Genomic DNA, 56194 nt, shown 5'->3' on the forward strand with positions numbered 1-56194 from the left:
AGAAAAACAAGCGCCTCTGCCACTCATCACCGCCTGCAACGTTGCCCGTCGCCGGCAGCGGATGCGTACTTTACGGACTTCACCGGGATGGTGCAAGGACTTTTCTCATCGCACCAGAATCAGCCGCCGGGGCGTCGCCGACGCGACACCCCGGCACCGCTCTTATTCCCCGATGAACAGCCGCACCATGCCGGCGTTGCTGCCGAAAGCCGTCACTTCCACCTCGTAACGGCCAGGCTGCAGATGCTGGGTGATGCGTGAACCGAGCCCCAGGCCGGGCGCATCGTCGTTGTGCTCATTGACGCCGTTGCCGGTCAGGCGCATAACGGTATCCACGGCGCTGGAAGTACTTTCCAGCACCACCTCACGAGGCTCCTCCACCACCAGCTGGTAAGCGAGCCGGCCGCCGGCCGTCATCCGACCGTAGACCACTTCCCCAGGGGTGACTTCGCCGCTGTCGCTCATGCGCCCCTCGAACGGCGACGACTCGGCTCGCAGGGTATAGATACCGCTGCCGCTGTAGCTCTGGACTTCCAGGATATAGTCGCCGGGCTCCAGCACGGTGTTGATCAGCGAGTTGCGATCACCACCGCTGTCGTCGTCGGTCAGCTCGACGCCCTCCCCCTGCAGATACAGCATCGGATCGAAGTCCTGCGAGTCGAGCGCCAGACTCACCTCGGCCGTCTCCTCAACGGTGAAGCGATAGCGGTTCTCGGCAACGCCGATGTACTGCCCGCGCACCTCCTCACCGCTGGCAATCGGCCCGTCGTTACGGAACTCGCCGTCGAATTCGCTGCGCCGCAGCTCGATCGCGTAGTCACCGCGATTACCACCGTAGCTGGCCACCTCGACGCGATAGTCGCCGGCCATCAACACCGTCTGGATGCGCGAATCGGTACCGCCGCCGCCATCGTCGTCGCTGATCTGAGTGTCATTGCCACTGAGGTGCAACACGGTGTCGAAGGCCGTCGAACCGAGATCCAGCGTCACCTCGGAGGGCTCATCGAGATGCAGGGTGTAGTGATTGGTCGACTCACCTTCGAGCGTACCGGTGATGCGATCGCCATCTCGCAGCGGCCCGCCATTGCGACGACCGTCGGAGAGGTCGCGCTGTTCGGCGACCAGCTGATAAGCACCGCCGGCACTCAGCACCTGACTGGCGCACTTCGTCATTGCCATGTTGGGCTTGGCCGCCTGCCCCAGTTGAACGCGGTAGTCGCCAGGCTCCAGATAGGCATCGAGACGAAGTTCGCCCGGCGCACAGGACTCGGCCCGCTGATTCACCCCCTCTCCCACGAGATGCATGTCGAGCCCTTCCTCGCCGGACAGCGCCAGATTGAGGTGGGCGGGAGCGTCCAGGCTGAGCGAGTGTTCGGCGCTGCCGTCGTCCAACCGGCCGACCAACGGCCGGTCGGCCTGCAGCCCGTCCTGGTCGCCGGTCGCCTCGGCCGCCAGCGTATAGGGACCGAAGGCGGCGCCATCCTGCCCGTTGATCACGACCAAGGTGCAGCGCTGCGCCTCGGCAGCGCTCAGCAGGATCGCCGGCTCGCCCTCGGGGCCACTCTCGGCCGAGCCGATCCAGCGTCCCTCATCGTCGAAGGCCGCCAGCGACGCGGCGAAAGGCGCATCCAGCGTGTAACGATAGCGCTCCGCCTCCCCACTGCCGCACATCCAGTGCGCCGAATAGCGCGTGCCGTTGTTGAGGTTGACCGGGCTGGTCGAGGTCAGCTCGCCCTCGATGCTGTCGCCGGCCTGCATCTCCGGCGCCGAGACGAAGCGCGCCTCGTCGTCGCTGCAGCCTGCCAGCAGAGTGAGTCCGACCAGGCCCGCCATCAGGCGACCCGATGAGACGCTGAAGCGCCGAGTTCCTTGAATGTCCACGTCATGTCTCCCTACGTAGTGACGATGCCCCCGCCTCGGCGGGACAGCCGCACTATAGCGGAAAACGCGGCGCTATAGAGGGGCCTCAGGCATCGCCGCCGCGCAGACGCGACTCGGTGACCAGCGAATCCGGCCCCAGGTCGGCGATGGTGCGCGCACCGGTGAGCGTCATGGCCACGCGCATCTCCTTGTCGACCAGCTCGAGCAGGTGAGCCACGCCCGCCTCGCCGGCGGTGGCCAGCGCATAGACGAAGGCACGTCCCAGCAGCACGCTGTCGGCCCCCATCGCGACCATCCGCACCACGTCGAGCCCGCTGCGGATGCCGGAGTCGGCCAGGATGGCCAGGTCGCCCTTCACGGCATCGGCGATGGCCGGCAGGGCGCGGGCGGAGGAAGGCACGCCGTCCAGCTGACGCCCGCCGTGGTTGGAGACCACGATGCCATCGGCGCCGAAGCGCACGGCATCGCGGGCGTCCTCGGGATCGAGGATGCCCTTGATGATCATCGGGCCATCCCAGAACTCGCGGATCCATTCCAGGTCCTTCCACGAGATGGAGGGATCGAAGTTGTCGCCGAGCCAGGCGATGTAATCCTCGAGCTCCGTCGGCTGGCCGCGATAGTCCGAGACATTGCCCAGGTCATGGGGGCGACCGTGAATGCCCACGTCCCAGGCCCAGCGCGGACGGGTCGCGGCCTGCAGCATGCGCCGGATGCCGCCATGCTTGCCGCTCATGCCGGAGTGGGCATCGCGATAGCGCGCCCCGGGCACCGGCATGTCGACGGTAAAGACCAGTGTCTTCACGCCTGCGGCCTTGGCCCGCTCCAGCACGTGCTTCATGAAGCCCCGATCCTTCAGCACGTAGAGCTGGAACCAGATGGGCCGATCCACGGCCGAGGCGACCTCATGGATGGGGCAGACCGACACCGTGGACAAGGTGAACGGGATGCCCTTTCCCGCGGCAGCCCTGGCCGCCTGCACCTCGCCCCGCCGGGCGTACATGCCGGTCAACCCCACGGGTGCCAGGGCGACGGGCATGGCCATGGACTCGCCGAACAGCTCGGTCTCGAGCGACAGCGAGGACATGTCCTTCAGCACGCGCTGGCGCAGGCCGATCTCGCCGAGGTCCTCGACGTTACGCTTGAGCGTATGCTCGGCATAGGCGCCACCGTCGGCATAGTGAAAGAGAAAGGGCGGGATGCGGCGCTTGGCGGCCTGGCGATAGTCCGTGGCGGCGGAGATGATCATGGCGAGCCCTGTACAATGGATGAGCGATCAATAGAGGCCGGCGCGAGCACCACGAAGACGACTCGAAGGCCCTCTTAGTAGGCACGGGCGCGCGCTGGCGCAAGAAATCTCTCCAGTCGGGCGGCGCTTCGGCACAGCGCGAGACACTCGGCGCCTCGCAAGCCATAATTGGTAAAACCAATTGACATCGACTGGTTACCGCACCCTATGGCCCGGCCGCAAGGGTGTCAAAATTCCCGCCGCAAAAGACGCTTATACCTTGGTATTAAGCCATGAAAAGCGCCCCGCAAGCCCTTGAAAAACCAGCACAACGACGCGCGACAAAAAATGCACCATATTGGTAATACCAATTGAATGACGTTACCATGCGCCGAAAGACCTCGCGCCCAGGAACGCCGCCATGTCCTACCAGACCCTGCGCCAGCCACGCCTCGCCGACGTGATCACCGAACGCCTCGAGGCACTGATTCTCGAGGGCAGCCTCAAGCCCGGCCAGCGCCTGCCACCGGAACGCGAGCTGGCCGAACGCTTCGGCGTCTCGCGCCCCTCGCTGCGCGAAGCGATCCAGAAGCTCGCCGCCCGCGGCCTGCTGCACAGCCGTCAGGGCGGCGGCACCTTCATCACCGAGGACCTGCACAGCGGCTACAGCGACCCGCTGCTGGAGATGCTCTCGCGCCACGGCGAGTTCCACCTCGACCTGCTCGAATTTCGCGACGCCATGGAAGGACTCTCCGCCTACTATGCCGCGCTGCGCGCCACGCCCACCGACAAGGCGGTGCTGCTGCAGCGCTTCGAGGAGCTCGAGGCCCGCTTCGAGGCCCGGGACCCGGCCGAAGAGGCCAAGGCCGACGCCGCCTTCCACCTGGCCATCGCCGAGGCCGCCCACAACGTGATGCTGCTGCACACCATTCGCGGCATCTTTCACCTGCTCGAGAAGAGCATCGTCGACAACCTCGAGGCGCTGTTCGCCAAGCCCGACGCCCGCGAGCGGCTGATGACCCAACACCGCGCACTGCTCGATGCCATCCTCCAGGGCCGCGCCGAGGAAGCCCGCGCCTGCGCTCACGACCATCTGGTCTACGTCGAGGAAAACCTGCTGGCCGCGGCCCGCGCCGAGACCCGCGCCCAGCGCTCGCTGCGCCGCGCCCAGTCCATGCCCGCGCCCGACGCATGACGACCACCTCGCCCTCCCCTCGCCGGCGTCGTCTACGCCTGCTGCTGGCCCTGATCGGCCTGGCCGGCCTGGCGCTGTGCCTGTGGCAGACCGCCCAGGTCGCCCGTGAACAGGCCCTTCAGGCGCTGCGCGACGACGCCGAGAACGAGCTGCGACTGTCGGTGGCCGGGCTCACCGGGCACCTGTCCCGTCACGACTACCTGCCCGAGCTGCTCGCCTCGCGGGAGGCCGTGAAGCGTTTCCTGGCGACGCCTGCCCAGCAGGATCCGATGCCGCTCAACCGCCTGCTCGACCGCTTCCGCGCCACCGCCGACGTCTCGGACATCTACCTGCTCGACCGCCACGGCGACACCCTGGCGGCCAGCAACTGGCACCGCGAGAGCACCTTCATCGGCGAGAACTACAGTTTCCGACGCTATTATCAGGACGCCATGCAGGGCCAGAAGGGGCGCTTCTTCGGCCTCGGCCTGCGCTCCCAGGAGCGCGGCTACTACTTCTCGGCACCGATCTGGCTCGACGACACCGCGCCGAACGCCCGGCCCGACGGCGTGATGGTACTCAAGGTGCTGCTGCACGCCGTCGAGGACAGCTGGGCGGAACAGGACGCCGAGCTGCTGGTCACCGACGGCGACGGCGTGGTGTTCATGGCCAGCCGCCGAGCGCTGCGCCTCACCGCCCTGGAGCCCCTCGCCGAGACGGAGCTCGCGGCCCTGCACGCCTCGCGGCGCTACGGCGATGAACCGCTGCCGCCAGCCGGCATCCGCGAGCTCGAACGGCGCGGCGAGAACGCCCGGCTGGTCGGCTTCTCCGATGGCCCGCTGGCCGGCGAGCGATACCTGAGCCTGACCCGGCCGGTGCCCGGCTTCGGCTGGGACATGCACATCCTCAAGCCGCTCACCCCGGTGGTCGACGCCCAGTGGCTGGCGGCGGCGCTGGCCGGCGGCCTCTACGGCCTGGTGGTGCTGGGTGGCGGCATCGGCTGGCAGCGGCTGCGGCTGCGCCGCGAGCGCGAGCGCTTCGCCGAGCGCGAACGCCGCACCCTGGCCAGGGCCCGCGACGAGCTGGAGCGCCACGTGGAGGCACGCACCCGCGACCTGACCGCCACCAACCGGCGCCTCTCCGACGAGATCGAGGAGCGCCGCCTGGCCGAACAGCGCCTGCGCGAGACCCGCGACGAACTGGTCCAGGCCGCCAAGCTGGCGGTACTCGGCCAGCTCGCCGCCGGCATCAACCACGAGCTCAACCAGCCGCTGGCGGCGATCCGCGCCTACGCCGAGAACGCCCGCGCCTTCATCGCCCGCAGCCGCAGCGAGGCCGCCGATGCCAACCTCGGCCAGATCGTCGAGCTCACCGAACGCATGGCCGAAATCAGCGCCCAGCTGCGCCAGTTCTCGCGCAAGAGCGGCGACAACCTGACCGCCGTCTCGGCCCCCTCCTGCTTCGACTACGCCCTGCGGCTGTTCCAGGCCCGGCTCGGCGAAGGTGACGTGGCGGTGGAACGCCGCTGGCCCGAGGACGAGCTCTGGGTACGCGCCGACCCGGTGCGCCTCGAGCAGGTGCTGGTCAACCTGATCGGCAACGCCCTGCAGGCCATGGCCGAGACGCCATCGCCGCGGCTGACGCTCGAGATCGCCGCCGAGGGCGACCGGGTGCGCCTGGCGGTGGCCGACAACGGCCCCGGCATCGCCGAGGACCGGCTGTCGCGCATCTTCGAACCCTTCTACACCACCAAGGCCGCCGGCAGCGGCCTGGGGCTGGGCCTGTCGATCTCGGCGCGTATCATCGACGACCTGGGCGGCCGCCTGGAGGTCGCCAACGGCGCCGAGGGCGGCGCCCGCTTCACCATCAGCCTGCCACGCGACGCGGGCACCGATACCCCGGCATCCAGCGAGGAGCGGCAATCCCATGCATGAGTCCCCGGCGACCCCGGTGATGATCATCGACGACGAGGCGCACCTGCGCATCACCGCCGGCCAGACCCTGGAGCTGGCCGGCTACGAGCCCCGGGCCTTCGAACGCGCCGAGGACGCCCTGGCGGCCCTGACCCCGGACTTCCCCGGCGTGGTGATCAGCGACATCCGCATGCCCGGCATGGACGGCATGGCGCTGCTGCGCGAGATCCGCGATCGCGACCCGGACCTGCCGGTGGTGCTGATCACCGGCCACGGCGACGTCTCCACCGCGGTGGCGGCGATGCGCGACGGCGCCTGGGACTTCCTCGAGAAACCCTTCGCCGGCGAGCACCTGGTGGAAGTCGTCCGACGTGGCATCGACAAGCGTCGGCTGAGCCTCGAGAACCGCACCCTCAAGGCCGAACTCGAGGCCCAGCAGTCGGCCCCCGGCCCGCGCCTGGTCGGCCGCACCCCGGCGATCCAGCGGCTGGCCTCGATGGTCCAGCGCATCAGCCAGGTCGAGGCCGACGTGCTGCTGTTCGGCGAGACCGGCGCCGGCAAGGACCTGGTGGCCCGCGCCATCCACGAGCGCAGCGCCCGCGGCGGCCGGCCCTTCGTCGCCATCAACTGCGGCGCGGTGCCGGAGAGCACCATCGAGTCGGAGCTGTTCGGCCACGAGAAGGGCGCCTTCACCGGCGCCGTGGAGCGGCGCATCGGCAAGTTCGAGCACGCCCAGGGCGGCACCGTGTTCCTCGACGAGATCGAATCCATGCCGCTGTCGCTGCAGGTCAAGCTGCTGCGGGTGCTGCAGGAGCGCAGCATCGAGCGGCTGGGCTCCAATCAGGCGGTACCGCTGGACATCCGCGTGATCGCCGCCACCAAGGTCGACCTCAAGGCCGCTGCCGAGGTCGGCGACTTCCGTGAGGACCTCTACTACCGCCTCAACGTGGTGACCCTGCCGATTCCACCGCTGCGCGAGCGCCGCGAGGATATCCCGCTGCTGTTCCAGCACTTCGCGGTGGTGGCCGCCAACCGCAGCGGCCTGGAGGCGCCGCCACTGGACGCCGCCGGCACCTCGGCGCTGCTGGCCCACGACTGGCCCGGCAACGTGCGCGAGCTGCGCAACCTTGCCGAGCGCTACGTGCTGCTGGGCATCACCTGCGACTACCGGTTGGAGACGCTGCTGGAAGGCGGCGAGAGCGAGGGTGGCGAGCTGCCGCTGCCGCGCCAGGTGGAGCTGTTCGAGAAGAGCCTGATCAGCCAGGCGCTGGCCCGCCACCAGGGCCGCGTCAGCGAGGTCTGCGACGCCCTCGACGTGCCGCGCAAGACGCTCTACGACAAGCTGAAGAAACATGGCCTGAGGGCCGAGGACTACCGCCAGAACGCCGAGCCCTGAGCCACCAGGTCGACCAGCGGCTGCCAGGGCGGCAGCCAGGGGGAGAGGCTGACGATGACCGCCAGCATGGCCAGCGAGTTGCCGGGCTGCCGCCAGTCGAAGGGCTTGAGCGCGGTGCCGAAGGAGCGCTTGAGGCGTGCCCCGGTGAGATCGACGCTGTACAGCTCGTCGAGCAGCAGGTGGATCACGAAACCCAGCGCCAGCGCCGCCCCGTAGATCCAGGCCAGCCGGTCGGGCAGCGCGAACAGCCGATGGCTGAGCGCCGTGGCGGTCAGCCCGCACAGCGCCGCGGCCAGCAGCGAGTGCCAGATGCCGCGATGCACGGTGAAACGGCAGAACAGGGCCCCGCCCAGGTAGCGCACGCCCAGGTAGATGCCGCCACAGGCCACCATCAGTGGCCCCGGGTCCAGCCGGGCCTGCAGCCACAGGGCACCGGCCACCACGGCGGGGATCGCCAGCAGGTTGAAGATCAGGCGAATCGCCTTGGAGCGGTCGGCGTCGATATCGGGGAGAATGCCGCCGAAGGTGATCAGCGCGAGGACGGGCAGACCCTCGGCAAACGCCCACAGCCCGGCCTGCCAGCCGCCGTGGGCGACCACCGCGCCCAGGGTCGCGGCCACGCCGAGGTGGGTTCGGAAGTCGGCCATGCCCGCGGCGCCTCACTGACTGGATAAAACATCAGTTTAGCGCTCGGCATGACCAAAGAAAACAAGCGGTTGGCGGGTTACGCCTTTATTGCACATCCGGCTTGTCCGGAGATGCCCGGCCGGGACGAGCTATCAAACCGGCTCAACAGTTCCTGAACGCCGCGGGTGGGCCGGCGAGGACACGCATGAATACGTCCCTGTAGCTCCCGGCGCCATCCCTGGCGCAGGAGGTCCTCTTCGGCCCGCCCTCGGCTCACTTCGGTATTCGCAGCACGCTTAAAGCGACACAGAGCGTCAGCCCTGCGCCAGATACTCATCCTTCAATTTGACGTAATTGCCGGCGGTATAGGGAAAGAAGGCGCGTTCCTTGTCCTTGATCGGGCGCAGCGCCTTGGCCGGGTTGCCGGCGTAGACGTGGCCGCCCTCCAGGCGCTTGCCCGGCGGCACCACGGCGCCGGCGGCGATGATCACCTCGTCCTCGACCACCACGCCGTCCATGACGATGGCGCCCATGCCCACCAGGATGCGGCTGCCCAGGGTGCAGCCGTGCAGGATCGCCTTGTGGCCCACGGTGACGTCGTCACCGACGGTCAGCGGGAAGCCGTCGGGATTGAAGTCGCTGGCATGGGTGATGTGCAGCACGCTGCCGTCCTGGATGCTCACCCGCTGACCGATGCGGATGCGGTGCATGTCGCCGCGGATCACCGCCATCGGCCACACCGAGCAGTCGTCGCCCAGCACCACGTCGCCCAGCACCATGCAGGCCGGGTCGATGTAGACGCGTTCGCCCAGCTGCGGGCTCGTGCCCTTCCAGGGCCTCAGGGTCTTGGCTTCGCTCATCACACGCCTCCCATCGTCAGATCAGTCCGGAGATCAATACTACCAGCGTCAGCGGAATCGACACCCAGCGCACCGTGGTGCGCCACACGCGAAAGCCGGTGGGCCCGGCGTCCAGGGCCCGCAGCGCTTCCACCTCGGGCAGCACCCAGGCGGCGAACACCGCGATCAGCGCGCCGCCGACCGGCAGGAAGATCTCCGGTGGCACCGTGGTCACCAGCTCGAAGACGTTCATGCCGAACAGCACATGGACGTCGGCCAGCGTCGAGAACGACAGCACCGACAGCAGGCCGACCAGCCATACCGTCACCCCCACCACGGCGGCGGCCTGTCCGCGACCGAGCCCCCAGCCCTGAAGCGTGGCCACCATCGGCTCGGCGAGGTTGATCGACGAGGTCCAGGTGGCCAGCAGCAGCAGCAGGAAGAACAGCGACAGCCAGAAGGCGCCGAACGGCAGGTCGGCGAAGGCCACCGGCAGGGTCACGAACATCAGCCCCGGGCCCTCGGCCGGGTCCATGCCCTGGGCGAACACCACCGAGAAGATGGCGATGCCGGCCAGCAGGGCGACGGTCACGTCCAGCACCGCGACCCCGGCCGCCGCCCGCGGCAGGCTCTGGTGGTCCGGCATGTAGGCACCGTAGGCCATCAGCGCGCAGGCGCCCACTGCCAGCGTGAAGAAGGCATGGCCCATGGCATGGATCATCACCATGGGCGTCATCGCCGACAGGTCCGGCGTGAACAGCCAGGCCAGCGCCGGGCCGAAGCCGCTGGTGGTGGCAGCGTGGCCGGCCAGCACCAGCAGCAGCAGGTAGAGCAGCGGCATCAGCATGTTGTTGAGCCGCTCCAGCCCCTTGGTCACCCCGGCGGCCACCACCAGCATGGTCATCACCAGGAACAGGGTGTGATTGAAGGTCATGCGGGCGGGGTCGGCGAGGAAGGCATCGAAACCGGCACCGATGCTGGCGGCGTCCTGGCCGACGAAGTCGCCGTTGATCGACGAGACGAGGAACTCGATGGACCAGCCCGAAACCACCGAGTAGAAGGACAGGATGCAGAACACCGTGAAGGCGCCGAACAGCCCCAGCCACCGCCAGTGGCGGCTGTGTCCGGCCTGGGTCGCCAGGTGGCTGAGCGACTGCATCGGGCTTCTACGCCCGGCGCGGCCGATCAGGATCTCGGCCATCATCACCGGCAGCCCCAGCAGCAGCACGAAGGCCACGTAGAGCAGCAGGAAGGCGGCGCCGCCGTTCTCCCCGGTGATATAGGGAAAGCGCCAGATGTTGCCCAGCCCCACCGCGGCCCCGGTCACCGCCAGGATGAAGGCGCGGCGGCTGCTCCAGCGCTCCAGGGTCTCGTTCATCGCCTCGTCTCCGGCCTGAAGTTGCAAAGGGCGCCAAGCCTAGCACATTGAAACCCGGCCCGGCCGCCCGCATCTAAGCGCTGTCACTCCTTTGCATCCCGAGGTGCGCATGTCCACGACCCCCCTGCTCGACGCCCACACCCTGCCGCCCTTCGCCGAGATCCGCCCCGAGCACGTGGTGCCGGCCATCGAGACGCTGCTGGCGGAAAACCGCGAGGCCATCGAGGCCCTGGTGGCCAGGGCCGAGCGGGAAACGCCGACCTGGGAGACCCTGGCCGCGCCGCTGGAGGCGCTGAACGACCGCCTGTCCCGGGCCTGGTCGCCGGTCTCGCACCTCAACGGCACCATGAACAACGAGGCGCTGCGCCAGGCCTACGAGACCAGCCTTGGCCTGCTCTCCGACTACAGCACCTGGCTCGGCCAGCACGAGGGGCTGTTCCGCGCCTGGCAGGCGCTCAAGGACGGCCCGGCCTGGGCCGCGCTCGACGAAGGCCAGCGCCGCACCGTGGACAACGCCCTGCGCGACTTCCGTCTGGCCGGCGTCGACCTGCCGCCCGAACAGAAGCGCCGCTACGGCGAGATCCAGTCGCGGCTGTCGAGCCTCGCCAACACCTTCTCCAACCAGCTGCTGGACGCCACCCAGGCCTGGCATCTGGACCTGCCGGACGCCACCCGGCTGGCCGGCCTGCCCGAGAGCGCCCTGGCCACGCTGGCGGCCAACGCCGAGGCCAAGGGCCGCGAGGGCTACCGCATCACCCTGGACTTCCCCAGCTTTCTGCCGGTGATGACCCACGCCGACGACCGCGAGCTGCGTCGCGAGGTCTACACCGCCTTCGTCACCCGCGCCTCCGACGAGGGGCCCAACGCCGGCGAGTTCGACAACGCCCCGGTGATGGAAGAGACCCTGGCGCTGCGCCGCGAGCTGGCCGAGCTGCTGGGCTTCGCCACCTATGCCGACTACTCGCTGGCCACCAAGATGGCCGAGTCGCCCGAGCAGGTGATCGGCTTCCTCGAGGACCTCGCCGAGCGCGCCGTGCCCCAGGCCCGCGAGGAATTCGCCGAGCTGGCCGCCTTTGCCCGCGACGAGCTGGGCCTGGCCGCCCTGGAGCCCTGGGACGTGGGCTACGCCAGCGAGAAGCTGCGCGAGGCGCGCTTCGCCATCTCCCAGGAGCAGCTGCGCCCCTACTTCCCCGCGCCGCGGGTGGTCGACGGCCTGTTCCAGGTGGTCGAGCGGCTCTACGGCGTGACCTTCGAGGAAGACGAGGACGCCCCGCGCTACCATCCCGACGTGCGCTACTTCCGCATCCTCGATGACGGCGCGCCGATCGCCGGCTTCTACCTCGACCTCTACGCCCGCGAGGGCAAGCGCGGCGGCGCCTGGATGGACGAGTGCCGGGTGCGGCGACTGGAAGGCGACACTCTGCAGCTGCCGGTGGCCTACCTGACCTGCAACTTCACCCGCCCGGTGGGTGACAGGCCGGCGCTGCTGACCCACGACGAGGTCACCACCCTGTTCCACGAGTTCGGCCATGGCCTGCACCACATGCTGACCCGCCAGACCGTCGCCGACATCTCCGGCATCAACGGCGTGGCCTGGGATGCGGTGGAGCTGCCCAGCCAGTTCATGGAGAACTACTGCTGGGAGCGCGAGGGCCTCGACCTGATCGCCGGCCACGTCGACACCGGCGCGCCGCTGCCGGCGGAGCTGTTCGACAAGCTGCTGGCGGCCAAGAACTTCCAGTCGGCCATGGGCATGGCGCGCCAGCTCGAGTTCTCGCTGTTCGACTTCCGCCTGCACCGCGAGGCCGCCGCCCCCTCCGCCGCCGACATCCAGGCGCTGCTCGACGAGGTGCGCGACGCCGTCTCGGTGGTGCCGCGCTCGGCCTTCAACCGCTTCCAGAACGGCTTCGGCCACATCTTCGCCGGCGGCTATGCGGCGGGCTACTACAGCTACAAGTGGGCCGAGGTGCTGTCCGCCGACGCCTGGAGCGCCTTCGAGGAGGCCGGCATCTTCGACCCCGAGACCGGCCGGCGCTTCCGCACCGAGATCCTCGAGCGCGGCGGCTCCCGCGACGCCGCGGCGCTGTTCCGCGCCTTCCGCGGCCGCGAGCCCAGCGTCGAGCCGCTGCTGCGCCACAGCGGCATCCGGGCGGCCTGAGACAGCCGCCTGACCGACGTCATCGACACGGCGCGCCGGCCCACCCCGGCGCGCCGTGTCGGTTAGAATGACGACACGACGTGCCGTGACACGCCACACCCATCGATTCCCAGGAGGCCTCATGGCCACCCAGAAACGCTTTATCGCCGGCGCCATCTGCCCGCGCTGCGCCGAGATGGATCGCATCCGCAGCTGGGAGCAGCACGGCATCCGCTACCGCGAGTGCGTGAGCTGCGACTTCTTCGAGCAGCTGCCCATCGAGGAGCAGGCGATGCCCGAGCTCGAGACCCGGGTCAACCGCGAGCCGAGCGAGCCGCAGGCCGACGACCTGCAGACCGTGAAGATCCTCGACCCCAAGGGCTGAGCCACCCGTGTTCGCCGCGGCCCGACCGCTGATCCCGCCCCGCCGGGTGCTCGAGGCGCTCGGCCTGGCCGCGGCCGCCGCCCTGCTGGTGGCGCACGTCGACCTGGCCACCCTGGCCGCCGGCCTCGGCGTCTTCCTGTGGGGCATGACCCATCTCGAGGACGCCATCAAGCGCCTCTCCGGCGGCACCCTCGACCGCTGGCTGCACGACGCCACCCGCGGCCCGCTGCGGGCCATCGGCGTCGGCGCGCTGACCACCGCCCTGGTCCAGTCCAGCTCGCTGGTCACCCTGCTGGCGATGTCCTTCGTCGGCGCGGGGCTGGTCGCCCTGCCCGGCGCCATCGCGCTGATCTTCGGCGCCAATCTCGGCACCACCACCGGCGCCTGGCTGATCGCCGCCTTCGGCCTCAAGATCGACCTGGCCAGCTACGCCATGCCGCTGCTGGCGCTGGGGCTGATCGGCGGGCGGGTGCTGCAGGGCGCTCGCGCCGGCATCGCCACCCTGCTGCTCGGCGTGGGGCTGCTGTTTCTCGGCATCGACTTCATGAAGCTGGGCTTCGAGGCCTGGCAGGACGGCCTGTCGCTGGACGGCCTGGCCGGCGAGCGCGTCTGGCACTGGCCGCTGTTCGTGCTGTTCGGCGTGGTCGCCACCGTGGTGATGCAGTCGAGCCACGCCACGCTGCTGATCATCCTCACCGCGCTGGCCTCGGGGCAGCTGCCCTACCTGCCGGCGCTGGCCATCGCCATCGGCGCCAACGTCGGCACCACCGTGACCGCGCTGATGGGCGCCCTGGGCGCGGGCAGCGCCGGGCGCCGGCTGGCCGGCGCCCATGTGATCTTCAACCTGATCACCGCCTGCGTGGCGCTGGCCCTGCTGCTGCCGCTGGCCTGGCTGGTCGACGCCCTGGCCGACCTGTTCGGCATCGCCGCGGACGACTGGACGCTGAAGCTGGCACTCTTCCACACCCTGTTCAACGGCCTCGGCATCCTGCTGATGCTGCCCTGGATTCCCCGCCTGGCCGGGTGGCTGGAGCGCTGGATTCCGGATCCCGCGCGCCAGGACCCGGCCCAGGCCCGCTACCTGGACGACACCGCCCTGGAGCACGCCGACACCGCCCTGGCGGCCATGGAACAGGAGGCGCGCCGCCTGGAGCGGCGCGCCTATCACCTGCTGTGCGCGGCGATCCTGATGCCCAGCGCCGAGGTGATCGGCCACCCGCCCGACCGGGCGGCGGCTCGGGCCGCCATCGATCCCGACGACTGGCCCTCGGTCAACGCCCGCTACCACGCCCGCATCAAGCCGCTGCTGGCGGAGATTCTCGACTTCTACGCCCGCATCGACGTACCGCTCACCGAGGCGCAGGAAGCGCGCCTGAACGCCCTCTACGAGCGCAGCCTGCGGCTGGTCGAGGCGGTGCGCTTCGGCGAGGTGCTGCAGCGCAGCCTGCTGCGCCATGCGGCGCCCGACAGCCCGCTGCGCGAGGCCCACGACGACCTGCGCATGGCGGTGGCCGAGGGCCTCAACCGCCTGGCCAACGCCCCGGACACGCCGCGGATCGGCGGCGCGCTGGAGGAGACCCGCCGCCACTGGCAGCACGAGCTGGCCGAGCGTCTGCGCCGGCAGCGGCTCGACGCCTGGCAGGCCTCCTCGCTGATGAACGACCTGCATCAGGCCAGCCGCCTGCTGGAGGCGCTGAGCCCGCCGGACGCCGCCGACTGAGCCTGTGCGGAATTCCGCACATGGCGACCCATCCCGCGTGCGGATTCCCGGAACTTCCTCATCCGATCGGCTTCGACCTTTGTCGAAACACTCTTTTTTAACTTTATGAAATAAAGAAACTTTTCCCGTTGTGGAACGGCCCTTGCTGCTGCATGGGCGTCGCAAGCCGGCCCGAGCACTCTCCGCTCGGACCGACCACAATGAACAATCCCGACGGGAGAAACGCCATGTCCACCACCACCCGGATCCTCACCGGCACCCTGGCCGGCGCCATGCTGGTCGCCGGCAGCGCCCAGGCCGATCGCAGCGAATGGCCGGAGAGCTTCACCGTGGGCACCGCCAGCCAGGGCGGCACCTACTTCGTCTACGGCTCCGGCTGGGCCAACATGATCGCCGACGAGCTGGGCCTCTCCGGCGGCGGCGAAGTGACCGGCGGCCCCAACCAGAACCTGGCGCTGGTGCACACCGGTGACCTGGCCCTGGGCCTGACCACCATGGGTCCGGCCGCCGAGGCGAAGGCCGGCCAGAGCCCGCTGGCCCCCGGCGTGCCGATGGACAACGTCTGCGCACTGTTCCCGATGTACGAGACCCCGTTCTCCATCACCACCCTGGCCGACAGCGGCATCGAGTCGATCTCCGACATCCCCGACGGCGCCACCATCGGCTTCGGCCCGGCGGCCTCCACGTCCGACACCTACTTCCCCAAGATCCTCGAGGAACTGGGCGTGGACTTCGAGCGCCGCAACGGCGGCTGGAACGACCTCGGCGGCCAGCTGCAGGACGGCCTGATCGACGTCATCGCCTTCGCCGCGGGCATCCCGGTGCCGGCGGTCAGCCAGCTCGAGGTGCAGACCGACGTCAACATCATCGAGTTCACCGAGGAAGAGCAGCAGCAGATCGTCGACGCCTTCCCGGTCTCGCCGTTCCAGATCCCGGCCAGCACCTACCAGACCCTCGAGGAAGACGCTCAGGCGGTCTCCATGTGGAACTTCACCATCGGTGGCTGTGACCTGCCCGAGGACTTCGTCTACGAGATCACCAAGCTGAGCCTGGAAAACAACGACCGCATGCGCGACATCCACCGCAGCGCCCAGTTCAGCGTGCCGGAGAACATCCAGTACAACACCGTGCTGCCGTTCCACCCGGGCGCCGTGCGCTGGTACGAAGAGAACGGCTACGAGATCCCGGAAGACCAGCAGCTCTGATCCATTGACCGTCCCGCGACCCCGCGCGGCCCCGGTGCGGGGTCGCCTGTTCCCCGAGGGTGACTCCCATGTCCCAGCATCCCGATCCCCGTCACGCCGAGCGTGACGACGAGGAGGTCACTCCCGTCGTCGCCGAGGGCGTCGACGACGACGCGGTGGAATCCAACCGCCGCCTCTACACCGGTTGGCAGTGGCTGCTGTTCGCCGCCATTGCCATCGCCTACTCCAGCTTCCATCTGATCTCGCTGAACCTCTATCCGATGGAGACCTGGTCGTTCCGCATCGTGCACATCTGCGGCGCGCTGATCCTCGGCTACGGCCTCTACGCCGGTACCCGCTTCGCCGATGAGGGCCATGCCCGCTCGCCCGCCTGGCTGGGCTGGCTGAGCTATGCGCTGCTGATTCCCGCCGGCTACGCGCTGTATCAGGTGTTCATGATGCAGAGCGCGATGAACGACGGCGCCATGCGCATCGCCCCCGAGATCGAGGCCTTCCACTACGGCTATCCGCTGATGCTGGCCACCGCCGCCGCCATCGTGCTGTCGTGGAGCTTCCGCCAGTACCGTCACCGCCTGTCGCCGGCCGACCTGGTGCTGATGGTCTGCGCCGTGGCCAGCGCCGGCTACCTGCTGGTGATGTTCAACAGCCCGCTGCGCGCCTCCACCGGCACGCCCTTCGCGCCCATGGGCATCTCCTACGCGGCGATCGCCGGCGCGGCGCTGATCCTCGAGCTGACCCGCCGCGTGGCCGGCCTGGCGCTGGTGATCATCGCCTCCATCTTCCTGATCTACGTGTTCGCCGGCCCCTACCTGCCGGGCTTCCTCGGCTATCCGGGCCTCTCGGTGGGCCGCTTCTTCAGCCAGGTCTACACCGACGCCGGCGTGCTCGGGCCGACCACCGCGGTGTCCTCGACCTACATCATCCTGTTCATCATCTTCGCCGCCTTCCTGCAGGCCTCGAAGGTCGGCGACTACTTCGTCAACTTCGCCTTCGCCGCCGCCGGCCGCGCCCGCGGCGGCCCGGCCAAGGTGTCGATCTTCGCCTCCGGCCTGATGGGCATGATCAACGGCACCAGCGCCGGCAACGTGGTCTCCACCGGCTCGCTGACCATCCCGCTGATGAAGAAGGTCGGCTACCCCGGGCGTAGCGCCGGCGCCATCGAGGCCGCCGCCTCCACCGGCGGTCAGATCATGCCGCCGATCATGGGCGCGGGCGCCTTCATCATGGCCGAGGTCACCGGCATCCCGTACACCGAGATCGCCGTGGCGGCACTGATCCCGGCCATCCTCTACTTCCTGTCGATCTACTGCATGGTCGACTTCGAGGCCGCCCGCAAGGGCATGCGCGGCATGCGCAAGGACGAGATCCCGCTGTTCTCGAAGCTGGTCAAGCAGGTCTACCTGTTCGCGCCGATCATCATCCTGATCGCCGCGCTGTTCATGGGCTACTCGGTGATCCGCGCCGGCACCCTGGCCACCGCCTCGGCCGCCGTGGTGAGCTGGATCTCGCCCTACAAGATGGGCCCCCGCGCCATCCTCAAGGCCCTGCAGCTGGCCGGCACCATGGCCATCCAGATCATCGCCGTGTGCGCCTGCGCCGGCCTGATCGTCGGCGTCATCGCCCTGACCGGCGTCGGCGCGCGCTTCTCCTCGCTGCTGCTCGGCCTGGCCGGCGTCAGCCAGCTGCTGGCGCTGTTCTTCGCCATGTGCATCTCGATCCTGCTGGGCATGGGCATGCCGACCACCGCCGCCTACGCGGTGGCCGCCTCGGTGGTCGCCCCCGGCCTGATCGAGATCGGCATCCAGCCGCTGGTGGCGCACTTCTTCGTGTTCTACTTCGCGGTGGTCTCGGCGATCACCCCGCCGGTGGCGCTGGCCTCCTACGCGGCGGCAGGCATCTCCGGGGACAACGCCATGGGCACCTCGGTGGCCTCGTTCAAGATCGGCCTGGCCGCCTTCATCGTGCCGTTCATGTTCTTCTACAGCCCGGCGATGCTGATGGAAGGCTCCTGGCTGCAGATCCTGCGGGTCGGCGTGACCGCCACCCTCGGCATCGTGCTGCTGTCGGCCACCGTGCAGTCCTGGTTCTTCGGCCCGGTGAAGCAGTGGCAGCGGCTGGTGATGCTGGTCGGCGCGCTTTGCATGATCTACGGCGGCATCGTCACCGACGTGGCGGGACTGGCCATCGGCGCGGCGCTGCTGCTGATGCAGCGCGGCCGTCACGGCGGCGGCACGTCGAGCACGGCGACGTCGAGCTGACGCGACCGCCATCGCCGACGCTTAGAGGTAGAAAGGGCCCGCCATTGGCGGGCCCTTTTGCGTTGTCCGCGCCACCGGGCACGGGCTCCAGCCGATATGGCTCGCGGCCTACTCAGGCGACAGATGTGTTCGGGAGACGGACCGTCGATGCGCCGGCTTCCCACGCGCCGGAAAACAAAAGGCCCTGCCATCGCTGGCAGGGCCCTTCTCATTCGTCACGCTGCGCCATCGGCTCAGCCGCAGATGTTGTCCACCACCCGCAGCGTGGGCTCGGCCTGGTTCAGCGTGTAGAAGTGCAACCCCGGCGCGCCGCCATCGAGCAGGCGCTGGCTCAGGCGTGAGATCACGTCCTCGCCGAAGGCGGCGATGGACTCGCTGTCGTCGCCGTAGGCCTCGAGCTGCTTGCGGATCCAGCGCGGAATCTCGGCGCCGCAGGCATCGGAGAAGCGTGCCAGCTTGGTGTAGTTGGTGATCGGCATGATGCCGGGCACGATCGGCGCCTCGACGCCCAGGGCGCGGGCCCGCTCGACGAAGCGGAAATAGGCGTCGGCGTTGAAGAAGTACTGGGTGATGGCGAGGTTCGCCCCGGCCTTCATCTTGCGCGCGAAGTTCTCCACGTCGCGGTCGGCGTTCGGCGCCTGGGGATGGGTCTCCGGATAGGCGGCCACGGCGATGTTGAAGTGGTCGCCGGTCTCCTCGCGGATGAACTCGACCAGTTCGTTGGCGTAGCGCAGCTCGCCGATGCCGCCCATGCCGGAGGGCAGGTCGCCGCGCAGGGCCACCAGGCTGTCGATGCCTTCCTCGCGATACTGGTTCAGCAGGTCGCGCAGGGCCGCCTTCTCGCTGCCGATGCAGGACAGGTGCGGCGCGGTGGTGAAGCCGGACTCGCGCACCATGCGCACGGTGTCGGTGGTGCGATGCTGGGTCGAGCCGCCGGCGCCGTAGGTGACGGAGAAGAAGCGCGGGCCGCGGGTGGCCAGGGCATCCCGGGTCTGCATCAGCTTGTCACGCCCGGCCTCGGTGTTCGGCGGGAAGAATTCGAAGCTGATACCCAGCGGGTGCTCTTGTGCGCTCATCGATCCAGTCCTCTTGATGGAGCGGTGAAGGAGCCGCGTCGGCGACGGGCGGCGAATGAATGCGCCTATTGTGGACAGCCGGCGGCGCGCCGACCAATGAAAGTTTCGTCGGTCCTGTATCGATTTCTTTCATGTAGAGCCCGGGTTCCTCATGACTGAGACTCCAGATACACGCCGCGGCCGCCTGACAGTCCTGCCTCGAACGGGCATCATGAGGCCTCGCTCGACAAGGAAGAGACGACGCATGAGCCTCGATCCCGATACCCTGATGGGCCCGCTGTGGACGCTGCTGGCCTTCGTCGGCCTGGGCTGGCTGGCGGCCCGGCGGCTGGCCGTCGATCCCCGCCCCATCGCCACCCTGCTGATCTACCTGATCGCCCCGCTGACCTTCTTCCGCGGGCTGATCCTCGGCGGGCCGACCCCGGCCTACCTGCTGATCACCGCCTCGCTGTTCGCCGCCGCCTGCCTGGTGGCACTGCTGGTCAGCGCGGTGGCCCGGCGCGCCCTGCCCGGCGAGGAAGGCGCGGTGCTGGCCTTCTCCGCCGGCACCGGCAACACCGGCTACTTCGGCCTGCCGGTGGCGCTGGTGCTGCTGCCGCCGGAGGGCGTGACGCTGTACCTGTTCGGCGTGCTGGGCGTGACCCTCTACGAGTTCACCCTGGGCTTCTATCTCAGCGCCCGGGGTCGCTTCTCGGTGCGCGACAGCCTGGCCAAGATCCTGCGCCTGCCGCTGATCTACGCCTTCCTGGCGGCGCTGCTGGTGGAGGGCGCCGACCTCGAGGTGCCGAACGCGGTGATGGAGGGGCTCGAGGTCTTCCCGCCCGCCTACACCCTGCTCGGCATGATGATCATCGGCATGACGCTGGGGCGAGTCTCGATACGGCAGTTCGACTGGCGCTTCATCGGCGCCTGCGTGGCGGTGCGCTATGCCTTCTGGCCGCTGCTGGCGCTGGGCGCGGTGCTGGCCCTGCAGGCCACGACCGGGCTGTCGCCCGAACTGGCCACGGCGCTGCTGCTGATCGGCGTGGTGCCGATGGCCGCCAACGTGGTGGTGGTCGCCATGGAGCTCGGCATGGCGCCGGAGAAGGGCGCCCTGGCCGTGCTGCTCACCACCCTCGCCGCCCCGCTGCTGATCCCGTTCTATCTCGGCTGGATGCTGCCGCTGATCAGCGGCTGAGCACGCTCAGGTTCGGCGCCACCAGCACGTTTGCCGCGGCGGGCCGCGCCTTCAGTCGCTCGAGGTAGGCCTGCACACGGGGCGATGCGGCCAGCAGGGCCTCGGCATCGTCGAGGCCCGCGAGATAGTCGAGCATCGGGGCGGCGATGGCATCGGCCACGGAAAACAGGCCACCCACCAGGTAGTCGCCCTCGGCCAGCGGCGCCTCCAGCACCTCCAGCGCCCTCGCCACGCCGGGGCGTGCCGCGGCGACGGCCTCCTCGCGCACGGCACCGCCCTCGCCCTTCGGAAACACGAACTCCAGCAGATAACGGCGTACCAGGGCCTGGTCCACGTAGCCCGCCAGCAGGCCGGTCCACTGATCGACCCGCGCCCTCTCCCAGGGATCGTCCGGCTGCAGCGCCGCCCCGTCGAACGCCGCGTCCAGGTAGCGGCAGATGCTCGGCGTCTCGACCAGCCGACGCTCGCCGTGCAGCAGGATCGGCACCTTGCCGTAGGGGTGCAGCGCCAGGTGCTCGGGGGAATGCATCGCCACGGGCTGGCCGTTGGCCTCCATGCCCAGAGTGTAGGGTACGCCCTTCTCCTCGCAGCACAGCTGGACGCTGCGCACGAAGGTGCTGAACTGGGGACCGACGATATGCACGGAAGCGCTCATGCGGGATCACTCCTTCGAAGGGGATGCCAGAAGGCTAGCCCGCTCCACCATATGTTCAAGAACATAGGGTGGCCCTGTGGCACCATGCCGCCATGTCTGCAAGGAGCCCCGACCATGCCCTGGAGCGACGACCACAAGGCAAGAACCCGCCGCCGCATCCTCGATGCGGCGGCCATGCTGTTTACCCGGCACGGATTCGCCGGCGCCAGCATCGATGACGTGATGCGTCAGGCCGGCCTGACCCGCGGCGCCTTCTATGCCCACTTCACCGCCAAGGACGCGCTCTACGCCGAGGCGCTTCACCATGCCGCCCGGGCCAACGTCCCCCGCCTGGAGGAAGCGAGCGCCAGGGAGCGCGTACTGGGCTACCTGAGCGACGCGCATCGAGCCGGAGAGGAGACCCACTGCCCGCTGGCCTGCCTAGTCAGCGACGTGACCCGGCAGGAGACGAGAGTGAGAGAGACCTACACGCGGCTGTTCCGCGGCTTCGTCGATCGCTGCCAGACGGACGGGGAAGACATGACGGCGCGTCGGCAGGCCATCCAGCAGGCCGTGGCCATGATCGGCGGGATGGCGATCGCCCGCGCCCTCGAGGACGACGCCCTGGCCGATGAAGTGCTCGAGGCCTGTCGGGCGCTCGCCGGCGTCACGGACACCTGACACCGGCAGCGGCGCCTCACGGCACCCGGGCGGCGCCGACCAGATCCGCCTCCTCGGGCACGGCCGGGGCGTCGACGAGCGGCTCGCGCTCGAGCAGCTCGCCCCGCCAGTCGATCAGCCGCAGGGCGCCGTCCGGGGTCTCGAGCAACGCCGTGCAGTGCTCGACCCAGTCGCCGTCGTTGCAGTAGAGCACGCCGTCCCGGGCGCGGAAGCCGGCCTTGTGGATGTGGCCGCCGACGTAGCCGTCGAGCCCCTCCCGGGCCGCCTGGTGCAGGGCGGCCTGCTCGAACTGGGCGACGTAGCGCTGGGCCGCGCCGACCCGGCGCTTCAGCGCGCTGGCCAGCGACCAGTACGGCAGCCCCAGCACGCCCCGGGCGCGGTTGCACCAGCGGTTGAGCGCCAGCACGAACTGGTGCATGCCGTCGCCCAGCGCCAGCATCCAGGGCGCGATGCGCACGTGGGTGTCGAACTCGTCGCCGTGGCTGACCAACAGCCGCCGGCCGTCGGCGGTGACGTGGATCGCCCGGCGCTCGATCTGCACCCGATGGACGCGCAGCCCGCACAGCCGGCGCAGGGCGGCGTCGTGATTGCCGGGGATATAGATGATCTCGCAGCCGCCGCGGGCCAGCCGCAGCAGCCTGGCCACCAGCCGCTGCTGGGCCGGCGGCAGCACCGCCCGCTTCTGCATGGCGATCAGGTCGACGATGTCGCCGACCAGATAGAGCCGCTCCGGCCGCACCCGGCGCAGCAGACTGGCCAGCAGCTCGGCCTGGCAGTCCCGGGTACCGAGATGAATGTCGGACACGAAGAGGGTTCGCGCGCGTGGGGGCGTCGACATGGGCATTCTCCTGACGTGACCCGGTCAGGATGCCCGCCGCGCATGACAGTCCCCGGGCGACGAGGTGACGATCCCGTGTCGCCCGTCGCCCGGGGCCGACGGCGCGTCAGTAGCGGTAGCCGTCGGGCTTGAACGGACCCTCGGGCGCGACGCCGGTGTACTCGGCCTGGGCCTCGCTCAGGCGGGTGATCACGCCGCCGAAGCCTTCCACCATGTAGCGGGCCACCTCCTCGTCCAGGTGGCGAGGCAGCACCGAGACGGTGAGTGCTGCGCGTTGCTCGGCCTCGTCGCGCTCGGCGAAGCGCCCCTCATAGAGGTGGATCTGCGCCAGCACCTGGTTGGCGAAGGAGCCGTCCATCACCCGCGACGGGTGCCCGGTGGCGTTGCCGAGGTTCACCAGCCGCCCCTCCGAGAGCAGGATCAGGTAGTCGCGGCTGTCCGGGTCGTACTCGCCGGGATCGCTGTCGCGATAGACCTTGTGCACCTGCGGCTTGATCTCCTCCCAGTGCCACTGGCGACGCATGTAGGCGGTGTCGATCTCGCTGTCGAAGTGGCCGATGTTGCACACCACCGCGCCGGGCTTCAGCGTCTTGAGCATGGCCGCGTCGCAGGCGTCGATGTTGCCGGTGGCGGTCACCACCAGGTCGATGCGCGACAGCAGCGCCCGGTCGATGCTCGGCATGCCCTCGTTGACGCCACCCGAGTAGGGCGAGACCACCTCGAAGCCGTCCATGCAGGCCTGCATGGCGCACAGCGGGTCGATCTCGCTGACCTTCACGATCATGCCTTCCTGGCGCAACGAGGCCGCCGAGCCCTTGCCCACGTCGCCGTAGCCGACCACCAGCGCCTGCTTGCCGGCCAGCAGGTGGTCGGTGGCGCGCTTGATGGCATCGCTCAGCGAGTGGCGGCAGCCGTACTTGTTGTCGTTCTTGGACTTGGTCACCGCGTCGTTGACGTTGATCGCCGGCACCCGCAGCGAGCCGTCCCGGGCCATCTCCAGCAGCCGGTGCACGCCGGTGGTGGTCTCCTCGCTGATGCCGTGGACCGCGTCGAGCAACTCGGGGCGCTTGTCGTGCAGCAGCGCGGTGAGATCGCCGCCGTCGTCGAGCACCAGGTTGGGCGCCCAGCCGTCGGGGCCCTCCACGGTCTGCTCGATGCACCACCAGAACTCCTCTTCCGTCTCGCCCTTCCAGGCGAACACCGGGATGCCGGCGGCGGCGATGGCCGCGGCGGCGTGGTCCTGGGTGGAGAAGATGTTGCACGACGACCAGCGCACCGTGGCACCGAGGTCGATCAGGGTCTCGATCAGCACCGCGGTCTGGATGGTCATGTGGATGCAGCCGGCGATGCGCGCCCCGGCCAGGGGCTGGCGGTCGCGGTACTTGTCGCGGATCGCCATCAGCGCCGGCATCTCGGTCTCGGCGATGCGGATCTCGCGCCGGCCCCAGTCGGCCAGTTCGAGGTCGGCCACCTTGTGGTCCGTGGTCGGCGGGGCGGATACGACGGGCTGGTTCATGGGTCACCTCTTCTCGACGAAAAGCGTGACCCTCACTATAGGCAGCCCGCCGAGCGGCGGACAATCAACGCTGCGCGGGGAGGACACTCGCGGCGCCCGAGAAACCATCGATGCCGGCCGCCTCGAGCCGGGCCGCCAGCGTTCGTACCTGTGGGTCGGCGAAGAAGGCCGCGAGCGCCTCGGCCCGCACCGGCCCCACGCCGGGCAGGCCTCGCCAGTCGCTTTCGCGTCGAGACGACAGGGTCGTCCAGCCCGTGGTGTCCCCGACGTCCCAGCCGGGCGGCGGCCCGAGGGCCTCGAGCCAGGCGGCGAACGGCCGCCCCCGGGTCGCCGCGAAGCGCTCGGCCAGCCGCCGGGCGCGGACCTCGCCGATGCCGTCGGCGCGGGCGAGCGCGTCTTGCGACAGCGCCTGCCAGTCGAGCAGGCCCCTCACCAGGCCGGCTTCGACCAGGGCGCGCCAGGTGCCCGGCCCGAGCCCGGGAATGGCCAGCGCCGATCCGCCGGAGAGCCAGGCCAGCCGTTCGAGGAACTGGCCCTCGCAGCCCGGCGTCGGGTGCCAGCAGGAAAGCGGGCCATGGTCATCGGCGGACGGCGGCGAGAGATCGGGCCGCTCGACCGCCCGCCAGGCCACGCCGTCCAGCCGCGGGACCGTCAGCCCGGCCAGGGCCACGACCACGCGATCGCCGGGGCGAATATCGAGTGTCTCCCAGCGTTCGAGCGAGCCCGCCGACACCCGGCTCACGCGGCGTCCGTCGAGGGTGACCGGCACCAGGTGCAGCAGCGGCGTGATGCGCCCGGTGCGGCCGACGCGGAACTCGACGCCGCGCACCTCGGCCAGCGCCTCCCGGGGCGGATATTTCCAGGCCGCGGCCCAGTCCGGCGGCTCGGCTCGCCAACGCTCGCCGTCCGGCCGCCGGCCCTGCTTGAGCACCACGCCGTCGGTGGCGAAGGGCAGCGCACCGCGATAGTGCCGATCGCGCAGGCGCTTCACCTCCTCAAACGCCGCCGCGGGGCGGCTCCAGCGCGCCGTCTCGGGGAAGCCCATGGCGGCGAGGCCCTCGAGGCGCTCGTCCATGGCCGCCGGCCCGTCGGGCCAGGCCCACACGAACAGGCCGATCTCGCCGGCCGTGGTCGCATCGAGCCGCTCCCGGGCCAGCCAGCCCGCCACCTCGCTGCGCGCGCCCGCGCTTCCCGTCTCCGCCTGAACGTGGCCGTCGAGGCGCCGGTAGAGCTCGCCCTGCAGCACCACGCGGGCCGGGGGCGCGCCCGTCAGCCGCTCGGGCACCGCGGGCAAGCGCCGTACTTGCCGCGTCCAGTCCTGGCCGCTTTCGCCGTCGCCGCGGCTGATCGCCCGGGCCAGCCGGCCGTCCTCGTAGACCAGCGTCACCGCCACGCCATCCACCTTGGGCTGCAGCCAGGCATCGTCACGTCGCGCCAGCCAGGCGCGCACGGCGTCTGCATCCGCGAGCTTGGCAAGCCCGGTCTGGGCGACGGGATGGGCGAGCTCGCCGGCCGGGCCGGTGTCGGGTGCCGGCGCATCGGGGGCCTGCTCGGGAAAGCAGCGGCGCCAGGCGTCGAGACGCGCTCGGGCCTGATCATAGACGGCGTCGCTTACCGGCGAGCTACCGTCGCGGCGATAGGCGGCGTTCCAGGCGCTCAGGCGGTCGTGCAATGCGCTGAGCTCGCGCTCGACCCGGGGCGTCGACCAGCTCGGACAGTCGGCGAGCAGCGGCAACGACCACAGGCAGAGGAGAAGGAGGGAAAGACGGCGCGGCATGGCGGGCACTCCGGAGGGCCTGCCTCAACCCTAGCAAAGGGCCCCGCCCGGCGATGTGCCGAACGGGGCCCCGCGTCACCCGGAGGCGAGGTCGCTTACAGGCCGGCGGCGTCGCGCAGCGCCTGGGCGCGATCCGTCTTCTCCCAGGGGAAGGCGGTGAAGGTCTCGGTGTGCTCCTCGCCCTGGGTGTCGGTCCAGGTGTAGGAGGTCTCGAACGGCTCGCGGCCGAAGTGGCCGTAGGCCGCGGTCAGGCGATACATCGGGTGCAGCAGGTCGAGCATCTTGGTGATGGCGTTGGGCCGCAGGTCGAAGTGCTCGCGGACCAGCTCGATGATGCGCTCGTCGCTGATGCGGCCGGTACCGAAGGTGTTGACCGACACCGAGGTCGGCTCGGCCACGCCGATGGCGTAGGAGACCTGGATCTCGCAGCGCTCGGCGAGGCCCGCGGCGACGATGTTCTTGGCCACGTAGCGGCCGGCGTAGGCGGCGCTGCGGTCGACCTTGGACGGATCCTTGCCGGAGAAGGCGCCGCCGCCGTGGCGGGCCATGCCGCCGTAGGTGTCGACGATGATCTTGCGCCCGGTCAGGCCGCAGTCGCCCACCGGGCCGCCGATCACGAACTTGCCGGTCGGGTTGATGTGGTACTCGGTGGTCTCGGTCAGCCACTCGGCCGGGATCACCTGCTCGATGATCTCGCGCTTGACCATCTTGCGCAGGTCGTCCTGGTCGATCTCCGGGTCGTGCTGGGTGGAGAGCACCACGGCGTCGACGGCGCAGGGCTTGCCGTGCTCGTCGTAGCGGAAGGTCAGCTGGCTCTTGGCGTCCGGACGCAGCCACGGCAGCATGCCGTTGCGGCGCAGCTCGGCCTGGCGCTCCACCAGACGGTGCGAGTAGTGGATCGGCGCCGGCATGTAGGAGTCGGTCTCGTCGGTGGCGTAGCCGAACATCAGGCCCTGGTCACCGGCGCCCTGGTCCTCGGGCTTGCTGCGGTCGACGCCCTGGGCGATGTCGACGCTCTGCTTGCCGATCAGGTTGAGCACGCCGCAGGTCTCGCCGTCGAAGCCGACGTCGGAGGAGGTATAGCCGATGTCGAGGATCACGCGGCGCACCAGGTCCTCCAGGTCGACCCAGGCCGAAGTGGTGATCTCGCCGGCGACGATGGCCACGCCGGTCTTGACCATGGTCTCGCAGGCCACGCGGGCGTTGCGGTCGCGGGCGATGATGGCGTCGAGCACCGCGTCGGAGATCTGATCCGCGATCTTGTCCGGGTGCCCCTCGGAGACGGATTCGGAGGTAAACAGGGAGTATTCGCTCATGGCGTCCTCGGCCCTCAGGAAATGGGAGGAAGGCATCTGGCCCCAAGGCTCGGGCGGTGGCGTGGCGCCGAGGCCCGGGCGGACCGGCTGGGAGCGGATTTTACACGCTCGCCGCGGGGCTTCCTAGCGCCGCTCCGACGCCGGGGCCGCCAGGCGCGCACGCTGGCGCGGCGATTTGAAGGCCGCGGCCCATTCGGCGACAATGTTCGCCCTGATTCGTGCGTGCCGCCCCATTTCGCGGCACATTCCAGCCGAGATCCATGCCCGGCCACCCCCGACCGGGCTGCGTCATTGCTACTTATCTGCCGCAGGCGAGGAGCTGACCCCCATGCCGTCCCGTTTCGAACTGGCCAATGCCATTCGCGCCCTGTCCATGGACGCCGTCCAGAAGGCCAATTCCGGCCACCCCGGCGCCCCCATGGGCATGGCCGACATCGCCGAGGTGCTGTGGAACGACTACCTCCAGCACAACCCGGCCGACCCGCACTGGCCGGACCGCGACCGCTTCGTGCTGTCCAACGGCCACGGCTCCATGCTGCTCTATTCCCTGCTGCACCTCTCCGGCTACGAGCTCGGCCTGGAACAGCTGCAGAACTTCCGCCAGCTGCACGCCAAGACCGCCGGCCACCCGGAATACGGCTACGCGCCGGGCGTCGAGACCACCACCGGCCCGCTGGGCCAGGGCCTGGCCAACGCCGTGGGCATGGCGCTCGCCGAGCGCACCCTGGCGGCCCAGTTCAACCGCCCGGGCCACGAGATCGTCGACCACTACACCTACTGCTTCCTGGGTGACGGCTGCCTGATGGAAGGCGTCTCCCACGAGGTCAGCTCGCTGGCCGGCACCCAGCGGCTGGGCAAGCTGATCGCCTTCTACGACGACAACGGCATCTCCATCGACGGCGAGGTCGAGGGCTGGTTCACCGACGACACCGCCAAGCGCTTCGAGGCCTACGGCTGGCACGTGGTGCCCGCCGTCGATGGCCACAAGCCCGAGGAGATCAAGGCTGCCATCGAGCTGGCCCGCCAGCACGACGACAAGCCGAGCCTGATCGTCTGCAAGACCATCATCGGCTTCGGCGCCCCCAACAAGCAGGGCAAGGAAGAGTGCCACGGCGCCGCCCTGGGCGAGGACGAGGTCGCCGCGGCCCGTCAGCAGCTGGGCTGGCCCCACGCGCCCTTCCACGTGCCGGAAGACATCTACCAGGGCTGGGACGCCAACGAGGCCGGCAGCACCCGCCAGGCCGAGTGGCAGGCGCGCTTCGACCACTACGCCGAGGCCCACCCGGAGCTGGCCCGCGAGTTCCTGCGCCGCCAGAAGGGCGAGCTGCCCGCCGAGCTGACCAGCGAGGCGATGATCGCGCAGGCCCAGGAGAAGGGCGACTCGGTCGCCAGCCGCAAGGCCTCGCTGGCCTGCCTCAACGAGCTCGGCCCGCAGCTGCCCGAACTGCTCGGCGGCAGCGCCGACCTGGCGCCGTCCAACCTGACCTTCTGGAAGGGCGCCGAGGCGATCTCCGCCGAGGTGCCGGGCGGCAACTACCTGCACTACGGCGTGCGCGAGTTCGGCATGGGCGCGATCATGAACGGCCTGGCCCTGCACGGCGGCTTCGTGCCCTACGGCGCCACCTTCCTGATCTTCATGGAATACATGCGCAACGCCGTGCGCATGGCGGCGCTGATGGGCCAGCGCGCGGCCTACGTCTTCACCCACGACTCCATCGGCCTGGGCGAGGACGGCCCGACCCACCAGCCGGTCGAGCAGCTGACCAGCCTGCGCACCACGCCGAATCTCTCCACCTGGCGCCCCTGCGACGCCGTGGAGACCGCCGCGGCCTGGAACGCGGCCATCAAGCGTCAGGCCGGCCCGACCGCGCTGGTGCTGTCCCGCCAGGGCCTGCCGCACCAGCAGCGCGACACCCAGCAGCTGGCCGACATCCAGCGCGGCGGCTACGTGCTCAAGGACTGCGAGGGCACCCCGGAGCTGATCCTGATCGCCACCGGCTCCGAGGTCGGCCTGGCCATGGACGCCGCCGCCGTGCTCGCCGAACAGGGCCGCGCGGTGCGCGTGGTGTCGATGCCGTCCACCGACGTCTTCGACGCCCAGGACGCCGCCTACCGCCAGGCCGTGCTGCCGGCCGAAGTGGGCAACCGCATCGCCGTCGAGGCCGGTCATCGCGACTTCTGGTACAAGTACGTGGGTCTCGAGGGCCGCATCGTCGGCATGAGCACCTTCGGCGAGTCCGCCCCGGCCGGCGACCTGTTCAAACACTTCGGCTTCACCGTGGAAAACGTGGTGGGCGAGGCCGAGCAGCTGCTGGACGATGCCGACGACGACTGATCGCGACACTTTCTGCGACATCGAGAAGGCACGGCTCACGCCGTGCCTTTTTTTGTCGACGCCACGCCTTGGCGCGTCCCGCGCGAGCCCCTATGATGAGGCCTCGGCCATGTCTCATGGCCACTGTTCTCAGGGCGGGGTGAAAGTCCCCACCGGCGGTGATGGTCCCGTGCGCCTCGTTCGATACGAGCCTGCCAGCGACACGAGCCCGCGAGCGCCCGGCCGGCCAACACGGCCGCCGGGGTCAGCAGATTCGGTGAGATCCCGAAGCCGACGGTCACAGTCCGGATGAAAGAGAACGGCACCCCAGCCGGGAAGGCGCGGACGCGCGGTCGATGCCGCACGCCCCGTTTATCCGTCGACGGTTCCGCATGCCCTGATTCTGGTAGCTTTTTCGAGGAAGACCATGAATCAGTCGAAGTTCGAACACGCCTCCCGCATCGCCTTCATCCAGGCCAGCTGGCACAGCGACATCGTCGGCCAGGCCCGCGAGGCCTTCACCGCCACCCTCGCCGAGCAGCACGGCATCGCGGCCGACCGCATCGACGTCGTCAGCGTCGCCGGCGCCTACGAGATCCCGTTGCAGGCCAAGCTGCTGGCGAAAAGCGGCCGCTACGACGCCATCGTCGGCGCCGGCTTCGTGGTCGACGGCGGCATCTACCGCCACGACTTCGTCGCCCACGCGGTGATCGACGGCATGATGCGCGTCCAGCTGGACACCGAGGTGCCGGTGCTCTCGGTGGTGCTCACCCCGCACCACTTCCACGAGCACGCCACCCACACGGCCTTCTACCACGAGCACTTCGTGACCAAGGGCCGCGAGGCCGCCGATTCCTGCGCCATGACGCTCGCCAACCTGCGCGAGGCGCGCAAGCTGATCGACGCCTGAGGCGTTTCCGACGCCCCACCCGGCGAGGCGGCAACGAAAAAGGCACGGCTTATGCCGTGCCTTTTTTTCGTCGTGCCTCTCGCGCCCCGAATCAGGCCAGGGTGATGCTGTCGTCCAGGTAGACGTCCTGGATGGCATGGAGCAGCTCGACGCCCTCGGCCATCGACTTCTGGAAGGCCTTGCGGCCGGAGATCAGCCCCATGCCCCCGGCGCGCTTGTTGATCACCGCGGTGCGCACCGCCTGGGCCAGGTCGCTCTCGCCGCCCGCCGCACCGCCGGAGTTGATCAGCCCGGCGCGGCCCATGTAGCTGCTGGCCACCTGGTAGCGGGCCAGGTCGATGGGATGCTCGGAGGTCAGCTCGTCGTAGACCTTGGCGTGGGTGTGGCCGAAGCCGATGTCGCGATAGCCGGCGTTGGTCTCGGCCATCTTCTGCTTGACGATATCGGCCTTGAGGGTCGCCGCCAGGTGGATCGCCTGGCCGGTGAGGTCGGCGGCGGTATGGTAGTCCTGGCCCTCGTGCTTGAAGGCCGGGTTGCGCAGGTAGGCCCACAGCACCGTGACCATTCCCAGCTCGTGGGCGCGCTCGAAGGCCTGGCTGATCTCGCCGATCTGGCGGCGGCTCTCGGGCGAGCCGAAGTAGATGGTCGCCCCCACCGCCGCACAGCCCATCTCGAAGGCCTGCTCGACCTGGGCGAACAGCGTCTGGTCGTAGACCGCCGGATAGGTCAGCGTCTCGTTGTGGTTGAGCTTGAGCAGCATCGGGATCTTGTGCGCGTACTGCCGCGCCACCGAGGACAGCCCGCCCAGGGTCGAGGCCACGGCGTTGCAGCCGCCTTCGATGGCCAGCTCGACGATGTTGGCCGGGTCGAAGTAGAGCGGGTTGGGCGCGAAGGACGCCCCGGCGGAGTGCTCGATGCCCTGATCCACCGGCAGGATACTCAGGTAGCCGGTGCCGCCGAGCCGACCGTGATCGAACAGCGCCTGCATGTTGCGCAGCACGTGGGGCCGGCGGTCGCTGTGGGCCATCACCCGGTCGACGAAGTCCGGGCCCGGCGCGTGAATCGACGCCGCCGGAATGCCCCGGCACTGGTGGGTCAGCAGGCTTTCCGTTTCGCTGCCGAGCAACTGCGCTATATCGGTCATCGCACCCTCTCTCCTGATGATTGACGGACGGTTCCCCTAGCCTAGAGCAAGCGCCGGCCGTCGACAGCCCACCCACGCGACGAAAACGGCGTCGTCTTCGCTCCCCCGAACCCGACTTGTCGGCGCCTCCCGCCAGCGCCTGGCGCGAGACGGCGACGGGTCTCACGATGCCATCGGCGATGCCTCGTAGGTCGGATAGTCGATGTAGCCGACGTCCGTGCCGCCGTACATGGTCGCCGGGTCGACCTCGTTCAGCGGCCATCCCCGGCGCAGGCGCGCCGGCAGGTCGGGATTGGCGATGAAGGGCCGGCCGAAGGCGAACAGGTCGCCATGGCCCTGCTCCCGCATCCATGTCGCCTTCTCCGGCGTGTAGCGGCCGGCGTAGAGCAGGCGGCCGGAAAAGGCGGCCCGCGCCTCGCGGTAGAAGGCGTGCGGCAGATCCGGCGCCCTGTCCCAGTCCGCCTCGGCGATGGAGACATAGGCCACGCCGGCCTGCTCCAGCCGCTCGAGGGCCGCGATATAGGTGGCCTGCGGATCGCCCTCGACCAGCCCCAGATAGACGCGATCCTCGTCGGTGCTCTCGAACAGCGGCGAGAAGCGCACGCCCAGGCGCTCGGCGCCGACCACGCCGGCCACCGCCTCGACGATCTCTTCCAGGAAGCGCAGGCGATTGGCCAGGCTGCCGCCGTAGCGGTCGGTGCGGACGTTGGTGTGCTCGGAGATGAACTGGTTCACCAGATAGCCGTTGGCACAGTGCAGCTCGACGCCGTCGAAGCCGGCCGCCATGGCGTTGCGCGCCGCCTGGGCGTAGAGCTCGATGAGCTCCTCCACCTCCGCCGTGGTGAGCGCCCGGGGCTCGCTCGGCTCGGTCAGCTCGCCCTCGCCCGGCCCGGTCTCGACGAACACCTTGACCGCCTCGGCGCGGATCGCCGAGGGCGCGATCGGGGCCTCGCCTCCCGGCTGCAGCGAGCGATGCGACACCCGCCCGACGTGCCACAGCTGGCAGAAGATCACGCCGCCCTCGGCGTGCACGGCGTCGGTCACCGCCTTCCAGCCCTCGATCTGCGCCTGCGAGTGAATGCCCGGCGTCCAGGCATAGCCCTGGCCGCGCGGCTCGATCTGGGTGCCCTCGGTGATCATGAAGCCGGCCCCGGCGCGCTGGGCGTAGTAGCGCGCCATCCAGTCGTTCGGCACGTTGCCGGGCTGGCTGCTGCGCGAGCGCGTCAGCGGCGGCATCACGATGCGGTTCGGCAGGGTAAAGGGGCCCAGGCGGACCGCCTCGAACAGTGGGGCGTGCTGCGTATCCATTCCAACCTCCTGGTGTCTGGCGACTCGATTCGGGTTGGGAGCTTAGGGACGCGCGGATACCATTAGAAACAAGGGTTTCTTGTAAAGGCTACCAACATGAATGGTATCAACCGCCTCGACGTGAAGCAGATGCGGGTGCTCGAGGCGCTGCTGCGCGAGCGCAACCTGTCCCGGGTCGCCGCCGACATGGGGCTGACCCAGCAGGCCATCAGCGAACAGTTGCGCAAGCTGCGGGCGCTGTTCGACGACCGGCTGTTCCTGCGCCAGGGCAACGCCATGACCGCCACGCCGCTGGCCCTCGAGCTGGGCGAGAAGGTCAGCCGGATCCTGCGCGACATCGATGCCCTGCTGACGCCCGCCGACTTCACGCCGGCGACCTACGAGGGCGTGGTGACGATCAGCGCCACCGACTACGCCAGCCAGGCGATCCTGCCCGACTTCCTGCGCCGGGTGCGGCACCAGGCGCCCTCGCTGAGACTGATCGTGAAGAACGTCCGCGCCGACCAGGTCGAGCGCCAGCTGATGACCGGCGAGCTGGATCTGGCGCTGTCGTTTCCGGACTTCCTGCCACCCGGCCTGCCCTATCTCACGCTGTTCGAGGATCGCCACATCTGCGTGGCCAGCCCCTGCTCGCCGCTGCACGGACGGACCCTCGACATCGCCGAGATCGCGGCGCTGCCGCAGCTGGTGATCTCGCCCTCGCGGGCGGACCTCAAGGGCTCCCACGACCAGTGGTTTGCCCGTCAGGGGCTCGAGCGCCACATCGTGATGTCGGTGCCGAGCTTCAAGGCGGCGCCGGACGTCCTCTACACCACCGACCTGATCGCCTTCTATCCGGCCAGGCTGCTGCCCAATCCCAAGGTGGCGCCGCTCGAGGTCGACTTCGCCACGCCGACCTTCGAAGTGGCGGTGGCCTGGCACCCGCGCACCCGGAACAGCGCCATCCACCGCTGGATGATCGCGCTATTGAGCCACCCGATGCCCGATGCCGACGCACAGGCCGCCGGCGAACGCTCGGCGGATTTCCCCCCGCCGCTCTGGCATGATGACGCCTGAGAGGAACAATCCGTCAGGGAGGACGAGGTGATCGCAGTACTGCGCGGGTTTCTGTGGCTCACGGGGGTGTGGCTGGCCGGCGAGACGCTGGTGGTGCTGCTCGACCTGCCGGTCTCGGCCGGGGTGGTGGGCATGCTGCTGATGACTATCCTGCTGATGCTGCGCATCGGCCGGCTCGATGACATCGCCGCCGCCGGCCAGCCGCTGATCGGCCTGCTGGCGATGCTGATCATGCCCGGCGTGGTGGGGGTGTTCTTCGTCGCGGACGACTTCGCCGGCCAGTGGCTGGCCGTCGCGGTGGCGCTGGTGGTCGGCACCCTGGCCAGCGTGCTGACCACCCTGCTGCTGATGCGCCGCTGCATGCCCGCCGAGCCCGACGCGGACGCGCCGGAGTCCCGCTCATGAACGACGCCCTGGTGGCGGTGCGCGAAGCGCTGCTGGCCACTCCGCTGTCGGCCATCGCCCTGACGCTGGCCGCCTATCTCGCCGCCCTGTGGGCCGTCGAGCGCCTGGGGCGCCCCGGCTGGTGCCCGGCGGTGCTGCTGGCCGCGCTGCTGGTCGCCGCCACGCTGTGGGGGCTGTCCATCGACGTCGCCGACTACCGGCGCGGCGCCGACTGGCTGATGCTGCTGCTCGGCCCGGCCACGGTAGCGCTCGGGGTGCCCCTCTACCAGCAGCTGCCCCACATCCGCAGACTGTGGAAGCCGCTGGCGCTGAGCCTGCCCCCGGCGGCGGCCCTGGCCTCGTGCTATTCGCTGGCGCTGGCCTGGGCGCTGGGCGCCAGCCCCGAGGTGCTGGCCTCGCTGGCCCCCAAGTCGGTGACCGCGCCGATCGCGCTCGGCATCGTCGAGGAACTCGGCGGCTCGGTGCCGCTGCTGATGGGCGGGCTGCTGCTCACCGGGGTGATGGCGACCCTGGCGGTCAGCCTGCTGGCCCCGGCGCTGGGCATTCGCGACCATCGTATCCTCGGCTTCGCCCTGGGGGTCAACGGCCATGCCATCGGCACCGTGCGCGCCTTCGAGATGAGCCCCGCCGCCGGTGCCTTCGCCTCGCTGGGGATGAGCCTGACCGGCATCCTCACCGCCCTGTGCCTGCCGCTGGCCTGGCGGCTGCTGGGCCTCTAGACGCCACCGCCGCCAGCGGGCGACTTTCGTCGCACACGGCAGCATGAGCGGCGCCGACGCGCATGCCTCGGCCGCCCCGACCGGCGACGCCGATCGCGAAATAGGCTAGAATCGCCGCCTCTCGCCCACCGGATTCGGGAGCCCAGGACAGGCCATGGCCCTACGCATCGCCATCAACGGTTACGGCCGCATCGGCCAGTGCGTGCTGCGCGCGCTCGTCGAGCGCGACATGCCGGAACTCGAGGTAGTGGCCCTCAACGAGCTGTCCGGGCTCGACACCATCGCCTACCTGACCCGCTTCGACACCACCCACGGTCGCTTCCCCGGCAGCGTGGAAGTCGACGGCGAACACCTGGTGATCGACGACCGTCCGATCCGGGTGCTCTCCGAGGCCGACCCGGCCGCCCTGCCCTGGGCCGAGCTCGGGATCGACCTGGTGCTGGAATGCTCCGGCAGCTTCAAGGAGCGCGATGTCGCCGAGGCCCACCTGGCCGCCGGCGCCGCGCGCCTGCTGTTCTCCCAGCCCGCCGAGAGCGACGTCGACGCCACCATCGTCAGCGGCATCAACGACGCCGACCTGACGCCCGAGTGCCGGGTGATCTCCGCCGCCTCCTGCACCACCAACTGCCTGGTGCCGGTGTTGACGGTGCTCGACGAGGCGCTGGGCCTCGACCACGGCGTCACCACCACCATTCACTCGGCGATGAACGACCAGCCGGTGATCGACGCCTATCACCAGACCGACCTGCGCCTGACGCGCTCGGCGATGCACTCCATCGTGCCGGTGGACACCGGCCTTGCGCGCGGCATCAACCGCCTGATGCCGCACCTGGCCGACCGCTTCGAGTGCCTGCACGTGCGGGTGCCGACCATCAACGTCTCGGCCATGGATCTGGCGCTCTCGGTGCGCACCGACACCGACGCCGAGACGGTCAACGCCCTGCTGCGCGAGGCCAGCGCCCGGCGGCTCGCCGGGCTGCTCGGCTACACCGAAACGCCCATGGCCTCGGTCGACTTCAACCACGATCCGCGCTCCGGTATCGTGGACGCCACCCAGACCCGGGTGGCCGGCGGCCGCCTGATCAAGATGCTGTGCTGGTTCGACAACGAGTGGGGCTTCGCCAATCGCATGCTCGACGTTGCCGGCCGCATCGCGCGACTGGGCCCGGTGCCACCCTCCGATGCCTGAGACCCCTTCGGCTTTCCCAGACGAGGAATCTGCTTCCATGAACGTGCGCAAGATGACCGACCTCGACCTCGACGGCCAGCGAGTGCTGATCCGCGAGGACCTGAACGTGCCCGTCAAGAACGGCCAGGTGACCAGCGACGCCCGCCTGCGGGCCGCCCTGCCGACCATCCAGGCGGCGCTCGAGGCCGGCGGCAAGGTGATGCTGATGAGCCACCTGGGCCGCCCCACCGAGGGCGAGCCGGCCGAGGAGTTCTCGCTGGCGCCGGTGGCCGAGCATCTGGCCGGCCTGCTCGGGCGCCCGGTGCGCCTGGTCGAGGACTATCTGGAGACGGCGCCCGCCTTCGAGGCCGGCGAGGTCGTGCTGCTGGAGAACGTGCGCTTCAACCAGGGCGAGAAGAAGGACGACGAGGCGCTTTCCCGGGCCTACGCCGCGCTGTGCGATGTCTACGTGATGGACGCCTTCGGCACCGCCCACCGCGCCCAGGCCTCGACCCACGGCGTGGCGCGCTTCGCTCCCGCCGCCTGCGCCGGCCCGCTGCTGGCCCAGGAGCTCGAGGCGCTGGAGAAGGCGCTGGCCACGCCCAAGCGTCCGATGACCGCCATCGTCGGCGGCTCCAAGGTCTCCACCAAGCTCGAGGTGCTCAACGCGCTGTCCGAGAAGTGCGACCGCATCATCGTCGGCGGCGGCATCGCCAACACCTTCATCGCCGCGGCCGGCTACAACGTCGGCAAGTCGCTGCACGAGGCCGACCTGGTCGAGGCCGCCAAGGCGCTGATGGACAAGGTCGAGATTCCGCTGCCCAGCGACGTGGTGGTGGCCACCGAGTTCTCCGAGCAGGCCTCCGCCGTGACCAAGCCGGTCGACCAGGTGAATGATGACGAGATGATCCTCGACATCGGCCCGGACACCGCCGCCAAACTCGGCGAGCAGCTCAAGGCCGCCGGCACCATCCTCTGGAACGGCCCGGTCGGCGTGTTCGAGATCGACCAGTTCGGCCACGGCACCGAGGCGCTGTCCTACGCCATCGCCGAGAGCGACGGTTTCTCCATCGCCGGCGGCGGCGACACCCTGGCGGCCATCGACAAGTACGGCATCGCCGAGCGGGTCTCCTACATCTCCACCGGCGGCGGCGCCTTCCTCGAATACGTCGAGGGCAAGGTGCTGCCGGCGGTCGCGGCCCTCGAAGCCGCCGCAAAATAAACCATCATTACTGCGATGCAGGCGGCGCAGCCCGCCGCCTCACACGACAAAGGGTGACTTCATGGCACTGATCAGCATGCGCCAGATGCTGGACCACGCCGCCGAGCACGGCTACGGCATCCCGGCGTTCAACGTCAACAACCTCGAGCAGATGCGCGCCATCATGGAAGCCGCCGACGAGACCGATTCCCCGGTGATCGTCCAGGCCTCCGCCGGCGCCCGCAAGTATGCCGGAGCGCCCTTCCTGCGCCACCTGATCCTGGCCGCCGTCGAGGAATTCCCACACATCCCGGTGGTCATGCACCAGGACCACGGCACCAGCCCCGCGGTGTGTCAGCGCTCCATCCAGCTGGGCTTCTCCTCGGTGATGATGGACGGCTCGCTGGGCACCGACGGCAAGACCCCGACCAGCTACGACTACAACGTCGACGTCACCCGTCGCACCGTCGAGATGGCCCACGCCTGCGGCGTCTCCGTCGAGGGTGAGCTGGGCTGCCTGGGTAGCCTGGAAACCGGCATGGCCGGCGAGGAAGACGGCGTCGGCGCCGAGGGCAAGCTCGATCACGACCAGCTGCTGACCGACCCGGAAGAGGCCGCCGAGTTCGTCAAGGCCACCCACGTGGACGCCCTGGCGATCGCCATCGGCACCAGCCACGGCGCCTACAAGTTCACCCAGCCGCCCACCGGCGACACCCTCTCCATCCAGCGCATCAAGGAGATCCACGCCCGCATCCCCGAGACCCACCTGGTGATGCACGGCTCCTCCTCCGTGCCGCAGGAGTGGCTCGAGGTGATCAACGAGTTCGGCGGCGCCATCCCCGAGACCTACGGCGTGCCGGTCGAGGAGATCGTCGAGGGCATCAAGCACGGCGTGCGCAAGGTCAACATCGACACCGACCTGCGCCTGGCCTCCACCGGCGCGGTGCGTCGCTTCCTGGCCGAGCACCCGGCCGAGTTCGACCCGCGCAAGTTCCTCAAGGTCAGCACCGCGGCCATGAAGGAAGTCTGCAAGGCCCGCTACGAGGCCTTCGGCACCGCCGGCCAGGCCAGCAAGATCAAGCCGATCAACCTGGAAGAGATGTTCCTGCGCTACGAGCGCGGCGAACTGGACCCGCGCGTCAAGTAAGCGTCCCCGCCCCGCCGGCCCCCCGTGCCGGCGGGCATCATGCGAGCCCCGCCATGCACAATCTGTGGATTCCCGTGGTCGCCATCCTGCTCGTGGCCGGCCTGATCTTCGGCGGCCAGTGGATGGCCGACAACGACCGCGACGACGCGATCGCCGCCCGTATCACCGAACGCCTCGACGACGCCCAGGCCGACGTCGAGATCGAGCGCCTGCTCGAGGTGAACAAGGGCTACGGCCTGTGCGGCGACGCCGTGCGCGCCGACCGCCCCGCCCTGCCGTTCTACTACAACACCGTCACCGAGCAGCTGGCACTGGGCGCCGACGCCCCGGCCTACCGCGAGAACTGCGGCCGCCACGCCGCGCCCTGACGTGCCTGCCTAGAGATAGCGCGCCCGGAAATGCCACTCTCCGGGGCCGATGTCGTTGTGGATCGCCGCCACGATATCGGGATCGAGGGTCGGGTCGTCCAGATCGTAGAGGCCGCACTGCGCCAGCGCCTGGCGCGGGCTGACCGTGTCGGCGATGCGCTCGTAGACCACCCGCACGCCGCAGGGCATGCGCTCGCTGCTGTCGGCCACGCCCAGCTTGAGCCCGGTGAGTCGTGCGACGTGACTCTTGAAGCTGGGGAAGAGGATGGTCTGGGTCATCTCGTGGCCGTTGAGCGACTCGTGGTCGGCCAGGAACAGGCGGTCGGTCAGCAGCAGCGCCACGCCCTGATAGCGGTTGTGCCAGTGGCGGCCGCCGGCACGGGGCGGCATGCGCTCGGTGCGCTGGTAGAGCACGTCCTCACCGCGCCGCTCGAGGCAGACCAGGGTGCACAGCACCTGCCCGGGCCGCGACATGGCCAGGTAATACTCGTGGTAGCAGCCGAGATAGCTCGACATGCCCTGACGCCCCTGCTCGAGCAGCGCGGCGGGCAGCCCCAGCGACGGCGCCCGCTCGGGCGACTCGCCGTCCGGCGTCGGGTGCAGTCGCACCAGCGAGCGGAATTCCTCATGGGGCAGCAGGATCTCGTGCACCTCGACGCCGAAGAAGTCGCAGATGCGGCGCATGGTGTTGCTGGCGGGCTTGTAGCGGCCGCTGAGATAGCGGTTGAACTGGGCCCGATTGATGTCGAGCCGGCGGCAGACCTCGGCGATGGAGCGGTAGTAGCTGCACAGCAGCCGGAGGTTGGCCGCGAAGTCGTCATGCATGTCGGTGGGTTCCTGTCGGGCGCTCGCCCCAAGATGGTGCACCCTGGTGCACTGGGTGCGGCGCATGGTGCGCCAGGCTGCACCATAGCGTCAAATCACAGCGTGACCGCGGCCTGCTTAAATCCCCCGCACCGCGAATAACGCCAAGATGGAGATGAATGGAATGTTGGCTTTCCTCAACGACCTGCTATGGGGCAAGGTCCTGATCGTACTGCTGATCGCCGTGGGCATCGGCTTCACCGTCGCCTCGCGCTTCGTGCAGTTCCGCTACTTCGGCCGCATGTTCCGCATCCTGGGCGCCAGCCAGGCCTTCAAGAAGGACAAGCACGGCCACCTGAGTTCCTTCCAGGCGCTGGTGCTGTCGGTGGCCGGCCGGGTCGGCGGCGGCAACATCGCCGGCGTCGCCGTGGCCATCACCCTCGGCGGCCCCGGCGCCGTGTTCTGGATGTGGGTCGTCGGCCTGATGGGCATGGCCACCAGCTTCCTCGAGTGCACCCTGGCGCAGACCTACAAGACCGCCGAAGGCGACGGCACCTATCGCGGTGGCCCGGCCTACTACATCTCCCGTGGCCTCGGCCGCCACTGGAACTGGCTGGCCGGCGTCTACTCGGCGCTGCTGCTGGTGACCTTCGGCTTCGCCTTCACCGCCCTGCAGTCCTATTCCGTGGCCACCTCCTTCGGCGACGCCTTCGGCGTGCCGGTGCTCTACAGCGGTCTCGGCCTGGCGCTGCTCGTTGGCCTGATCATCTTCGGCGGCATCAAGCGCATCGCCCGCATCTCCGAGTTCCTGGTGCCGATCATGGCCGGCGGCTATCTGCTGATCGCGCTGGTGGTGCTGGCCCTGAACATCACCCAGATTCCGGACGTCATCGCGCTGATCGTGAAGAGCGCCTTCGGTCTCGAGCCGGCCATCGGCGGCGGCATCGGCGCGGCCATCATGATGGGCCTCAAGCGCGGCCTGTTCTCCAACGAGGCCGGCCTCGGCAGCGCGCCCAACGTGGCGGCCGTGGCCTACGTGCCGCACCCGGCCAACCAGGGCATCGTGCAGGCCTTCTCGGTGTTCATCGACACCGTGATCATCTGCTCCGCCACCGCCTTCGTGATCCTGCTCAGCGGCGTCTATGAAGCGGGCGCCGGCGTCGACGTCGCCGGCATCGCCCTGACCCAGGCCGCCCTGGCCGACCACGTCGGCGAATGGGGCCGCACCTTCGTCAGCATCGCGCTGCTGCTGTTCGCCTTCAGCACCATCCTCTACAACTACTATCTGGGCGAGAACAGCCTGAACTTCTTCAGCCGCCGCAATCAGGGCCTGTTCAATGCCTTCCGCGTGACCATCGTGCTGCTGGTCTGCTGGGGCGCCACCACCGACCTGGGCACCGCGTTCGGCTTCGCCGACGTGACCATGGGCCTGCTGGCGGTGGCCAACCTGATCGCCCTGATCATGCTGTTCAAGCCGGGCCTGCGCATCCTGCGGGACTTCGACGGCCAGATGCGCGCCGGCGTGGAGCAACCGGTCTTCAACGCCAAGGATCACCCGGATCTGGACCTGGATCCCAAGGCCTGGGAGCTCGAACCCGAGGACCTCGAGCGCGCCCATCAGGCACTGGGCAACGCCCCGGCCCGCAACCGCGGCTGATCCACGCCGCGATTCACCGCCCCACGCCCTCGGCCCCGCTCATGCGGGGCCGAGGCGTTTCAAGGCGCTCGATCCCCTCGGCGCCTTGACGCGACACCCGGCTTCGCGCTGGACTGGCGGCTCGCTTCCCATGCCCCGCCAGGAGCTTCCATGCCCGCGCCGCCCGAGGCCGTTCCGGCCGACTCACGCCCCACCGCCCTCTCGCCGGGCGACCGCCGGCCATGCTGAGCACCCTCTCGCTGCCCCTCGCCTTCGCGGCGTTCGTCGCCTGCGCCCTGGTGATCGGCGTCGCCGGCACGCGGCTGACGCACATCGTCGACGACCTGGCCGACCGCACCGGCCTCGGCGAGGCCATCGCCGGCGCCGTGCTGCTGGGCATGGCCACCTCGCTATCGGGACTGGTGCTGTCGGTCTCGGCGGCGCTGGCCGACCGCCCCACCCTGGCGATGAGCAACGCCCTGGGCGGCATCGCCGTCCAGACCCTGTTCCTGACCATCGCCGACCTGACCCACCGGCGCGCCAACCTGGAGCACGCCGCCGCCTCCATCGGCAACCTGATGCAGGGCGGCCTGCTGCTGTGCCTGCTGACCCTGGTGCTGGTGGGCCGCTTCGCCCCGGAATGGACCCTGTGGCAGGTCCACCCCGTCACACCGCTGATCGTGATCGGCTACCTGTTCGGGCTGCGGCTGGCGGAGCGTACCCGCGACCGCCCCATGTGGCGGCCGGCCCAGACCCGCGAAACGACGCCGGACGTGCCGGACGAGCAGGCCCGCAACCGTTCGGCGACGCGGCTGTGGCTGAGTTTCCTGGGCCTGGCCGTGGTGCTCGGCGCCAGCGGCTGGCTGCTGGAAGGCGTGGCCTCGGTGATCGCCGAGGACACCGGCCTCGGGCAGTCGGTGGTGGGCGTGCTGATGACCGCGGTGGTCACCTCGCTGCCGGAGCTCGTGACCTCGATCGCGGCGGTGCGCCGGGGCGCGTTGACCCTGGCCGTGGCCGGCATCATCGGCGGCAATGCCTTCGACACCCTGTTCGTGGCCGCTTCGGACGCGGCCTATCGCGGCGGCTCGATCTATCACGCCATGCCCGACGGCGTGGCGCTGTGGGTGGCGATCTCGCTGCTGATGACCGCCATCCTGATGGTCGGCATGATCCACCGCGAGCGCCTGGGGCCCGGCCGCATCGGCTTCGAGAGCCTGGCCATTGCCGGCTGCTATCTGGCCGGGGCGGCGATGCTGGTGATGGCGCCGGGCTGATCCCACCCGGCGCATGAAGAATGTGCAGCAAAGATTGAATTGAAAAACACTGTTCACAAAGTCGCGGAAATGGTCTTAAACTAAAGATGAACGCTGCCGATATGAGACAATAGCGTTAAAGCCGAATGACACGCCCGCGAGGTTACCGGTGATGGCCCGCCCTCTCTGCCTACTCTTCGATTGCGATGGCACCCTGGTCGACAGCGAGCCCCTGCTCGCTGCCGAGATGGAAACCAGCCTGACCGCCGCCGGCCTGCCCTTCCAGGCCAGCGACTACGTCGGCGAGTTCCGCGGCGCCCGCTTTCGCCATATCGTCGCCGAGCTGGAGAGCCGCCACGGCGCCGTCGACCCGGACCGCCTCGAGGTGCTGGAGCGTGACATGCGCGCCAACCTCAACCGCCGCCTGGCCACCGACCTGACGCCGATCACCGGCGCCGCCGAGGCCCTGGCCGCCCTGTCCGGCCATCCCATGGGCGTGGTCTCCAACGGGCCGATCAACAAGATCCGCACCTCGCTGCTGGCGACCAACCTCGAGCCGGTATTCGGCGATCACCTGTTCAGCGCCTACGAGGCGCAGTGCTGGAAGCCCGACCCCTGCCTGTATCGCCACGCCGGAGCCATGCTGGGCTACGCGCCCGAGGACTGCGTGGCCATCGACGACGCCCTGGTCGGCGTCCAGGCGGCGCTGAACGCCGGCATGACGGTCATTCACCTCAACCGCTTCCCCGACGCCGAAGAGACGCCGGAAGGCGCCATCATGATCACCAGCATGTTCCAGCTGCCCACCGTGATCGCCCGCCTGGAACACGACCGCCAGCGCTCGCTGTCACGGGCCTAGGGGCCCGGTCGTCCTCGACGCCTCAGTGCCTGCCACGCCCGGAACCTTCCGGGCCTTCCGGCTTGCGCCTCCCAGGATGGTAAGGTGCCCTATCGAGAGAAGGAGACCTCGCCGATGCGCACCGTCACGAATCCCGAGATTCTCGCCTTCGGCGAGGCCATGACCCTGTTCGTCGCCGAGGCCGCCGGCGAACTGGCCGAGGTCGAACGCTTCCAGAGACGCATCGCCGGCGCGGACACCAACGTCGCCATCGGCCTGGCGCGACTGGGCTTCGGCGTCGGCTGGCTGAGCCGGGTCGGCGACGACGGCTTCGGCCGCTACATCCGCCACATCCTCGAGACCGAGGGGCTGGACTGCCGTCACCTGACCAGCGACCCGGACGCCTCCACCGGACTGATCTTCAAGGAACGCGCCCAGGGCGGGGCCGATCCGCACGTCGAGTACTTCCGCCGCGGCAGCGCCGCCAGCCGGCTGTCGCCGGAAGACGCTCGTGCCGTCGACTTCGGCGCCGCCCGTCACCTGCACGCCACCGGCATTCCGCCGGCCCTCTCGGCCAGCTGCCGCGAGCTGTCCTGGCATATGCTCGAGCGGGCCCGCCAGGCCGGTGCCAGCATCTCCTTCGACCCCAACCTGCGCCCCTCCCTGTGGGCCAGCGAGGCCGAGATGCGCGACACCCTCAACGCCATGGCCGGCCAGGCCGACTGGGTGCTGCCGGGCCTGGCCGAGGGCCGCCGCCTGACCGGGCTGGACACGCCTCACGACATCGCCGGCTTCTACCTCGAGCGCGGCGCCCGGGCGGTGATCATCAAGCTGGGGCCGGAAGGCAGCTACTACCGTGGTACGCTCGACGGGCACGAGGCGAGCTTCGAGATTCCCGGCGTGGCTGTCTCCAACGTCGTCGACACCGTGGGCGCCGGCGACGGCTTCGCGGTCGGGGCGATCAGCGCCCTGCTCGACGGCCTCGCGCCGCGGGACGCCCTGCGGCGCGGCAATCTGATCGGCGCCCTCGCCGTGCAGGTGCCCGGCGACATGGAAGGGCTGCCGTCTCGTGAACGGCTGGCCGAGCAAGAGGCATACTGGCACGAGAGGGCGAAGACATCATGACGGCCCCTCTCTACCGGCCCCTCGACTCCGACAGCGCCCTGACCGACGGCTTGCGCCTGAGGCCTTGCCCTCGGCACGCCTGACAGCCACAGGCTCTACCACCCGCATCGACCGCCGCCGCCGGGCCTCGTATCATCTGGGGCCCGCATCCATTGCCGAGGAGGCCCCATGGCATCTCTCCAGGACCAGCTGCGAGGCCTGGTCTACTCCACCGAACACGGCGACACCTGCCCCGAGTGCCGCCAGCCCGTCGCCGACTGCCGCTGCGCCGAGGCCGCCGAAGAGGAGCGCCTGGCGGGCCTGGACGGCATCGTGCGCCTGCGGCGCGAGACCAAGGGCCGCAAGGGCAAGGGCGTGACCCTGGTCGATGGCGTGCCGCTCAAGGCCGACGAGCTCAAGACCCTGGCCAAGGAGCTCAAGAAACGCTGCGGCACCGGCGGCGCCCTGAAGGACGGCGTGATCGAGATTCAGGGCGACCAGCGCGAGGTGCTCAAGGGCGAGCTGGAGAAGCGAGGGTTCAAGGTCAGGCTGGCCGGCGGCTAGGCCCTTCCTTCAGCGTCTCGACCAGCGCGGCCAGCCCGGCCTCGGCGCCGGCCGTGACCTTGAGCGTATAGAGGTCATCGGCGCGGGTGCGTCCGAGGTTGAGACAGGCCAGTGGCTTGCCGGCCCGCGCGGCTTCGCGGGCGAAGCGGAAGCCCGAGTAGACCATCAGCGACGAGCCCACCACCAGCAGCCCGTCGGCCTCCTCCAGCAACGCGAAGGCCTCGTCCACGCGGGGGCGAGGCACGCTGTCGCCGAAGAACACCACGTCCGGCTTCCAGATGCCGTCACCGCAGCGGGTGCAGTCCGGCACACGGAAGCCCGCGAAGTCCGCTTCCAGGTCGGCATCGCCATCCGGACCGGCCCGGGCGCCGGTGTCGAGCCAGCCGGGATTGTGGCGGGCCAGCTCGGCATGCAGATCATGGCGCATGCGTGTCGCCCCGCAGCCCATGCAGCGCACCAGGTCGGCCCGGCCATGCAGCTCGATCACCCGACGCGAGCCGGCGCGGCGATGCAGGCCGTCGACGTTCTGGGTGATGATGCCGATCACCCGCCCTTCGGCCTCGAGCCGCGCCAGGGCACCATGGGCCTCGTTGGGGCGCGCCTCCTGAAGCGTGCGGAAGCCGATCAGCGCCCGCGCCCAATAGCGCTGCCGGGCGGCCTGGCTGCCCATGAAGACGCCATGCTGCATCGGCGGCGAGCGCTTCCAGTCGCCGCCGTCGTCGCGATAGTCGGGGATGCCGCTGGCCGTGCTGACGCCGGCCCCGGTCAGCACGGCCAGGCGCGGCGTGCTCGCCACGAAGGCCGCCAGGGCCTCGAGATCGGCGCCGGGCGGCGCCTGACGATCGCTCATGTCACTCCTCGCTTCTCGGCATGCGCGCCGAGCATGGCCTCGGGGCGCCGATCCTGTCTACAATAGACGGGATCCCCCACGGGCAAGGACTCCCGATGGCCTGGCTGGAATACCTGATTCCCCTCATCTTCCTGTTTCCTCTGGCGGCGACCGCGGTGATCGTGGTCGGGCTGCGCAATCTGCACGACGCCCGGGTCAGCTCGCCCTTCGACGCCCACCCGCTGCGCGAGCCGGGCCAGTCGCTGCGCGACCGTCTGGACCGCGCCTTCGCCGGCCTGTTCCTCAACGGCGCCCTGGGCCCGATCGTGATCATGACGCCGCTGGTCTACGGCATGGGGCGCATGCTGTTCTCCGACGAGCCGGAATGGATCGAATGGACCCTCTACGGCGCGCTCTCCACGCTGCTGGTGCTGATCTTCTGCTTCCGACTGATCCGCGACTTCCAGCGCATCCGCCGCCTCAAGCTGGGGCTGGCCTGCGAACTGGCGGTGGGCCAGGAACTCGAGCGACTGATCCGCCCCGAGTCACACCCCTACGTCATCTTCCACGACGTGCCCGCCGAAGGCGACACGCTCGATCACGTGGCGATCACGCCCCATGGCGTGTTCGCCGTCGAGACCTGGGCCCGCAGCCCGACGGTGCGCCCCTCTGGCGAGGAGGACAACCGCGTCACGGTCGAACACGCTCGCCTGCGCTTCCCGGGCTGGATCGAGCGACGCCCGCTGCGCGACACCCGCCGCGCCGCGCGCTGGCTGGCCGAATGGCTGGAGCAAGAGCTGGGCCAACCGGTGCCGGTGCAGGGCGTGCTGGCCCTGCCTGGCTGGCAGATCGAGCACCCCGAGGCCGCCGATGACCTGCTGGTGGTCAGCGGCGATGCCCTGGCCGAGCGGCTGCCCGAGCGGCGTCTGGATGCCCTCGACGACGCCACCCGCGAGGCGGTGATCGCCGCGATCCACCGCCGCGCCCCGCTCTGATCGCCGGCCGCGCTTCCAGGTTATCCGTCGAAATCGACGATCCTGACCCGCGTCGCGCAGCGCCCGCGGTCGAGCCGTACCAGGCTGTCGGCCGACGGGAAGCGGTCGAGGGCCTCGGCATCGATGCCGATACGCACCTCGGTCAGCAGCCGGTTGCCGCGCCCGCGGCACTCCAGGCGCAGCGCCCGCCCCCGGCCCTCGCCGAAGGCCGCCTCGAAGGCGTCGATCAGGGCGTTGCGCCCCACCACGCCGCCACGATGCAGCGCCACGAAGTCGCCGAAGGCGCTGTCGTTCACTGCCTCGAGCAGCTCGAGCGAGGTCGCGAACAGTGCCTCCTCGGGCAGCGCCAGACAGGCCGCGTGCTTGGCGTACTGGTAGCGATCCAGGCAGCTCGCCCGCCCCGGCATGGCACGATCCAGCCGCCGCCCGAGGGCGTCCGGCAGCGCCAGCGGCGCATGGGCGCGGCAGAAACCGCCGTCCGGCCGTGGCGTTTCCAGGAAGCATCCCTGGCGCCACCAGTCACGGCGCGTCACCCCGCGCTCGCGGAAGTCGTCGGGCAGCGAGGCCCACAGCCCGTGCAGCACGAAGCCGTCGTCCGCCCCGCGCCTCAGCCGGGCCTCCCGGCACTCTCGTGGCGGCCGCGAGCGACTGGCGCAGAAGCCGGGATGCCAGGTCAGCGCCAGGGTGTAGTGATCGACACCGTCCAGCGCCAGTGGCGATGACGCCGAGGCCGGCAGGGCCGAGGTCACGGCCAGCCAGCCGCCCAGCAGCCCCAGCAGCACCTTCTTCGCCCGCCAATACGGTCTAGAACGCTTCACTGTCGCGCACTCCTCCTCATCATGCCCGCCTCGGGGATGCCCGAGGGCCGATAACGCTTGCCAGAACCATGAAGGCGGATAATAATTCGCCGCCTTCGCAGGAGATGGCCTTCTCATCACCATGAAAATCATCACGTTCGACGTTTTTCGCACCTTGGGAATTCCCGGGGTGCGCTATATCAAGCCGGAACGCATGTACGATCACCTGGAGGAGATCCGTCAGGCGGACTGGCTGCTGTTCCCCGAATACTGGCAGGTCAATGCCCTGGCCTACGGGCTCGGAGCGCGCATCTTCCCGAGTCTGGCCAGCTACCACCTGGGCCACGACAAGGTTCAGCAGACCCGCGCCTTCCTGGCACTGTGCCCCGAGCACGTGCCGCCCACCGAGATTCGCGGCACCTCCCGCGCCGCTCTCGACCACATCGAGGCGCGCTTCGGCTACCCCTTCATCGCCAAGCGCATCAAGAGCGCCATGGGCGAGGGCGTACGGCTGATCGCGTCGCGCCAGGATCTCGACGACCACGTTGCCGAGGAGCCGGTGCTGTATGCCCAGGCGCGACTGCCGATCGACCGTGACCTGCGCATCGTGCTGGTCGGCGGCGAGGTGATCGCCGCCTACTGGCGGATCACGCCGCTCGAGGGCTATCGCGCCAACGTCAGCCAGGGCGGACGAATCGACCACGCGGCGATTCCCGAGGCGGCCATCGGTCTGGCCCGCCGCCTGGCCCGCGAGCTCGATATCGACCACGCCGGCTTCGACATCGCCATGGTCGACGGCCATCCCTACGTCTTCGAATTCAATCGCCTGTTCGGCAACCAGGGCATCGCCGACAGCAGTCGGCGCATCGGCGACGCCATCCGCCGGGCCATCGGTCTGGACGACGACCGCGACCCGGACGGAGAGCCACCGCTGCAGCTGACGGCCTGAGCCGACGCGGCGGAGGCCCGCCGCTCAGTCGCCCTTGAGCCGCCCGCCCATCTCCTGGGCCAGGTCCACCGCGTAGTGGTCGGTCATGCCGCCGATGAAGTCGAGCATGCGCCGGTAGCTGTCGTAGAGCGACCAGGAGGGGCGCGGGGTGTTCTCGCCGATCAGCGCCAGCACCCGCTGATGCTTGAAGGTCGAGCTGCCGGTGTGATGCAGCTCGTGGGCCGCGCCGATAAAGGCCTCCAGCAGGATGCCCAGCGTGGTATACGCGCCGATCTCCAGCTTGGCCTTGCGTTCGTTGCGGAAGATGCGCTCCCGCGCCAGCTGCTTGGCCGTCTTCACCCCCCAGTCCAGGTCCGGATGACACAGCTCGAGCAGGTCGTGGCGCAGCCGGCCGCCGAGCAGCTCGGCCTCGTGCTGGACGAACGCTCCGGCCACCTCGGTCACCGCCCGCTCCATGGCCGCCCCGCGCAGCGCGGCGATCCGCCGCCGCTGGGACACGCCCTCCTCGCGCATGGTCGCGAAGTCGCCGGGCTCGCCGCCGGCGATCTGGGTCAGGATGCCGGCCACCTCGTCGAAACCGAGGATGCCCATCTCCAGGCCGTCCTCCAGGTCGAGCAGCGCGTAGCAGATGTCGTCGGCGGCCTCGACCAGCCAGGCCAGCGGATGCCGGCTCCAGCGGTTCTCGCCCTGGGGCAGCAGCCCCAGCCGCTCGGCCACCTCGGTCAGCAGATGGGCCTCGCTCTGGTAGCAGCCGAACTTGCCGGCGCTGCCGCCGTGCTCGACGGTCCAGGGATACTTGAGCAGGGTGCCCAGCGTCGCCGCGGTCAGGCGCATGCCACCGCGGAACTGGTTGTATTCGATCTGGGTGACGATGCGAAAACCCTGGGCGTTGCCCTCGTAGGTCAGCAGGTCGGCGCGCTCGGCGTCCGACAGCCCATCCAGCAGCCCGCTGCCGTCGCTCTCGGCGCGCTTGAACCAGTCGCGGATCGCGTACTCCCCGGCGTGGCCGAAGGGCGGGTTGCCGATGTCGTGGCCCAGGCAGGCGGCCTGGACGATCACGCCGAGATCGGCCGGCGTGATGTCCTCGGGCAGCCGATGGCGCAGCCCCTCGCCGACGCTCATGCCCAGCGAGCGCCCCACGCAGCCGACCTCCAGCGAGTGGGTCAAGCGGGTGTGGATATGATCGTTGTCGGTCAACGGATGCACCTGGGTCTTGCGCCCCAGGCGGCGGAAGGAGCCGGCGAAGACGATGCGATCGTGGTCCTTGTGGAAGGGGCTGCGGCCGATCTCGTCGCGGGACGTGCCGCGCCGGTCATGGAGCCGGGCCGGATCGAGCAGCCGCTCCCAGGTCATCTGCGTCATGGGCGTTCCTCCTTGAGGCCTTCATTCTGGCACCTGGAGGCACGCCACCCAAGCCGCCGGCGCAGCTGTCGCAGTCGTCCGTCAGACCAGCCGGCGCTTGACCAGCAGCGCGTAGATCAGGCCCGCGCACAGCAGGGTCGCGGCGAAGGCATAGATGCCGATCGAGATCCCGCTGCTCCACAGGATGCTCCAGTCGCCGCCGGTGATCGACATCGCCCGCCGCAGGTTGAACTCCATCTGCCCACCCAGCAGCAGCCCCAGCACCACCGGTACCGTCGGGATCTCGAGCTTGCGCAGCACGTAACCGAGCACGCCGAAGGCCAGCATCATGAAGAGGTCGAAGGGGCTGTTGTTGAGCGAATAGACCCCCACGAAGGCCACCAGCACCACCATCGGCATCAGGAACCAGGACGGCGCCTGCAGCACCTTGGCGAACAGCCCCACCAGCGGGATGTTGAGCACCAGCAGCATGACGTTGCCGATGAACAGCGCCGCCACCAGGCCCCAGACCATGTCCGGCTGCTGCTCGAACAACAGCGGCCCGGGAGTGATGTTCATCGACAGCAGAAGCGCCAGCAGGATCGCGGTGGTGCCGCTGCCCGGAATGCCCAGCGACAGCATGGGAATCAGCGCCCCGCCGGCGGCGGCGTTGTTGCCCGCCTCCGGGGCCGCCACGCCGCGGGGGTCGCCGCGACCGAAGTCGCCCTTGTCGCCCCAGCGGCGCTTCTCCAGCGAATAGGACAGGAAGCTGCCGAGCGAGGCGCCGGCGCCGGGCAGCACACCGGCGATGAAGCCGATCAGCGAGCCGCGGCCGATGGTCGAGGCGCAGCTTTTCGAGCGCCGCATGCCCGGCACGGCCGAGCCAAGCCGCACGGGCGTGATCTCCTGGCGATGATCGCGCTCCAGGAACAGCAGGCACTCGGAGATGGCGAACAGCCCGATCAGCGCCACCAGATAGTCGATGCCGTCATAGAGCTCATACCAGCCGAAGGTGTAGCGCGCCACGCTGCTGACGGGATCGATCCCCACCGTGCCGAGCAGCAGGCCCAGGCAGGCGGCGATGAAGCTCTTGGTGAAGCTGCCGGAGGTCACCCCGCCGATGGTGGCGAAGGCCAGCATGAACAGCGCGAAATACTCGGCGGGCCCGAAGCGGATCGCCACCTTCACCAGCAGCGGCGCGAACAGCGTCAGGCCGATGGTGGCGATGGTCGCCCCGGCGAAGGAGGCCACGGCGGACAGCCCCAGCGCCTCGCCGCCGCGGCCGGCGCGCGCCATCGGGTAGCCGTCGAGAGTGGTCATCATCGCCGGCTCGTCGCCGGGAATGTTGAGCACGATGGAGCTGATGCGGCCGCCATACATGCAGCCGTAATAGACGCTGACCAGCAGGATCAGCGCCGCGGTGGGCGCCAGTCCGAAGTTGAACGCCAGCGGAATCATCAGCGCCACGCCGTTCACCGGCCCGAGCCCCGGCAGGGCGCCGATCAGGGTACCGACGGTGCAGCCGATCAGCGCCAGCAGCAGATGTTCGGGCTGCAACGCCACCGCAAACCCGTGCACGAGGAAGTCGAGAATCTCCATGACGTCGCTACCCACTCCAGCCGGGCGTGTCGGGCAGCGGAATGCCCAGGGCGAATTCGAACAGCACGAACAGCGCAAGCCCGAGCAGCGCGCCATACGGCAGGGCCTGAGGCCAGCGGGCACCGAACAGGCGCATCAGCAGCACGGTGACCACCAGGGTCGCGGGCACGAAGCCCAGCGGCTCGACCACCAAGGCATAGCAGCCCAGCAACAGCAGCATGCCAAGCTGGCGAAACAGCGCCGCCTTCTCCGGCCAGCGCTGATTGATGCCGGGGCGCGCGATCAGGTACAGCGACAGCACGCCAAGCGGCACGCTGACCAGCCGGGGGAAGACCCCCGGCCCCACCGGCTGCATGAAACCGGTGACGAAGGTATGCGAGTGCCACCAGGCGCCCAGCGCCAGCAGTGCCAGCGCCGCCCCGGCGATGCGGTCGCCAAGGGCGGCATGGCGAATCGGCGGGGCTTCGCTCACTGAATGACTCCGATCTCGCGGGAAATGGCCTCGACGTTGTCGATCGACTCGCGCACGAAGTCACTGAACTCGTCGCCACCGCGCCACAGCGGCACCAGGCCGTTCTGCGCCGCGACCGCCTTCCACTCGTCGCTTTCATAAAGGGCATGGAGGGTCTCGACCATGGCCGCGTAATCGTCGTCCGAGACCTCGCCACCGGTATAGAAACCGCGCCAGTTGTAACCGGTCACGTCGTAGCCCTGGGAGACGGCCGTCGGCAGCGCCTCGAACGGCTCGGGCAGCGGATCGTCCGAAAGCACCGCCAGCACCCGCACGTCGCCGGATTCGATGAAGCCGGCGATCTCGCCCAGGTCGGTGGAGACCGCATCCACGTGCCCACCCATCATCTGGGTCACGGCCGGCCCGCCACCGTCGAACTGCACCCAGCGCAGCGCACCGATGCGCTCCCCCGGCAGCCCCGCGGCCTTGGCCAGCATCAGCGCGCGGATATGGTCCCAGCCGCCGGCGCCGCTGGAGCCGGACATCACCACCGAGGTGGGGTCGGCAACGATCGCCTCGAGCAGCTGGTCGAGGGTCTGATAGGAGCTCTCGTCATCGACCAGGATCACCCCAACGTCGGTGCCGAGCATCCCCAGCCAGCGCATGGTGTCGGCGTCGCCCGGGTAGCGCCCCTGGGCGATCTGGGTCATGCCCACGGTGCTGGTGGCCACCATCAGATCGCTGTCGTCGGCACGCTTGCCGGCCACATTGGAGAACGCCACCGCGCCCACGCCGCCCGGCATGTTGGTGACCTGGACGTTGCCGTCGACCAGGTCCAGCTCATGCAGCAGCTTGCCCACCGAGCGGCAGGTGAAGTCCCAGCCGCCGCCGGGATCGGCCGGGGCGATGCACTCGTCGATGGCCAGCGCCTGGCCGGAAAGGCCGCCCGTCAGGCCCAGCCCCAGCAGGGTGGAGGCCATCAGGCGGCGGGGTGTCATGGAAGTGATCGGCATGTCGTCGCTCCTGGTCCTTGTTGTTGTCGTGCTGCTGTGCCTGCCCCGCAGGGGCGGTTCAGATGACGCCCTTGTCGCGCAGCGCCCCGCGCTCGGCGTCCGCCAACCCCAGCGCGGCGAGGATCTCCTCGGTGTGCTCGCCGAGCTCTGGCACCGGGTGGTGGATCGCCGCCGGCGCCTCGGCCATCTTCACCGGGAAGCCGGTGGTCGGCACCTTGCCGCGCTCGCCCTGGTCGAGCTCCAGCGCCATCTGCTGCTCGCGGACCTGAGGGTCCTCGAAGGTGTCGTGCAGGTCGTAAACTCGGCCGCAGGGCACGCCGGCCTCGTTGAAGTGCTCGATCCACTCCGCCACGCTGCGCCGCGCGATCTCGCGGTCGAGGATCTCGCGCAGCGCCTCGCGGTTGTCCATGCGGCGGCGGTTGTCGAGGAAACGCTCGTCCTCCAGCAGTTCCAGCATGTCGAGCGCGCCGAGGAAGCGCTCGACCATGATGTCGTTGCTCGGCGCGATGGCGACTTCGCCGTCGCTGGCCTGGAACAGGCCGTAGGGATAGAGCATGGGATGATCGTTGCCGGTGCGTTTCGGCACCTCGCCGGTGGCGAAGTACTCCGCCGCCAGATAGCCCATCATGCTGATCAGGCCGTTGGTCAGCGCGGTCTCGACGATGTCACCCTGGCCGGTGCGCTCGCGACGCACCAGCGCCGCGCTGATGCCGAAGGCCAGGTTCTGGCTGGCGACCATGTCGCTGATCGGCGGTGCGGCGCGCATGGGCTCGCCGTTCTCATGGCCGTTCACGCCCATGAAGCCGCTCATCGCCTGGGCGATGAAATCGTAGGCCGGCCGGTCGCGATAGGGCCCGCTGGAGCCGAAGCCGTTGATGCGCCCCACCACCAGGTGCGGAAAGCGCTCGCGCAGCACCTCGTCGCTGAAGCCCATCCTGGCCATCACGCCCGGCCGGAAGTTCTCCACCAGCACGTCGGCGTCTTCCAGCAGCCGGCTCAGCACGGCCTTGCCCTCCTCCTGGCGCAGGTCGAGGGTCAGGGAGCGCTTGTTGCGGTTGAACTGGGCGAAGTACCAGCTGAAACCGTTCACCATGTTGCCCTGGGAACGCACGATATCCCCGCGGCCGGGCGGTTCGACCTTGATCACCTCGGCGCCGTGATCGCCCAGTATCTGGGTGCAGAAGGGCCCCGAGATCACCCGGGTCAGGTCGATGACGCGGATGCCCTGCAGGGAACCCGAAGAAGACGCGGTATCGAGCATGCTCATCCTCGTGCGGTGGGAACGGCGGAACAGTCGCCGAGCGCCAGGCGCGCCCCGGCCTTGGACACCTGCCCCGGCAGGTCGCGGCCCATCAGCCGCGTGGCGACCCGGGCGGCCTCGATCATGCCGGTGAGATCGATACCGGTGTCGATGCCCATCTCGTCGAGCAGGTAGACCAGATCCTCGCTGGCGATGTTGCCCGAGGCGCCGGGCGCGAAGGGGCAGCCCCCGAGGCCGCCGATGGAGCTCTCGTAGCGGTCCACGCCAAGGGCGAGCCCCTGCATGACGTTGGCCAGGCCGATGCCGCGGGTGTTGTGGAAGTGCAGGGTGGGGATGATCCGGGGCGCCACCTCGCGCAGGTGACGGATGCGCTCGGCGACCAGCGGCGGCGTGGCCATGCCGGTGGTATCGCCGAGCGAGACGTGGCGCACGCCGATGTCGGCGAAGTGGCGGGCGATCCGCCCCACCGCACCGACCTCGATATCACCCTCGAAGGGACAGCCGAAGCTGGTGGCGATCGCCCCGCGCAGCTCGACACCGCTGCCCTCGAGCAGCCGCGCCACCTCCTCGAAGCCCTCGAGGGAGGCCGCCACCGAGCGGTTCACGTTCTTGGCGTTGTGGGTCTCCGAGGCCGAGACGAACATCACCACGGCATCGACGCCGGCCTCCAGCGCGCGCTCGGCACCGCGGCGGTTGGGCACCAGGGCCGACAGGTGAAGGCCGTCGAAGCCGCGCAGCGCGGCGACCAGCTCGCCGGCATCGGCCAGTGCCGGCACGGCTCTGGGGCTGACAAACGACGTGATCTCGAAGGCGCGGACGCCCGCGTCCATCAGCGCATGGACCAGCTCGAGTTTCTCGGCGGTGGACAGGATGACGGACTCGTTCTGCAGGCCGTCACGAGGACCGACCTCGGTGACATGCACTCGCAAAGGCTGACGCTCGAGACGATCGAGGGCGGATGACATGACGACGGACTCCCTTCCGAAAGACGGCGTGCAAGGCACGCGTCGAGTCACTATAGGCAGCGCTCGAAACCGCTCACATTAGTCTTTTGGCGGTAGCGCGCGGCCCCTTCCCCGAGGCGCGCCTCGCCATACCGCTTCCGTCGTATTTCGTTGGCTAACAAAACACCATAGAATCGCCCGCCTGAACCGCGCCAGACAGAAAAAATGCCATCCACACTGCCATTTATTCAGCAGCAAACGCCAACATATGGCGTCGTGGACTCCCGCCGGGCGCGGTCGACAATGCACAAGCAAGCGACAAGGCAGACGTTTCATGACTTCCACCTCCGACGCCGCGACCTCCCGACGGGATCGCGGCTTCTTCGGCCATCCGCGCCCGCTGGGACCGCTGTTCTTCACCGAGATGTGGGAACGCTTCTCCTACTACGGCATCCGCCCGCTGCTGGTGCTGTTCATGGCCGCCAGCCTCTTCGACGGCGGCCTGGGCTTCGACGAGAAGACCGCCTCGGCCATCGTCGGTCTCTACGCCGGCGCCATCTATCTGGCCGCCCTGCCCGGCGGCTGGCTGGCCGACAACTGGCTCGGCCAGCGCCGGGCGGTGTGGTACGGCTCGGTACTGATCGCCCTGGGCCACCTGGCCATCGCGCTGTCGGCGCCGTTCGGCGCGCCGGCCTTCTTCGTCGGCCTGATCCTGATCGTGCTCGGCTCGGGACTGTTCAAGACCTGCATCTCGGTGATGGTCGGCGGCCTCTATGACGACGGCGACGTGCGCCGCGACGGGGGCTTCGCCATCTTCTACATGGGCATCAACCTCGGCGCACTGCTGGCGCCGTTGATCAGCGGCGTGATGCTGGAACGCTGGGGCTGGCACTGGGGCTTCGGCATCGGCGGGCTCGGCATGC

At 69.5% G+C, this 56194-nt stretch carries 49 protein-coding genes and 1 riboswitch (1 of these 50 cut by a window edge); of the genes, 27 read left to right on the plus strand and 22 right to left on the minus strand.

All coding sequences use genetic code 11. From position 1 onward, the window contains the following. Positions 1-162: 162 nt before the first annotated feature. Together CVH10_RS14745 and lldD are read right to left on the minus strand one after the other, a co-directional pair. On the minus strand, positions 163-1881 hold the full coding sequence (locus CVH10_RS14745; RefSeq protein ID WP_146142938.1) for a PPC domain-containing protein: 1719 nt from the start codon (positions 1879-1881) through the stop codon (positions 163-165). 85 nt (positions 1882-1966) lie between these two features. Beyond that, a complete protein-coding gene (lldD, locus tag CVH10_RS14750; RefSeq protein ID WP_035597123.1) occupies positions 1967-3127 on the minus strand; it encodes an FMN-dependent L-lactate dehydrogenase LldD in 1161 nt (386 codons plus the stop codon). Between the two features lie 400 nt (positions 3128-3527). On the opposite strand from lldD, the gene CVH10_RS14755 reads away from it, so the two are divergent. The 3 genes from CVH10_RS14755 to CVH10_RS14765 are packed head-to-tail and all read left to right on the plus strand — an operon-like array spanning position 3528 to position 7589. Continuing rightward, positions 3528-4301 carry a GntR family transcriptional regulator gene (locus tag CVH10_RS14755; RefSeq protein WP_046078458.1) on the plus strand — a complete coding sequence of 258 codons (774 nt, stop codon included), beginning with the start codon at positions 3528-3530 and terminating at the stop codon, positions 4299-4301. After that, positions 4298-6214, plus strand: coding sequence for an ATP-binding protein (locus CVH10_RS14760; protein ID WP_106489085.1), 1917 nt, complete (start codon positions 4298-4300; stop codon positions 6212-6214). Before CVH10_RS14755 ends, CVH10_RS14760 begins: the two co-directional genes overlap by 4 nt. Continuing rightward, complete coding sequence (locus CVH10_RS14765) at positions 6207-7589, plus strand: sigma-54 dependent transcriptional regulator (protein ID WP_035597131.1); 1383 nt, start codon at positions 6207-6209, stop codon at positions 7587-7589. Before CVH10_RS14760 ends, CVH10_RS14765 begins: the two co-directional genes overlap by 8 nt. On the opposite strand, the gene CVH10_RS14770 is transcribed toward CVH10_RS14765, so the two are convergent. From CVH10_RS14770 to CVH10_RS14780, 3 genes are all read right to left on the minus strand, one after another. Further along, complete coding sequence (locus CVH10_RS14770; protein ID WP_106489086.1) at positions 7565-8236, minus strand: metal-dependent hydrolase; 672 nt, start codon at positions 8234-8236, stop codon at positions 7565-7567. The genes CVH10_RS14765 and CVH10_RS14770 overlap by 25 nt on opposite strands. A 294-nt stretch (positions 8237-8530) precedes the next feature. After that, on the minus strand, positions 8531-9076 hold the full coding sequence (locus CVH10_RS14775; protein WP_035597136.1) for a gamma carbonic anhydrase family protein: 546 nt from the start codon (positions 9074-9076) through the stop codon (positions 8531-8533). A gap of 16 nt (positions 9077-9092) precedes the next feature. Further along, positions 9093-10433 (minus strand): sodium-dependent transporter, encoded by a 1341-nt coding sequence (locus CVH10_RS14780; RefSeq protein ID WP_035597138.1) that lies wholly within the window; start codon positions 10431-10433, stop codon positions 9093-9095. Between the two features lie 109 nt (positions 10434-10542). On the opposite strand from CVH10_RS14780, the gene prlC reads away from it, so the two are divergent. The 5 genes from prlC (at position 10543) to CVH10_RS14805 (ending at position 18138) form a co-directional block, all read left to right on the plus strand. Then, a complete protein-coding gene (gene prlC, locus CVH10_RS14785; RefSeq protein WP_106489087.1) occupies positions 10543-12591 on the plus strand; it encodes an oligopeptidase A in 2049 nt (682 codons plus the stop codon). Positions 12592-12712: 121 nt separating this feature from the next. Next, positions 12713-12955, plus strand: a complete 243-nt coding sequence (locus CVH10_RS14790; protein WP_035597144.1) for a YheV family putative zinc ribbon protein — start codon at positions 12713-12715, stop codon at positions 12953-12955. 7 nt (positions 12956-12962) lie between these two features. Continuing rightward, complete coding sequence (locus CVH10_RS14795) at positions 12963-14675, plus strand: Na/Pi cotransporter family protein (protein ID WP_106489088.1); 1713 nt, start codon at positions 12963-12965, stop codon at positions 14673-14675. Positions 14676-14902: 227 nt separating this feature from the next. Then, complete coding sequence (locus tag CVH10_RS14800; protein WP_106489089.1) at positions 14903-15880, plus strand: TAXI family TRAP transporter solute-binding subunit; 978 nt, start codon at positions 14903-14905, stop codon at positions 15878-15880. Between the two features lie 68 nt (positions 15881-15948). Beyond that, positions 15949-18138: a TRAP transporter permease gene (locus CVH10_RS14805; RefSeq protein ID WP_106489090.1), complete on the plus strand. Its 2190-nt coding sequence runs from the start codon at positions 15949-15951 to the stop codon at positions 18136-18138. A 233-nt stretch (positions 18139-18371) separates the two neighbouring features. On the opposite strand, the gene metF is transcribed toward CVH10_RS14805, so the two are convergent. Next, positions 18372-19214 carry a methylenetetrahydrofolate reductase [NAD(P)H] gene (gene metF, locus CVH10_RS14810; protein ID WP_035597152.1) on the minus strand — a complete coding sequence of 281 codons (843 nt, stop codon included), beginning with the start codon at positions 19212-19214 and terminating at the stop codon, positions 18372-18374. A gap of 244 nt (positions 19215-19458) precedes the next feature. Here metF and CVH10_RS14815 point away from each other — a divergent pair, with 244 nt between their 5' ends. Beyond that, positions 19459-20391 (plus strand): AEC family transporter, encoded by a 933-nt coding sequence (locus CVH10_RS14815; RefSeq protein WP_106489091.1) that lies wholly within the window; start codon positions 19459-19461, stop codon positions 20389-20391. On the opposite strand, the gene CVH10_RS14820 is transcribed toward CVH10_RS14815, so the two are convergent. Next, positions 20381-21046 (minus strand): glutathione S-transferase family protein, encoded by a 666-nt coding sequence (locus CVH10_RS14820; RefSeq protein ID WP_106489092.1) that lies wholly within the window; start codon positions 21044-21046, stop codon positions 20381-20383. The two genes, CVH10_RS14815 and CVH10_RS14820, sit on opposite strands and share 11 nt — an antisense overlap. Positions 21047-21160: 114 nt before the next feature. Between CVH10_RS14820 and CVH10_RS14825 the strand changes: the two genes are divergently transcribed. Then, complete coding sequence (locus CVH10_RS14825) at positions 21161-21706, plus strand: TetR/AcrR family transcriptional regulator (protein ID WP_106489093.1); 546 nt, start codon at positions 21161-21163, stop codon at positions 21704-21706. 16 nt (positions 21707-21722) lie between these two features. On the opposite strand, the gene CVH10_RS14830 is transcribed toward CVH10_RS14825, so the two are convergent. From CVH10_RS14830 to metK, 4 genes are all read right to left on the minus strand, one after another. Continuing rightward, on the minus strand, positions 21723-22544 hold the full coding sequence (locus tag CVH10_RS14830) for a UDP-2,3-diacylglucosamine diphosphatase (RefSeq protein WP_035597164.1): 822 nt from the start codon (positions 22542-22544) through the stop codon (positions 21723-21725). Between the two features lie 106 nt (positions 22545-22650). After that, positions 22651-24060 (minus strand): adenosylhomocysteinase, encoded by a 1410-nt coding sequence (gene ahcY / locus CVH10_RS14835; RefSeq protein ID WP_035597167.1) that lies wholly within the window; start codon positions 24058-24060, stop codon positions 22651-22653. Between the two features lie 64 nt (positions 24061-24124). Continuing rightward, complete coding sequence (gene ligB / locus CVH10_RS14840) at positions 24125-25837, minus strand: NAD-dependent DNA ligase LigB (protein WP_106489094.1); 1713 nt, start codon at positions 25835-25837, stop codon at positions 24125-24127. A gap of 95 nt (positions 25838-25932) precedes the next feature. Beyond that, positions 25933-27153: a methionine adenosyltransferase gene (metK, locus tag CVH10_RS14845; RefSeq protein WP_035597170.1), complete on the minus strand. Its 1221-nt coding sequence runs from the start codon at positions 27151-27153 to the stop codon at positions 25933-25935. Positions 27154-27481: 328 nt separating this feature from the next. On the opposite strand from metK, the gene tkt reads away from it, so the two are divergent. Together tkt and CVH10_RS14855 are read left to right on the plus strand one after the other, a co-directional pair. Further along, positions 27482-29488, plus strand: a complete 2007-nt coding sequence (gene tkt / locus CVH10_RS14850) for a transketolase (protein ID WP_106489095.1) — start codon at positions 27482-27484, stop codon at positions 29486-29488. Positions 29489-29609: 121 nt separating this feature from the next. Further along, a riboswitch (FMN riboswitch) is annotated at positions 29610-29792 on the plus strand. A 102-nt stretch (positions 29793-29894) separates the two neighbouring features. Then, positions 29895-30377: a 6,7-dimethyl-8-ribityllumazine synthase gene (locus CVH10_RS14855; RefSeq protein WP_106489096.1), complete on the plus strand. Its 483-nt coding sequence runs from the start codon at positions 29895-29897 to the stop codon at positions 30375-30377. A 91-nt stretch (positions 30378-30468) separates the two neighbouring features. Here the strand turns inward: CVH10_RS14855 and CVH10_RS14860 are convergent, their stop codons facing one another. Both CVH10_RS14860 and CVH10_RS14865 read right to left on the minus strand, forming a co-directional pair. Continuing rightward, positions 30469-31521 carry a class I fructose-bisphosphate aldolase gene (locus CVH10_RS14860; RefSeq protein ID WP_106489097.1) on the minus strand — a complete coding sequence of 351 codons (1053 nt, stop codon included), beginning with the start codon at positions 31519-31521 and terminating at the stop codon, positions 30469-30471. Positions 31522-31683: 162 nt separating this feature from the next. Further along, positions 31684-32829: an alkene reductase gene (locus CVH10_RS14865; RefSeq protein ID WP_106489098.1), complete on the minus strand. Its 1146-nt coding sequence runs from the start codon at positions 32827-32829 to the stop codon at positions 31684-31686. A gap of 96 nt (positions 32830-32925) precedes the next feature. Between CVH10_RS14865 and CVH10_RS14870 the strand changes: the two genes are divergently transcribed. From CVH10_RS14870 to CVH10_RS14900, 7 genes are all read left to right on the plus strand, one after another. Beyond that, positions 32926-33885 (plus strand): LysR family transcriptional regulator, encoded by a 960-nt coding sequence (locus CVH10_RS14870; protein WP_035597178.1) that lies wholly within the window; start codon positions 32926-32928, stop codon positions 33883-33885. Positions 33886-33915: 30 nt separating this feature from the next. Continuing rightward, entirely contained in the window at positions 33916-34290 is a 375-nt protein-coding gene (locus tag CVH10_RS14875) for a CidA/LrgA family protein (RefSeq protein WP_035597223.1), read from the plus strand. Then, on the plus strand, positions 34287-35009 hold the full coding sequence (locus CVH10_RS14880; protein ID WP_035597179.1) for an LrgB family protein: 723 nt from the start codon (positions 34287-34289) through the stop codon (positions 35007-35009). The genes CVH10_RS14875 and CVH10_RS14880 overlap by 4 nt, the downstream gene beginning before the upstream one ends. A gap of 154 nt (positions 35010-35163) precedes the next feature. Next, positions 35164-36198, plus strand: coding sequence for a type I glyceraldehyde-3-phosphate dehydrogenase (locus CVH10_RS14885; RefSeq protein ID WP_035597182.1), 1035 nt, complete (start codon positions 35164-35166; stop codon positions 36196-36198). A 37-nt stretch (positions 36199-36235) separates the two neighbouring features. Next, complete coding sequence (locus CVH10_RS14890) at positions 36236-37399, plus strand: phosphoglycerate kinase (protein WP_035597184.1); 1164 nt, start codon at positions 36236-36238, stop codon at positions 37397-37399. A gap of 61 nt (positions 37400-37460) precedes the next feature. Continuing rightward, entirely contained in the window at positions 37461-38525 is a 1065-nt protein-coding gene (gene fba / locus CVH10_RS14895) for a class II fructose-bisphosphate aldolase (RefSeq protein ID WP_035597188.1), read from the plus strand. 53 nt (positions 38526-38578) lie between these two features. Further along, positions 38579-38893, plus strand: a complete 315-nt coding sequence (locus CVH10_RS14900) for a hypothetical protein (protein ID WP_106489099.1) — start codon at positions 38579-38581, stop codon at positions 38891-38893. Between the two features lie 9 nt (positions 38894-38902). Here the strand turns inward: CVH10_RS14900 and CVH10_RS14905 are convergent, their stop codons facing one another. Continuing rightward, on the minus strand, positions 38903-39718 hold the full coding sequence (locus CVH10_RS14905; RefSeq protein ID WP_106489100.1) for a helix-turn-helix transcriptional regulator: 816 nt from the start codon (positions 39716-39718) through the stop codon (positions 38903-38905). 163 nt (positions 39719-39881) lie between these two features. On the opposite strand from CVH10_RS14905, the gene CVH10_RS14910 reads away from it, so the two are divergent. From CVH10_RS14910 to CVH10_RS14930, 5 genes are all read left to right on the plus strand, one after another. Continuing rightward, positions 39882-41354, plus strand: coding sequence for a sodium:alanine symporter family protein (locus tag CVH10_RS14910; RefSeq protein WP_035597196.1), 1473 nt, complete (start codon positions 39882-39884; stop codon positions 41352-41354). Between the two features lie 221 nt (positions 41355-41575). Next, on the plus strand, positions 41576-42607 hold the full coding sequence (locus CVH10_RS14915) for a sodium:calcium antiporter (RefSeq protein WP_035597199.1): 1032 nt from the start codon (positions 41576-41578) through the stop codon (positions 42605-42607). A gap of 151 nt (positions 42608-42758) precedes the next feature. After that, positions 42759-43445 carry an HAD family phosphatase gene (locus tag CVH10_RS14920; RefSeq protein ID WP_035597202.1) on the plus strand — a complete coding sequence of 229 codons (687 nt, stop codon included), beginning with the start codon at positions 42759-42761 and terminating at the stop codon, positions 43443-43445. Between the two features lie 114 nt (positions 43446-43559). Then, the gene (locus CVH10_RS14925) at positions 43560-44549 is read left to right on the plus strand and encodes a sugar kinase (protein WP_106489101.1); all 990 of its coding nucleotides are present in this window, start codon (positions 43560-43562) and stop codon (positions 44547-44549) included. Positions 44550-44717: 168 nt separating this feature from the next. Then, positions 44718-45092 carry a translation initiation factor Sui1 gene (locus CVH10_RS14930; protein WP_106489102.1) on the plus strand — a complete coding sequence of 125 codons (375 nt, stop codon included), beginning with the start codon at positions 44718-44720 and terminating at the stop codon, positions 45090-45092. Here the strand turns inward: CVH10_RS14930 and CVH10_RS14935 are convergent. Continuing rightward, entirely contained in the window at positions 45073-45942 is an 870-nt protein-coding gene (locus tag CVH10_RS14935; RefSeq protein WP_106489103.1) for an NAD-dependent protein deacetylase, read from the minus strand. The two genes, CVH10_RS14930 and CVH10_RS14935, sit on opposite strands and share 20 nt — an antisense overlap. 95 nt (positions 45943-46037) lie before the next feature. Between CVH10_RS14935 and CVH10_RS14940 the strand changes: the two genes are divergently transcribed. Continuing rightward, positions 46038-46916: a nuclease-related domain-containing protein gene (locus tag CVH10_RS14940; RefSeq protein WP_106489104.1), complete on the plus strand. Its 879-nt coding sequence runs from the start codon at positions 46038-46040 to the stop codon at positions 46914-46916. A gap of 20 nt (positions 46917-46936) precedes the next feature. Here CVH10_RS14940 and CVH10_RS14945 read toward each other — a convergent pair whose 3' ends face one another. After that, positions 46937-47734 (minus strand): ribonuclease I, encoded by a 798-nt coding sequence (locus CVH10_RS14945; protein ID WP_369335815.1) that lies wholly within the window; start codon positions 47732-47734, stop codon positions 46937-46939. Between the two features lie 169 nt (positions 47735-47903). Between CVH10_RS14945 and CVH10_RS14950 the strand changes: the two genes are divergently transcribed. Beyond that, positions 47904-48662, plus strand: a complete 759-nt coding sequence (locus CVH10_RS14950) for a RimK family alpha-L-glutamate ligase (protein ID WP_369335816.1) — start codon at positions 47904-47906, stop codon at positions 48660-48662. Between the two features lie 24 nt (positions 48663-48686). Here CVH10_RS14950 and CVH10_RS14955 read toward each other — a convergent pair whose 3' ends face one another. From CVH10_RS14955 to CVH10_RS14980, 6 genes are all read right to left on the minus strand, one after another. After that, the gene (locus tag CVH10_RS14955; protein WP_106489106.1) at positions 48687-50024 is read right to left on the minus strand and encodes a deoxyguanosinetriphosphate triphosphohydrolase; all 1338 of its coding nucleotides are present in this window, start codon (positions 50022-50024) and stop codon (positions 48687-48689) included. Positions 50025-50105: 81 nt separating this feature from the next. Next, positions 50106-51602 carry a tripartite tricarboxylate transporter permease gene (locus CVH10_RS14960; RefSeq protein WP_106489107.1) on the minus strand — a complete coding sequence of 499 codons (1497 nt, stop codon included), beginning with the start codon at positions 51600-51602 and terminating at the stop codon, positions 50106-50108. 7 nt (positions 51603-51609) lie between these two features. Next, a complete protein-coding gene (locus tag CVH10_RS14965; protein WP_106489108.1) occupies positions 51610-52074 on the minus strand; it encodes a tripartite tricarboxylate transporter TctB family protein in 465 nt (154 codons plus the stop codon). After that, the gene (locus CVH10_RS14970; protein ID WP_106489109.1) at positions 52071-53066 is read right to left on the minus strand and encodes a tripartite tricarboxylate transporter substrate binding protein; all 996 of its coding nucleotides are present in this window, start codon (positions 53064-53066) and stop codon (positions 52071-52073) included. The genes CVH10_RS14965 and CVH10_RS14970 overlap by 4 nt, the downstream gene beginning before the upstream one ends. Before the next feature lie 58 nt (positions 53067-53124). Next, positions 53125-54327: a CaiB/BaiF CoA-transferase family protein gene (locus CVH10_RS14975; protein WP_106489110.1), complete on the minus strand. Its 1203-nt coding sequence runs from the start codon at positions 54325-54327 to the stop codon at positions 53125-53127. Between the two features lie 2 nt (positions 54328-54329). After that, entirely contained in the window at positions 54330-55292 is a 963-nt protein-coding gene (locus CVH10_RS14980; RefSeq protein WP_106489111.1) for a hydroxymethylglutaryl-CoA lyase, read from the minus strand. A 313-nt stretch (positions 55293-55605) separates the two neighbouring features. Here CVH10_RS14980 and CVH10_RS14985 point away from each other — a divergent pair, with 313 nt between their 5' ends. Continuing rightward, positions 55606-56194: the start of a peptide MFS transporter gene (locus CVH10_RS14985; protein WP_106489112.1), read on the plus strand. Its footprint extends 1004 nt past the window's final position; 589 of the gene's 1593 nt are visible here — the first part of the coding sequence; it begins with the start codon at positions 55606-55608; its stop codon lies off the right edge, out of view.

Source organism: Halomonas sp. ND22Bw (assembly GCF_003011945.1).
GTDB classification, from domain to species: domain Bacteria; phylum Pseudomonadota; class Gammaproteobacteria; order Pseudomonadales; family Halomonadaceae; genus Halomonas; species Halomonas halophila.

What these genes read in the sequence shown, in the direction of transcription:
- lldD (WP_035597123.1), bottom strand. Translation starts at nt 3,127, where the DNA reads ATGATCATCTCCGCCGCCACGGACTATCGCCAGGCCGCCAAGCGCCGC.
- CVH10_RS14755 (WP_046078458.1), top strand. Translation starts at nt 3,528, where the DNA reads ATGTCCTACCAGACCCTGCGCCAGCCACGCCTCGCCGACGTGATCACC.
- CVH10_RS14760 (WP_106489085.1), top strand. Translation starts at nt 4,298, where the DNA reads ATGACGACCACCTCGCCCTCCCCTCGCCGGCGTCGTCTACGCCTGCTG.
- CVH10_RS14765 (WP_035597131.1), top strand. Translation starts at nt 6,207, where the DNA reads ATGCATGAGTCCCCGGCGACCCCGGTGATGATCATCGACGACGAGGCG.
- CVH10_RS14770 (WP_106489086.1), bottom strand. Translation starts at nt 8,236, where the DNA reads ATGGCCGACTTCCGAACCCACCTCGGCGTGGCCGCGACCCTGGGCGCG.
- CVH10_RS14775 (WP_035597136.1), bottom strand. Translation starts at nt 9,076, where the DNA reads ATGAGCGAAGCCAAGACCCTGAGGCCCTGGAAGGGCACGAGCCCGCAG.
- CVH10_RS14780 (WP_035597138.1), bottom strand. Translation starts at nt 10,433, where the DNA reads ATGAACGAGACCCTGGAGCGCTGGAGCAGCCGCCGCGCCTTCATCCTG.
- prlC (WP_106489087.1), top strand. Translation starts at nt 10,543, where the DNA reads ATGTCCACGACCCCCCTGCTCGACGCCCACACCCTGCCGCCCTTCGCC.
- CVH10_RS14790 (WP_035597144.1), top strand. Translation starts at nt 12,713, where the DNA reads ATGGCCACCCAGAAACGCTTTATCGCCGGCGCCATCTGCCCGCGCTGC.
- CVH10_RS14800 (WP_106489089.1), top strand. Translation starts at nt 14,903, where the DNA reads ATGTCCACCACCACCCGGATCCTCACCGGCACCCTGGCCGGCGCCATG.
- CVH10_RS14805 (WP_106489090.1), top strand. Translation starts at nt 15,949, where the DNA reads ATGTCCCAGCATCCCGATCCCCGTCACGCCGAGCGTGACGACGAGGAG.
- metF (WP_035597152.1), bottom strand. Translation starts at nt 19,214, where the DNA reads ATGAGCGCACAAGAGCACCCGCTGGGTATCAGCTTCGAATTCTTCCCG.
- CVH10_RS14815 (WP_106489091.1), top strand. Translation starts at nt 19,459, where the DNA reads ATGAGCCTCGATCCCGATACCCTGATGGGCCCGCTGTGGACGCTGCTG.
- CVH10_RS14820 (WP_106489092.1), bottom strand. Translation starts at nt 21,046, where the DNA reads ATGAGCGCTTCCGTGCATATCGTCGGTCCCCAGTTCAGCACCTTCGTG.
- CVH10_RS14825 (WP_106489093.1), top strand. Translation starts at nt 21,161, where the DNA reads ATGCCCTGGAGCGACGACCACAAGGCAAGAACCCGCCGCCGCATCCTC.
- CVH10_RS14830 (WP_035597164.1), bottom strand. Translation starts at nt 22,544, where the DNA reads ATGTCGACGCCCCCACGCGCGCGAACCCTCTTCGTGTCCGACATTCAT.
- ahcY (WP_035597167.1), bottom strand. Translation starts at nt 24,060, where the DNA reads ATGAACCAGCCCGTCGTATCCGCCCCGCCGACCACGGACCACAAGGTG.
- ligB (WP_106489094.1), bottom strand. Translation starts at nt 25,837, where the DNA reads ATGCCGCGCCGTCTTTCCCTCCTTCTCCTCTGCCTGTGGTCGTTGCCG.
- metK (WP_035597170.1), bottom strand. Translation starts at nt 27,153, where the DNA reads ATGAGCGAATACTCCCTGTTTACCTCCGAATCCGTCTCCGAGGGGCAC.
- tkt (WP_106489095.1), top strand. Translation starts at nt 27,482, where the DNA reads ATGCCGTCCCGTTTCGAACTGGCCAATGCCATTCGCGCCCTGTCCATG.
- CVH10_RS14855 (WP_106489096.1), top strand. Translation starts at nt 29,895, where the DNA reads ATGAATCAGTCGAAGTTCGAACACGCCTCCCGCATCGCCTTCATCCAG.
- CVH10_RS14860 (WP_106489097.1), bottom strand. Translation starts at nt 31,521, where the DNA reads ATGACCGATATAGCGCAGTTGCTCGGCAGCGAAACGGAAAGCCTGCTG.
- CVH10_RS14865 (WP_106489098.1), bottom strand. Translation starts at nt 32,829, where the DNA reads ATGGATACGCAGCACGCCCCACTGTTCGAGGCGGTCCGCCTGGGCCCC.
- CVH10_RS14870 (WP_035597178.1), top strand. Translation starts at nt 32,926, where the DNA reads ATGAATGGTATCAACCGCCTCGACGTGAAGCAGATGCGGGTGCTCGAG.
- CVH10_RS14880 (WP_035597179.1), top strand. Translation starts at nt 34,287, where the DNA reads ATGAACGACGCCCTGGTGGCGGTGCGCGAAGCGCTGCTGGCCACTCCG.
- CVH10_RS14885 (WP_035597182.1), top strand. Translation starts at nt 35,164, where the DNA reads ATGGCCCTACGCATCGCCATCAACGGTTACGGCCGCATCGGCCAGTGC.
- CVH10_RS14890 (WP_035597184.1), top strand. Translation starts at nt 36,236, where the DNA reads ATGAACGTGCGCAAGATGACCGACCTCGACCTCGACGGCCAGCGAGTG.
- fba (WP_035597188.1), top strand. Translation starts at nt 37,461, where the DNA reads ATGGCACTGATCAGCATGCGCCAGATGCTGGACCACGCCGCCGAGCAC.
- CVH10_RS14900 (WP_106489099.1), top strand. Translation starts at nt 38,579, where the DNA reads ATGCACAATCTGTGGATTCCCGTGGTCGCCATCCTGCTCGTGGCCGGC.
- CVH10_RS14905 (WP_106489100.1), bottom strand. Translation starts at nt 39,718, where the DNA reads ATGCATGACGACTTCGCGGCCAACCTCCGGCTGCTGTGCAGCTACTAC.
- CVH10_RS14910 (WP_035597196.1), top strand. Translation starts at nt 39,882, where the DNA reads ATGTTGGCTTTCCTCAACGACCTGCTATGGGGCAAGGTCCTGATCGTA.
- CVH10_RS14915 (WP_035597199.1), top strand. Translation starts at nt 41,576, where the DNA reads ATGCTGAGCACCCTCTCGCTGCCCCTCGCCTTCGCGGCGTTCGTCGCC.
- CVH10_RS14920 (WP_035597202.1), top strand. Translation starts at nt 42,759, where the DNA reads ATGGCCCGCCCTCTCTGCCTACTCTTCGATTGCGATGGCACCCTGGTC.
- CVH10_RS14925 (WP_106489101.1), top strand. Translation starts at nt 43,560, where the DNA reads ATGCGCACCGTCACGAATCCCGAGATTCTCGCCTTCGGCGAGGCCATG.
- CVH10_RS14930 (WP_106489102.1), top strand. Translation starts at nt 44,718, where the DNA reads ATGGCATCTCTCCAGGACCAGCTGCGAGGCCTGGTCTACTCCACCGAA.
- CVH10_RS14935 (WP_106489103.1), bottom strand. Translation starts at nt 45,942, where the DNA reads ATGAGCGATCGTCAGGCGCCGCCCGGCGCCGATCTCGAGGCCCTGGCG.
- CVH10_RS14940 (WP_106489104.1), top strand. Translation starts at nt 46,038, where the DNA reads ATGGCCTGGCTGGAATACCTGATTCCCCTCATCTTCCTGTTTCCTCTG.
- CVH10_RS14955 (WP_106489106.1), bottom strand. Translation starts at nt 50,024, where the DNA reads ATGACGCAGATGACCTGGGAGCGGCTGCTCGATCCGGCCCGGCTCCAT.
- CVH10_RS14960 (WP_106489107.1), bottom strand. Translation starts at nt 51,602, where the DNA reads ATGGAGATTCTCGACTTCCTCGTGCACGGGTTTGCGGTGGCGTTGCAG.
- CVH10_RS14970 (WP_106489109.1), bottom strand. Translation starts at nt 53,066, where the DNA reads ATGCCGATCACTTCCATGACACCCCGCCGCCTGATGGCCTCCACCCTG.
- CVH10_RS14975 (WP_106489110.1), bottom strand. Translation starts at nt 54,327, where the DNA reads ATGCTCGATACCGCGTCTTCTTCGGGTTCCCTGCAGGGCATCCGCGTC.
- CVH10_RS14980 (WP_106489111.1), bottom strand. Translation starts at nt 55,292, where the DNA reads ATGTCATCCGCCCTCGATCGTCTCGAGCGTCAGCCTTTGCGAGTGCAT.